Source organism: Clostridium sp. KNHs205, assembly GCF_000702945.1.
In the GTDB taxonomy this organism is placed as follows: domain Bacteria; phylum Bacillota; class Clostridia; order Lachnospirales; family Lachnospiraceae; genus Anaerocolumna.
Map to the genome: position 1 here is coordinate 1,557,133 of NZ_JNLE01000005.1, position 57,111 is coordinate 1,614,243.

73 protein-coding genes (2 of these 73 cut by a window edge) are annotated in these 57,111 nt (G+C 35.8%); 7 read left to right on the forward strand and 66 right to left on the reverse strand.

All coding sequences use genetic code 11. The annotated features are described in order from the left end of the window. The 3 genes from BR73_RS0126125 to BR73_RS0126135 form a co-directional block, all read right to left on the reverse strand. Positions 1–602 carry the 5' end (the start) of an MFS transporter gene (locus BR73_RS0126125; protein WP_033168670.1) on the reverse strand. Its footprint begins 712 nt before the window's first position, so 602 of the gene's 1,314 nt are visible here — the first part of the coding sequence; it begins with the start codon at positions 600–602; its stop codon lies beyond the left edge, outside the window. 206 nt (positions 603–808) lie between these two features. After that, a complete protein-coding gene (locus BR73_RS0126130) occupies positions 809–1,867 on the reverse strand; it encodes an acyltransferase family protein (RefSeq protein WP_033168671.1) in 1,059 nt (352 codons plus the stop codon). Positions 1,868–2,193: 326 nt separating this feature from the next. Continuing rightward, on the reverse strand, positions 2,194–2,694 hold the full coding sequence (locus BR73_RS0126135; protein WP_033168672.1) for a flavin reductase: 501 nt from the start codon (positions 2,692–2,694) through the stop codon (positions 2,194–2,196). Positions 2,695–2,869: 175 nt separating this feature from the next. Here BR73_RS0126135 and BR73_RS0126140 point away from each other — a divergent pair, with 175 nt between their 5' ends. Then, a complete protein-coding gene (locus BR73_RS0126140; protein ID WP_033168673.1) occupies positions 2,870–3,217 on the forward strand; it encodes a helix-turn-helix domain-containing protein in 348 nt (115 codons plus the stop codon). Positions 3,218–3,236: 19 nt separating this feature from the next. On the opposite strand, the gene BR73_RS0126145 is transcribed toward BR73_RS0126140, so the two are convergent. Both BR73_RS0126145 and BR73_RS0126150 read right to left on the reverse strand, forming a co-directional pair. After that, a complete protein-coding gene (locus tag BR73_RS0126145; protein ID WP_033168674.1) occupies positions 3,237–3,719 on the reverse strand; it encodes a hypothetical protein in 483 nt (160 codons plus the stop codon). Positions 3,720–4,010: 291 nt separating this feature from the next. Further along, the gene (locus BR73_RS0126150) at positions 4,011–4,739 is read right to left on the reverse strand and encodes a sulfite exporter TauE/SafE family protein (RefSeq protein ID WP_033168675.1); all 729 of its coding nucleotides are present in this window, start codon (positions 4,737–4,739) and stop codon (positions 4,011–4,013) included. Between the two features lie 303 nt (positions 4,740–5,042). On the opposite strand from BR73_RS0126150, the gene BR73_RS0126155 reads away from it, so the two are divergent. Both BR73_RS0126155 and BR73_RS0126160 read left to right on the forward strand, forming a co-directional pair. Beyond that, positions 5,043–5,993 carry a helix-turn-helix domain-containing protein gene (locus BR73_RS0126155; protein WP_051685599.1) on the forward strand — a complete coding sequence of 317 codons (951 nt, stop codon included), beginning with the start codon at positions 5,043–5,045 and terminating at the stop codon, positions 5,991–5,993. Between the two features lie 110 nt (positions 5,994–6,103). Then, positions 6,104–7,024 (forward strand): DUF2935 domain-containing protein, encoded by a 921-nt coding sequence (locus tag BR73_RS0126160; RefSeq protein WP_033168676.1) that lies wholly within the window; start codon positions 6,104–6,106, stop codon positions 7,022–7,024. 826 nt (positions 7,025–7,850) lie between these two features. Here the strand turns inward: BR73_RS0126160 and BR73_RS0126170 are convergent. From BR73_RS0126170 to BR73_RS0126185, 4 genes are all read right to left on the reverse strand, one after another. Continuing rightward, positions 7,851–8,261, reverse strand: coding sequence for a hypothetical protein (locus tag BR73_RS0126170; RefSeq protein ID WP_033168677.1), 411 nt, complete (start codon positions 8,259–8,261; stop codon positions 7,851–7,853). A 150-nt stretch (positions 8,262–8,411) separates the two neighbouring features. Next, complete coding sequence (locus BR73_RS0126175) at positions 8,412–9,287, reverse strand: GNAT family N-acetyltransferase (RefSeq protein ID WP_033168678.1); 876 nt, start codon at positions 9,285–9,287, stop codon at positions 8,412–8,414. Between the two features lie 303 nt (positions 9,288–9,590). Beyond that, on the reverse strand, positions 9,591–9,875 hold the full coding sequence (locus tag BR73_RS0126180) for a hypothetical protein (protein WP_033168679.1): 285 nt from the start codon (positions 9,873–9,875) through the stop codon (positions 9,591–9,593). 123 nt (positions 9,876–9,998) lie between these two features. Continuing rightward, entirely contained in the window at positions 9,999–10,853 is an 855-nt protein-coding gene (locus tag BR73_RS0126185; protein WP_033168680.1) for an AraC family transcriptional regulator, read from the reverse strand. A gap of 109 nt (positions 10,854–10,962) precedes the next feature. Here BR73_RS0126185 and gap point away from each other — a divergent pair, with 109 nt between their 5' ends. Next, a complete protein-coding gene (gene gap / locus BR73_RS0126190; protein ID WP_033168681.1) occupies positions 10,963–11,964 on the forward strand; it encodes a type I glyceraldehyde-3-phosphate dehydrogenase in 1,002 nt (333 codons plus the stop codon). 150 nt (positions 11,965–12,114) lie between these two features. Here the strand turns inward: gap and BR73_RS0126195 are convergent, their stop codons facing one another. From BR73_RS0126195 to BR73_RS0126275, 21 genes are all read right to left on the reverse strand, one after another. Next, complete coding sequence (locus BR73_RS0126195; protein ID WP_033168682.1) at positions 12,115–13,221, reverse strand: YwqG family protein; 1,107 nt, start codon at positions 13,219–13,221, stop codon at positions 12,115–12,117. A gap of 219 nt (positions 13,222–13,440) precedes the next feature. Beyond that, positions 13,441–13,683: a helix-turn-helix transcriptional regulator gene (locus tag BR73_RS0126200; protein WP_033168683.1), complete on the reverse strand. Its 243-nt coding sequence runs from the start codon at positions 13,681–13,683 to the stop codon at positions 13,441–13,443. A 116-nt stretch (positions 13,684–13,799) separates the two neighbouring features. Continuing rightward, on the reverse strand, positions 13,800–14,924 hold the full coding sequence (gene prs / locus BR73_RS0126205) for a ribose-phosphate diphosphokinase (protein WP_033168684.1): 1,125 nt from the start codon (positions 14,922–14,924) through the stop codon (positions 13,800–13,802). Between the two features lie 525 nt (positions 14,925–15,449). Continuing rightward, positions 15,450–16,472 carry a transglutaminase domain-containing protein gene (locus BR73_RS0126210; protein WP_033168685.1) on the reverse strand — a complete coding sequence of 341 codons (1,023 nt, stop codon included), beginning with the start codon at positions 16,470–16,472 and terminating at the stop codon, positions 15,450–15,452. A 322-nt stretch (positions 16,473–16,794) separates the two neighbouring features. Then, positions 16,795–16,923 (reverse strand): hypothetical protein, encoded by a 129-nt coding sequence (locus BR73_RS29710; RefSeq protein WP_278248547.1) that lies wholly within the window; start codon positions 16,921–16,923, stop codon positions 16,795–16,797. Between the two features lie 68 nt (positions 16,924–16,991). Then, positions 16,992–17,114 (reverse strand): hypothetical protein, encoded by a 123-nt coding sequence (locus tag BR73_RS29715; protein ID WP_278248548.1) that lies wholly within the window; start codon positions 17,112–17,114, stop codon positions 16,992–16,994. Positions 17,115–17,202: 88 nt separating this feature from the next. Continuing rightward, positions 17,203–18,336, reverse strand: a complete 1,134-nt coding sequence (locus BR73_RS0126215; RefSeq protein ID WP_033168686.1) for a hypothetical protein — start codon at positions 18,334–18,336, stop codon at positions 17,203–17,205. Between the two features lie 235 nt (positions 18,337–18,571). Beyond that, the gene (locus BR73_RS0126220; protein ID WP_033168687.1) at positions 18,572–19,048 is read right to left on the reverse strand and encodes a hypothetical protein; all 477 of its coding nucleotides are present in this window, start codon (positions 19,046–19,048) and stop codon (positions 18,572–18,574) included. A 705-nt stretch (positions 19,049–19,753) separates the two neighbouring features. Further along, positions 19,754–19,996, reverse strand: a complete 243-nt coding sequence (locus BR73_RS0126225; protein ID WP_033168688.1) for a hypothetical protein — start codon at positions 19,994–19,996, stop codon at positions 19,754–19,756. Between the two features lie 70 nt (positions 19,997–20,066). Beyond that, positions 20,067–20,216 carry a hypothetical protein gene (locus BR73_RS28995; RefSeq protein WP_156034959.1) on the reverse strand — a complete coding sequence of 50 codons (150 nt, stop codon included), beginning with the start codon at positions 20,214–20,216 and terminating at the stop codon, positions 20,067–20,069. Between the two features lie 14 nt (positions 20,217–20,230). Beyond that, entirely contained in the window at positions 20,231–20,857 is a 627-nt protein-coding gene (locus tag BR73_RS0126230; protein WP_033168689.1) for a DUF1349 domain-containing protein, read from the reverse strand. A 271-nt stretch (positions 20,858–21,128) separates the two neighbouring features. Continuing rightward, entirely contained in the window at positions 21,129–21,584 is a 456-nt protein-coding gene (locus BR73_RS0126235; RefSeq protein ID WP_033168690.1) for a GNAT family N-acetyltransferase, read from the reverse strand. A gap of 58 nt (positions 21,585–21,642) precedes the next feature. Then, a complete protein-coding gene (locus BR73_RS29840; RefSeq protein WP_347463664.1) occupies positions 21,643–21,807 on the reverse strand; it encodes a hypothetical protein in 165 nt (54 codons plus the stop codon). Positions 21,808–22,623: 816 nt separating this feature from the next. Beyond that, the gene (gene tmk, locus BR73_RS28025; protein WP_051685600.1) at positions 22,624–23,220 is read right to left on the reverse strand and encodes a dTMP kinase; all 597 of its coding nucleotides are present in this window, start codon (positions 23,218–23,220) and stop codon (positions 22,624–22,626) included. Between the two features lie 11 nt (positions 23,221–23,231). Continuing rightward, complete coding sequence (locus BR73_RS0126245; protein ID WP_033168691.1) at positions 23,232–24,554, reverse strand: HAD-IA family hydrolase; 1,323 nt, start codon at positions 24,552–24,554, stop codon at positions 23,232–23,234. Next, entirely contained in the window at positions 24,541–25,347 is an 807-nt protein-coding gene (locus BR73_RS28030) for an endonuclease/exonuclease/phosphatase family protein (protein WP_197032727.1), read from the reverse strand. Before BR73_RS28030 ends, BR73_RS0126245 begins: the two co-directional genes overlap by 14 nt. A 17-nt stretch (positions 25,348–25,364) precedes the next feature. After that, positions 25,365–26,420 carry a radical SAM protein gene (locus tag BR73_RS0126255; protein WP_051685602.1) on the reverse strand — a complete coding sequence of 352 codons (1,056 nt, stop codon included), beginning with the start codon at positions 26,418–26,420 and terminating at the stop codon, positions 25,365–25,367. An 18-nt stretch (positions 26,421–26,438) separates the two neighbouring features. After that, positions 26,439–27,893 (reverse strand): RNA-binding domain-containing protein, encoded by a 1,455-nt coding sequence (locus BR73_RS0126260; RefSeq protein ID WP_051685603.1) that lies wholly within the window; start codon positions 27,891–27,893, stop codon positions 26,439–26,441. A 5-nt stretch (positions 27,894–27,898) separates the two neighbouring features. Further along, positions 27,899–29,020 (reverse strand): UvrD-helicase domain-containing protein, encoded by a 1,122-nt coding sequence (locus BR73_RS0126265; RefSeq protein WP_033168692.1) that lies wholly within the window; start codon positions 29,018–29,020, stop codon positions 27,899–27,901. After that, on the reverse strand, positions 29,017–30,657 hold the full coding sequence (locus BR73_RS0126270) for an AAA family ATPase (RefSeq protein WP_033168999.1): 1,641 nt from the start codon (positions 30,655–30,657) through the stop codon (positions 29,017–29,019). The genes BR73_RS0126265 and BR73_RS0126270 overlap by 4 nt, the downstream gene beginning before the upstream one ends. Before the next feature lie 575 nt (positions 30,658–31,232). After that, positions 31,233–31,481 (reverse strand): hypothetical protein, encoded by a 249-nt coding sequence (locus BR73_RS0126275; protein ID WP_033168693.1) that lies wholly within the window; start codon positions 31,479–31,481, stop codon positions 31,233–31,235. Between the two features lie 169 nt (positions 31,482–31,650). Between BR73_RS0126275 and BR73_RS28035 the strand changes: the two genes are divergently transcribed. Together BR73_RS28035 and BR73_RS29545 are read left to right on the forward strand one after the other, a co-directional pair. Beyond that, positions 31,651–32,262, forward strand: a complete 612-nt coding sequence (locus BR73_RS28035; RefSeq protein WP_051685604.1) for a helix-turn-helix transcriptional regulator — start codon at positions 31,651–31,653, stop codon at positions 32,260–32,262. 771 nt (positions 32,263–33,033) lie between these two features. Next, positions 33,034–33,357: a tyrosine-type recombinase/integrase gene (locus tag BR73_RS29545; RefSeq protein WP_242860769.1), complete on the forward strand. Its 324-nt coding sequence runs from the start codon at positions 33,034–33,036 to the stop codon at positions 33,355–33,357. Positions 33,358–33,745: 388 nt separating this feature from the next. On the opposite strand, the gene BR73_RS0126290 is transcribed toward BR73_RS29545, so the two are convergent. The 8 genes from BR73_RS0126290 to BR73_RS0126325 all read right to left on the reverse strand — a co-directional run bounded on the left by BR73_RS0126290 (position 33,746) and on the right by BR73_RS0126325 (position 41,141). Further along, positions 33,746–34,669, reverse strand: coding sequence for a helix-turn-helix domain-containing protein (locus tag BR73_RS0126290; RefSeq protein ID WP_081848888.1), 924 nt, complete (start codon positions 34,667–34,669; stop codon positions 33,746–33,748). 295 nt (positions 34,670–34,964) lie between these two features. Then, positions 34,965–35,885, reverse strand: a complete 921-nt coding sequence (locus BR73_RS0126295; protein WP_033168694.1) for an AraC family transcriptional regulator — start codon at positions 35,883–35,885, stop codon at positions 34,965–34,967. Between the two features lie 313 nt (positions 35,886–36,198). Further along, a complete protein-coding gene (rpsI, locus tag BR73_RS0126300; protein WP_033168695.1) occupies positions 36,199–36,591 on the reverse strand; it encodes a 30S ribosomal protein S9 in 393 nt (130 codons plus the stop codon). A gap of 25 nt (positions 36,592–36,616) precedes the next feature. Continuing rightward, the gene (gene rplM / locus BR73_RS0126305; RefSeq protein ID WP_033168696.1) at positions 36,617–37,051 is read right to left on the reverse strand and encodes a 50S ribosomal protein L13; all 435 of its coding nucleotides are present in this window, start codon (positions 37,049–37,051) and stop codon (positions 36,617–36,619) included. Between the two features lie 114 nt (positions 37,052–37,165). Continuing rightward, positions 37,166–37,933: a tRNA pseudouridine(38-40) synthase TruA gene (gene truA / locus BR73_RS0126310; protein WP_033169002.1), complete on the reverse strand. Its 768-nt coding sequence runs from the start codon at positions 37,931–37,933 to the stop codon at positions 37,166–37,168. Positions 37,934–38,086: 153 nt separating this feature from the next. Then, positions 38,087–38,926, reverse strand: a complete 840-nt coding sequence (locus tag BR73_RS0126315) for an energy-coupling factor transporter transmembrane component T (protein WP_051685626.1) — start codon at positions 38,924–38,926, stop codon at positions 38,087–38,089. A gap of 479 nt (positions 38,927–39,405) precedes the next feature. After that, a complete protein-coding gene (locus BR73_RS0126320; RefSeq protein WP_033168697.1) occupies positions 39,406–40,254 on the reverse strand; it encodes an energy-coupling factor transporter ATPase in 849 nt (282 codons plus the stop codon). A gap of 29 nt (positions 40,255–40,283) precedes the next feature. After that, positions 40,284–41,141, reverse strand: a complete 858-nt coding sequence (locus tag BR73_RS0126325; RefSeq protein ID WP_033168698.1) for an energy-coupling factor transporter ATPase — start codon at positions 41,139–41,141, stop codon at positions 40,284–40,286. A 916-nt stretch (positions 41,142–42,057) separates the two neighbouring features. Here BR73_RS0126325 and lepB point away from each other — a divergent pair. After that, a complete protein-coding gene (lepB, locus tag BR73_RS0126330; protein WP_033168699.1) occupies positions 42,058–42,660 on the forward strand; it encodes a signal peptidase I in 603 nt (200 codons plus the stop codon). A gap of 91 nt (positions 42,661–42,751) precedes the next feature. Here the strand turns inward: lepB and BR73_RS0126335 are convergent, their stop codons facing one another. The 28 genes from BR73_RS0126335 to rplB form a co-directional block, all read right to left on the reverse strand. Next, positions 42,752–43,288 (reverse strand): L17 family ribosomal protein, encoded by a 537-nt coding sequence (locus BR73_RS0126335; RefSeq protein ID WP_033168700.1) that lies wholly within the window; start codon positions 43,286–43,288, stop codon positions 42,752–42,754. Positions 43,289–43,313: 25 nt separating this feature from the next. Beyond that, complete coding sequence (locus tag BR73_RS0126340; protein ID WP_033168701.1) at positions 43,314–44,273, reverse strand: DNA-directed RNA polymerase subunit alpha; 960 nt, start codon at positions 44,271–44,273, stop codon at positions 43,314–43,316. Between the two features lie 41 nt (positions 44,274–44,314). Beyond that, positions 44,315–44,911 (reverse strand): 30S ribosomal protein S4, encoded by a 597-nt coding sequence (rpsD, locus tag BR73_RS0126345; RefSeq protein WP_033168702.1) that lies wholly within the window; start codon positions 44,909–44,911, stop codon positions 44,315–44,317. 18 nt (positions 44,912–44,929) lie between these two features. After that, on the reverse strand, positions 44,930–45,325 hold the full coding sequence (gene rpsK, locus BR73_RS0126350; protein ID WP_033168703.1) for a 30S ribosomal protein S11: 396 nt from the start codon (positions 45,323–45,325) through the stop codon (positions 44,930–44,932). Positions 45,326–45,486: 161 nt separating this feature from the next. Beyond that, a complete protein-coding gene (rpsM, locus tag BR73_RS0126355; RefSeq protein WP_033168704.1) occupies positions 45,487–45,855 on the reverse strand; it encodes a 30S ribosomal protein S13 in 369 nt (122 codons plus the stop codon). Positions 45,856–46,359: 504 nt separating this feature from the next. Further along, the gene (gene rpmJ, locus BR73_RS28535; protein ID WP_073285411.1) at positions 46,360–46,473 is read right to left on the reverse strand and encodes a 50S ribosomal protein L36; all 114 of its coding nucleotides are present in this window, start codon (positions 46,471–46,473) and stop codon (positions 46,360–46,362) included. 79 nt (positions 46,474–46,552) lie between these two features. Then, positions 46,553–46,771, reverse strand: coding sequence for a translation initiation factor IF-1 (gene infA, locus BR73_RS0126360; RefSeq protein WP_033168705.1), 219 nt, complete (start codon positions 46,769–46,771; stop codon positions 46,553–46,555). A 36-nt stretch (positions 46,772–46,807) separates the two neighbouring features. Beyond that, on the reverse strand, positions 46,808–47,092 hold the full coding sequence (locus tag BR73_RS0126365) for a 50S ribosomal protein L14 (RefSeq protein WP_156034965.1): 285 nt from the start codon (positions 47,090–47,092) through the stop codon (positions 46,808–46,810). Between the two features lie 24 nt (positions 47,093–47,116). Then, complete coding sequence (gene map / locus BR73_RS0126370; protein WP_033168707.1) at positions 47,117–47,869, reverse strand: type I methionyl aminopeptidase; 753 nt, start codon at positions 47,867–47,869, stop codon at positions 47,117–47,119. Positions 47,870–48,009: 140 nt separating this feature from the next. Further along, positions 48,010–48,654, reverse strand: coding sequence for an adenylate kinase (locus BR73_RS0126375; protein WP_033168708.1), 645 nt, complete (start codon positions 48,652–48,654; stop codon positions 48,010–48,012). A 74-nt stretch (positions 48,655–48,728) separates the two neighbouring features. Beyond that, a complete protein-coding gene (gene secY, locus BR73_RS0126380) occupies positions 48,729–50,057 on the reverse strand; it encodes a preprotein translocase subunit SecY (protein WP_033168709.1) in 1,329 nt (442 codons plus the stop codon). A 3-nt stretch (positions 50,058–50,060) separates the two neighbouring features. Beyond that, entirely contained in the window at positions 50,061–50,501 is a 441-nt protein-coding gene (gene rplO / locus BR73_RS0126385; protein ID WP_033168710.1) for a 50S ribosomal protein L15, read from the reverse strand. A 28-nt stretch (positions 50,502–50,529) separates the two neighbouring features. Next, on the reverse strand, positions 50,530–50,712 hold the full coding sequence (gene rpmD / locus BR73_RS0126390; protein WP_033168711.1) for a 50S ribosomal protein L30: 183 nt from the start codon (positions 50,710–50,712) through the stop codon (positions 50,530–50,532). Between the two features lie 12 nt (positions 50,713–50,724). Further along, complete coding sequence (rpsE, locus tag BR73_RS0126395; RefSeq protein ID WP_033168712.1) at positions 50,725–51,234, reverse strand: 30S ribosomal protein S5; 510 nt, start codon at positions 51,232–51,234, stop codon at positions 50,725–50,727. A gap of 16 nt (positions 51,235–51,250) precedes the next feature. Further along, positions 51,251–51,619: a 50S ribosomal protein L18 gene (gene rplR / locus BR73_RS0126400; RefSeq protein ID WP_033168713.1), complete on the reverse strand. Its 369-nt coding sequence runs from the start codon at positions 51,617–51,619 to the stop codon at positions 51,251–51,253. A 17-nt stretch (positions 51,620–51,636) separates the two neighbouring features. After that, on the reverse strand, positions 51,637–52,179 hold the full coding sequence (gene rplF, locus BR73_RS0126405) for a 50S ribosomal protein L6 (protein WP_033168714.1): 543 nt from the start codon (positions 52,177–52,179) through the stop codon (positions 51,637–51,639). A gap of 144 nt (positions 52,180–52,323) precedes the next feature. Beyond that, complete coding sequence (rpsH, locus tag BR73_RS0126410; RefSeq protein WP_033168715.1) at positions 52,324–52,725, reverse strand: 30S ribosomal protein S8; 402 nt, start codon at positions 52,723–52,725, stop codon at positions 52,324–52,326. A 23-nt stretch (positions 52,726–52,748) separates the two neighbouring features. After that, positions 52,749–52,934, reverse strand: coding sequence for a type Z 30S ribosomal protein S14 (locus BR73_RS0126415; RefSeq protein WP_033168716.1), 186 nt, complete (start codon positions 52,932–52,934; stop codon positions 52,749–52,751). Between the two features lie 15 nt (positions 52,935–52,949). Beyond that, positions 52,950–53,489, reverse strand: coding sequence for a 50S ribosomal protein L5 (gene rplE, locus BR73_RS0126420; protein WP_033168717.1), 540 nt, complete (start codon positions 53,487–53,489; stop codon positions 52,950–52,952). Between the two features lie 24 nt (positions 53,490–53,513). Beyond that, on the reverse strand, positions 53,514–53,825 hold the full coding sequence (gene rplX / locus BR73_RS0126425) for a 50S ribosomal protein L24 (RefSeq protein ID WP_081848889.1): 312 nt from the start codon (positions 53,823–53,825) through the stop codon (positions 53,514–53,516). A 20-nt stretch (positions 53,826–53,845) separates the two neighbouring features. Beyond that, positions 53,846–54,214: a 50S ribosomal protein L14 gene (gene rplN, locus BR73_RS0126430; protein WP_033168719.1), complete on the reverse strand. Its 369-nt coding sequence runs from the start codon at positions 54,212–54,214 to the stop codon at positions 53,846–53,848. A gap of 24 nt (positions 54,215–54,238) precedes the next feature. After that, positions 54,239–54,526 carry a 30S ribosomal protein S17 gene (gene rpsQ / locus BR73_RS0126435; protein ID WP_035297925.1) on the reverse strand — a complete coding sequence of 96 codons (288 nt, stop codon included), beginning with the start codon at positions 54,524–54,526 and terminating at the stop codon, positions 54,239–54,241. A 143-nt stretch (positions 54,527–54,669) separates the two neighbouring features. Beyond that, complete coding sequence (gene rpmC / locus BR73_RS0126440; RefSeq protein WP_033168720.1) at positions 54,670–54,879, reverse strand: 50S ribosomal protein L29; 210 nt, start codon at positions 54,877–54,879, stop codon at positions 54,670–54,672. Next, entirely contained in the window at positions 54,869–55,306 is a 438-nt protein-coding gene (gene rplP / locus BR73_RS0126445; protein WP_035297894.1) for a 50S ribosomal protein L16, read from the reverse strand. Before rplP ends, rpmC begins: the two co-directional genes overlap by 11 nt. Beyond that, positions 55,306–55,962: a 30S ribosomal protein S3 gene (gene rpsC, locus BR73_RS0126450; RefSeq protein WP_033168721.1), complete on the reverse strand. Its 657-nt coding sequence runs from the start codon at positions 55,960–55,962 to the stop codon at positions 55,306–55,308. Before rpsC ends, rplP begins: the two co-directional genes overlap by 1 nt. An 11-nt stretch (positions 55,963–55,973) precedes the next feature. Next, positions 55,974–56,360: a 50S ribosomal protein L22 gene (rplV, locus tag BR73_RS0126455; RefSeq protein WP_033168722.1), complete on the reverse strand. Its 387-nt coding sequence runs from the start codon at positions 56,358–56,360 to the stop codon at positions 55,974–55,976. Positions 56,361–56,391: 31 nt separating this feature from the next. After that, positions 56,392–56,670, reverse strand: a complete 279-nt coding sequence (rpsS, locus tag BR73_RS0126460) for a 30S ribosomal protein S19 (RefSeq protein ID WP_033168723.1) — start codon at positions 56,668–56,670, stop codon at positions 56,392–56,394. A 17-nt stretch (positions 56,671–56,687) separates the two neighbouring features. Beyond that, positions 56,688–57,111 carry the 3' portion of a 50S ribosomal protein L2 gene (gene rplB / locus BR73_RS0126465; protein WP_033168724.1) on the reverse strand. Its footprint extends 419 nt past the window's final position, so the window shows 424 of its 843 coding nt (coding positions 420–843); its start codon lies off the right edge, out of view — the gene reads right to left on this strand; the stop codon is at positions 56,688–56,690.

Here is a 57,111-nt window from a genome sequence, read left to right on the forward strand (position 1 = left end):
TCTTTCTGCTGTTTTTTCTTATACCCTGTTTCCTTTATGGATACTTTAAAGATTAAGACAGCAACAGCAAAAAGAAAACTGATTAAGTCTATAAAGATAACACCTTCCAGTCCCAGAACAGATAATATAAAAGCTGCCAGCATAGGTGCTGTTACCGCCACCAGATTTCCGGAAAAGGAATCCATCCCGCTTACCTGTTTATATTTATCTTTTGGCACCATGTTATTCACTGCTACAGAGACTGCTGGTGACTGCAATGAATTCATAAACCCAATTATAATATTAACTCCATATATGTGTCCTATTTTAAGATTTCCCTGCAATAAAAATAGCAGAACAGCAAGTGAGCTCAACGCTGCTGTCAAATCAGAAAGCACTATAATTGTCTTCTTTTTATATCTGTCTATGAGAGGTCCTGTAACAGAACTGGCAATGATATAAGGTGCAAAGGAACAAAAAGACATCAATGATACTGTTAGTACTGAGCCCGTCTGCTTATAAGCCCATACAATCAGTGCATATCCCGTCATTGCACTCCCTAACTGTGATACGGATTGACTTAACCAAAATACGATATAATTACGAAAACTTTTGTTATCCATTGGAATCTCCTTATAAAATATCTTAATAGTATTTTATAAGTACAAGCCCCAATGGGGACGAATCTTAGTTTACTGCTGACTTAAACAACAATTTTATTCAACCAATACTCTGTACAGGCTTCGTCCCATCAGACCTTGTACAGAGATGTGTGCTCATATCAATCACCAATCGGCACAGCATAATCTTCTCCCTCTTTTCTTCCTGCTTATTTCTTAATTCCAAATAAGAATCTGGTGACCCTTATCCGTCTGCATAATTCATACATTGCTATCGTTAACCCAAAGGAGGTCAGACATATAATTACATATTGGGTTAATAACCCGTCTATACGGCTAATCGTAAAGTACCCTATAATTACAATAATGGTTTGGTGGAATATATACAGCGGAAAAGCTGCCGGCGTAAAATATGACGTAAACTTATTATTAAACTCCAGATAACGCCTGCCAATCCCCAATACTGCCAGTATTCCTACCCAGGCAAGAAGCCTCTGTTCAATCTCCCACAGCAGCCCTTCTCCTAGTCCCTTTTGGTACATGATGCAGCGCCAGATTATAAGAGCTACCCAGAATACAGCCAGTAATGCACTATACTTCTTAAGTCTTTCCTGAACCTCTTCCATGCTAAGAACAAAATACCCCAGTAAAAAGTAAGCAGCAAATTCACTGATGCTCTTACCCCCAATATCCAAGACAGGCGTTACCAGCGCAATCAGTATAAACATAGGGATAAGCTTTATTAAGGTGAACTTCTCGCCCTTAAGCTTCTTATCCCTATTCTTGTACCATACCATAAGAGATAAAAAACAATAGGAATATAGATAGAGATAGAGGGTAAACCAGAGCTGCCCTGTTGTAAAATGCCCATCGTAACCGCTCCAGTCAGTCAGGCGAAAGAAAAACCTAAGGTGCTCCAAATAATTTCCACTGTAACCGTTAAAGGAACGATTTGCTATGTAGGTCTGCACCGGTACCAGTAAAAGTATCGCAGCTATAGTTGGAATTAAAAGCTTATGTATTCTTTCATTAAGATATTCTTTGGCAGTTCTTTTATTAAGTGCATATACTGCAGACATTCCTGCCATTGCAAATAATATTGCCATCCACCAGGGATATACCGCAATAAGAAATAAGCTGGCAGCCTCTGATCCCTTGCTGTGCACATACCAGTTTTCACCGTAGTTATTAAATATCATCGCCGTATGAAACGGAAACAACAGCAGAATACAAAGGATACGGATATTATCAATGTAATACTTTCTCATAATAACTCCTTCTCAAAAATATGATCAGTTGCACTCTTTCTTTTCCAAATACAGTCTATAATCAGAATAGAACACATAAATATTTAGTTGTATTATATCAATATACTTTTGTTAAAGATACCCTTTTTTTGCTATCAATACTAAAATATTTTCTTCTTAAGATATTTTAGAAGATATATTTTAATAAGATATTTTCTCTATATAATAAAAAGTAATATCTTATAAAAATATTAAAAGATAAGTTTTTTGCTTCAACAAATAAAAAGACCTCTGTCAGCTAAGACAGGGGTCCATATGCAATCCTATAGTATTCCAGCACTGCGATGTTATTCACTTACCAGGATCTTTTCTATCTCTGCAATATACAGGGTATGATAATCTTTCCCTGGATAGTATTTCTCCTCAAGTCCGGTTTCAACAAAAGAGTCCGAAGTAATTTCCTGACGAAACAGCTTCCTGCAGATAATTGCAAGGTTTGCTTCCTTAAAGTAGGGTGTCTCTCCCTCGTACACCATTGTAAGATTGGATTTTGATATTTTATCTTCATCTCTTCCGGAAACGCTTCCTAAGTAAGCCAGTTGTTTTTTATACTCTTTTTCATAAAATGTAAGAGAAAGGGTATCCGCACTGTCAATAAATTCTTTCGTATATCGACTGGGTCTTATTACGATAAAAGCGACATTTTTATCCCACATTATACCCAAACCACCCCAAGAGGCTGTCATGGTATTAATCTTATCCTCTTTTTTTGCCGTTACCAACATCCAGTCCCTTCCGATCAATTGAAAGGGACTCATGTTAAATTCTTCTGCTCTTAATTCTTTCATTCTTGGCTCCTGACTGCGCTCTATAGCACGCGTACTATTCTAGCATTAATTTTTCTCAGCCTTTCTTTTGCTTGAAGAAACCTATTTGCATTGTATGTTAAAATAGTATAATATATTTCGATATAAAGTAATAGTATGCAATTTGAAGAAAAAACTACCTGAAAGGAAAGTAAACATGCCAAAAAAAGTTGAAGTGTGCTCCAGACCCATTGAATATACCCTGTCCATCATAGGCGGGAAATGGAAGATTATCATAATGTTCTGGATATGGAAAAGTGAAGTCTTAAGATACGGCGAGCTTATGAGTTCCATTAAGGGAATTACCCACAAAATGCTCAGCACTCAGCTGAAAGAACTGGAAAAGGACGACATCATCATACGAACAGAGTATCAGCAGATTCCTCCAAAAGTGGAATATACCCTTACCGAAAAAGGCCTGTCACTTATGCCTGTCCTGTCAGAGATGTGCAATTGGGGGAAGGAAAACTTAAAGGAGAATGCATGTCAGAATACTCTCCCTTAATCCCCCTGAACATCAATGCTTAATCCAGTACCTTCCCAACAGGAAATGCTTTTCTAAAAAGTCTTCTGATTATAGGACCTGCCAGCAACAGCTGAAGGGGCAGTGCCATTATAAGATTTTTCGGAATATTGAACATCCAGATAACTGCCAGCTTACTCCATTCCCCGGATTGAAAGCAAGCTTCGAAAGCACCATATAAAGACATGATAAAAACCATGGGTATTACCATACAGCAGGACACGGTTATTGCTTTTTGTATATTGCTGCTTTCTGCTTTGAGCAGATAACGGAAGGCAAATCCTTTGGCAGCTCCCGAAACTATAAATAAGTCACAGCATAAGGCAACAATAAAGGCAATGGGAAACCCTGTCCAGGCTTCTTTTATACTTGTCAGGGATAACCCCTTCATATGAAGGGAAACATTATAGATACTCATCCAAAGTACCATAAAAAAACACATCATTACTGTAAAAATCATACTTTCTCTCTTGTTCTGCGGCATATCGCTACCTCTCTTTATTTTTACTTTTACTGATTTGAACGCAAAAAAACAGCAGGTATCCTTCCTAACTTTCGCTACGAATGACACTTGCTGTTATCATATCTTCACTACCATTTGCATCTTTTAAAACATAATCTCTAAATCAGTTATATTAATCTTATCACATAAAAGGGATATCTGTCAAATCTTTTGAGATTTACAATTTCAATAGCCGGGATAAGTATAACTTCTGGTAAATTCGTATTATGGGTATACCTTCAGCTTCGTTAAGTTATTACTCTTTTCTGCAAATCACAGCCAGCCTATATTTTTTATTACCAACCAGACACCTGATATAATCAGAGAAAGGATAACCGCCGTTTTCACTTTCTTTTCATCCAGGATATGGGCCAGGTAATTTCCAATTCCCAGTCCTGTCAGCATAAAGGGCAGCAGAAAAACAGCCGTTTTCATTATACCGGGAGTTATGATCCCGGCTGCCAGATAGAACAGGATTCTAAAGGTATTCTCCACCAGAAATACCATACAGAGATTCCCTCGAAAAGACTGGTTATTATCTGCTGTCCTGCCAACATAAGCGGCTAATAAAGCGCCGATACCGAACAATCCACATAGAAGGCCTGAAACAGCACCTATTATCCACAAAATAAACGGTGAAGATTTCTTCTTTACCTGCCTGCTCTCACGAAAGAACATCTCTACGCCAATGGCTGCTACCGCAATCCCAAAAAATATTTTGATAATTGTATTGTCTGCATTCTTTAACAACAGCGCCCCCGGTATACTTCCAGCAATAACAAGAAGCGACAGCGGTATCCAGATTTTCCACTGAAGAGATTTCTTTTCCTTCCAGGCTATAATTACATTTGCAGGATATCCTACAATTAATTCAATTGGCGTAATATTTAAATTACTTGTTCTAAAACTAAGTATGGTACTGAATACCAAGGTATTGGCAAAGGCACAAAGTCCTTTTATTATATACGCACATAATACCGCTATTATCATCCAATAATCCATTCTTTCCTATCTCCTTCCCCACCGGACGTGTATGAGAACTGTTATGCCCTGGCACATTTATAGGTGCAGTATATTTTCATATACGCCCTGACTTCAGTTCTCAGTCTTTATTAACAGTTTATCAGATTATCAGGAAAATACCTTTAATATTCTGCGGTATATAGGGAATATATTGCGGTAATTATTGATACTCATACTAAAATATACTATAATTCATTATAACTACAGGTAATAAATTGAGAATTTATAAATTATATCAGCTACCCTGCCTATACGAACACTGAAGCGAAATGAGGTACCTCCATGCAGATTGACACACCGGATAACCTACAAGATAGAACCAGTAATAAAATTCAAATAATAACGGACCCCTCTCAGAAAGAATTAAAGGAACACGGCAGTTACCAGTTTCCTGTGCTGATAAGCGAAGAAACCCTTTCCAGGTATACCTCCGGCTCTTTCCTATGGCATTGGCATAAAGAAATTGAATTCACACTGGTTCTTTCAGGAAATATGTTCTACCAGATTAATGAAGATATCTTTTATCTCACAGAGGGTGAAGCACTCTTTGGTAATTCCAATACACTACACACAGGACGTATGGATAAGAATAAAGATTGCCGCTATCTCGCCGTTACCTTTAATCCGAGAATTATTTATGGCTATGAAGGAAGTCTTATACAGAACAAATATGTTAATCCGCTTCAACAGGATATAAACTTTTCTTCTTTACATTTCGACTTGTCAGAGGCCTGGCATGCAGAGGTTATACGTCTTTTGAAGCAGCTTCATAACATAACGGAACAGGACGGTTATTATAGAGAGCTGGATACCCAGCTGCTGCTGTTAAAGCTTTGGCGAACGCTTATAAGCAACAGGCCTCACCAGTTAAAAGAAGCAAATAAATTTGAGGAACAGAATGTCAGAAGAATAAAACAGATCTTAACCTTTGTAGAGAATCATTATACCTTAAAGATTGAACTGGAGGATATTGCGGGACATATTAATTTATGCAAAAGCGAATGCTGCCGTTTATTTAAAAGATATATGGGTATTTCTCTTTTCGAATATATTATTGAATACCGTATAGAAAAAAGCCTGTTATATATTGCAGGTTCGGATATCTCTATAACAGAAACGGCTCTGAATGTGGGTTTTTCAGACCCAAATTACTACTCAAAGGTCTTTCGCAAGCTGAAAGGCTGCTCTCCAACCAAATACAGGTTGGAATTATACAGACGAACAGAGGACTAATTGCTCCTATGTACTGCTGCTATTAATATATTTTGAATAAAAGGCTCCTCCTATGCACAAACACAATATTGCATCATACAATATTGTGAACAGTTTTAAGGAGTTCCCTTATGACCCCCAAAAATGACTATATCCGCCAGTCTTTGGACTTACATCTTTTTTTCGGAAGAATAATGAAAGAACACTCCTTTTTTTTGCAGATAGGTTTTACACCGAGAGATTGTAACTATACCCAGCAAGCAGATTCCTTTCGTATGGAATTCGACAGACTGCTCTGGGAGGTAGTCTCTATTTCCAACGGAGTTGCAAGTCCAGATGTTTTGAAATCCGGCGAAGTTTTTACCCCCTATACGGTGGATGCAGAATTAGCCTCCTGCTTCTTTACGGGTGTCAACATACCTGTTGAGTTGACCAAAGCAGAAATGAATCTGATGTCGGCCAGCTGTTATCCCTCTATCAGAGGACTGGAACAAAAAGTTTGTGAGCTTAACGAAAGAGCCATCAATTTAGTAAGTGCCTTAATTGAATTCAAAACAAATATTTTATCTAATGTCTTATGCTGTAAAATGTTTACGGTAAATTATCCGCTTCTTATTGAACATATTATCAGAGAAGCTACACTCTATCTGAACATTCTCATATGCCTGCAAAGCGGTGCGGATTTTGATATTGAAGAGGAAGCCTTGGAACAGGAAGCGTTCTGGAATAACATTATGGCAGAGCATGCAAAATTTATCCGTGGCTTGCTGGATCCCACGGAAGAAGACCTGTTTGCAGCGGCCAATAACTTCGGTAATGAATTTGACCAGCTAACAGCAGAGGCACTGGCTGCTATGGATAATACCGTTCCATTTTCAAAAGTAACCACTGACAGCCTGAAAGCAACCAGAGCCATTCGTGACTTTAAGGCACAGGGTACACAGGGTATCCTGGAATGTAAGGTAAGATCAATTATTATTCCTCTGTTAGGGGACCACACCTTACGTGAAGCCAATCATTTTCTCCGTCTGTTAAAATCCTTTAAAAAATAAATAACAGGGGGCTGTAACTCAGACAAGTGATACACCAAAGCCCCCATTCTAATCGATACTTTGTATTCCTTACTGGATTACCTGATAATGCCTGTAAGTATTCAATATAAAGCCTAATCTGCGCTGCTTTATAAAGCAAACATGATAAATAACACGGGATACACTTTCCTGACATCTCTATTCAACAATAAATAGGTAACACCAAATGAAAAACCTGCGCCTGCTGCCAGGATACCTGTTGCAAGGCTACCTTTGGTAAGGATATGTACAAGCCCCAGGTTAACGCAACAATAATTCCTCCGTATGGGATTTTCTCCTTATGAAACCATACCTCACATGCTTTCTGTCCAAAAATTAATATCAACATAAAAAGCACCGTTTCGAAAGCATAATAGATATACTGAAAGAGGAATTTCACCAATCCCAGTTTCTGAAATTCAATTACCGGCTTAAACCCGCCCCAGTCTCTGTACTTGACAAATAATAGAAGGGCATTTATCCTGCACTTCAAACCGTCTGTATTGCATTATGGGTATTTCCCTTTTGTTTCTATGTTCAACGTAATTGCCCTTGATACAGATAGAACACATGAAAAAAGCTGTATGATATTCCTATGCACCAGGCGTTAAGAGTAAAATCGTATTTAGATACGGATATGCCTGAATTTCTTTGCTTATCCGATACTAAATCGAATTATTTACTATTAAATCCATATGCTACAGGAATCCCATACAGCTTCTTCTGTGTATTTATTTCTGCGGTGTATTTCTTGTTCTTAGCTCGACTTATAAGGTTCACTAAAAACCAAAAGACCTATATGTATATACTAATCTATGGAAAAAAGAGTCTGATCCCCCAGCAGTTCAAAGGTGTAAAACCCTAAGCTCTGGGATACTTCTTTAAAATACAGTGTGTCATGATGTACTTTCTCAGAACCGGGATATTTTATATTCACCAAAAGACAGTAAGATTCTTCCGAGGTGCCAAACCTTAACAGCTCAGTGCTTAACTGACACTCTTCCGTAACTTCATATTTGGGGTTATTCATAATTAATACCACTTCACAAAAAGCACAGATAAACTCTCCCAGAAAAGTATTCTCTGGAGTATCTGCCGGGAATTGTACCGAATACACTCCCTCCTCTTCTACAAAGAGTTCTCTTACCTCCGCCTTTAGCTCCCTGTAAATTTTACCGGGAATAATTAAGGTGCATACAATCTTTTTCGCTTCATCCATCCCCTACCCTCCTATACTCTTCTTATAATTACGCCTTCCAGTTTATATAATAGTATAAACAACTAAAATCCAAACTACAATGAATGAAATGATAGGAGGTATCCGGTAAATCAGCTGTTTCTTTGGTAGTAATATACAAACATAATGTTCTTACTGTTCTTTCTTCCAGGAGGTCCAGTTAATCATCGGCTTATAGCCTATCTTCGCATAGAAAGGATTACTGCCTCCGGTCATATGAGTAGCTCCTAAGGGTTTCATTCTACGATATAGTTCGGAAAGAGCTGCTGCTGCGAAACCCATCTTTCGGTATTCAGGTATGGTGCAAAGAGGTTCCATATATGCCAGATTATTTTCCGGAACCCACCACATGCCCGCCCAACAGACATATTCTCCGGCTTTATTTTCAACTGCAACTGCATACTGCTTGGTGGCATGAGGCGCCTGCAATAAATGATATCCCGCTTCTGCATCTCCATTCCAGGGACCTTCCTCCGCTTCATGATCAAAGCCTTTCCAACAGCATTCCATAGATTTGGCAACATCGAATTTTCCCTGTTCTACAAAACGAAACCCTTCTGGAAGCTTGTAATCCAGTGGTTTATCGTATTCATAAATCATATCCATATTTTCACCGACCTGTTGATAGCCTTGCTTTCTGGCCGCTTCTATGATAGCCTTCTGCCCTTTGAATAGCTTTAGCTGAAATTTAGAGTCTATATGCGGCATATATTCATCTGCATATTGAACCATCTCCTCTGCAAGCTCTTCATATCCTGGTTTGAGGTTAAAGAATATATCCGTTACCGGATTTTCAGTAAAACAAAAGGCAACGATCTCACCCTGATCCTCCCATATCCGGTTTCTGTGCGTATAGGACTTATCCATCCAGGAGGAGGATAAAGCATACTCAAAAAACGGTGCCGGAACGCCGTTTCTCCAGTCCTTTTCATAAATATTCGTCATGAACTGATAGATGTCCATATGATCTGCAAGTATCCTGAATTGTCTTGTGGTTATATTTTTCATTTCCTTCTCCACCTTAATATACTGTATTTTAGTTTCATGGTATTTAATAGGACTATAATAAGGCTTTGATTATTCCTTTAAGATATCTATACCCTACAAGGAAATTATAAATATAACGATTCACAATATCTAGGGACACTTTTCTACTGAGCTAATCTTGACCTGAGTTACTCTTGACTGAGTTAACCTTGACTGAATTAACCTTGACCGAGTTAATCTTGACCTGAAAAATAAAGTTTACTATTGTCAATTTCAATATTCAGTTTTTAGCAAACTCTTCTGCTCGAACCTTCTATACCATTATCACTCGCATTTTAATCTTAACATTATCTCCTCTTTGCATATCTCACCGACATGCACGCAAATATTATCTCCTTTATAGGCAGTCTTTGGCTGTATACCGCCTCTTACAAATCCTGCATCTATATGAAGGATTTCTTTGCTGAGACTTCCACCATCTTTGAGAGAAATGTCCACAATATCTCCCACCGACAAGGTATCCTCTGTAACTTTAACGGCTAACAATGTGTATTTATTGCCTCGGCGATCAATATCAAATATTTCATCAATTACAATCTTTTTCTTCATGATTTTCCCCATATATTTCGCAGTTCAACAGAATGATTATATTGAATTTAATATCCGTATAATAGTAATAACAATAATAAATAATAATAATAATAATAATGGCTCAGCATCCCAAAGTAGCTTTTATAAAGCTGCTGCCATTTCACGGGTAGTATTCCGATAAGCAGTAGGAGACATCCCAACCTTTGCAGTGAATTGTTTTATAAAATAGGTATCATACTCAAACCCTGTAGAGCGGGCGATCTCATTAAGGCTCATACCTGTATGGGTTAGCAGGTCCCCGGCTACCTTTAACCTGTGGGACAGGAGATAACCCATTGCGGTATTGCCGCATCTGTCCTGAAACAGCTTATTTAAGGATACCCGGTTCAAATGAGCGCAATGTGTCAAATCCTCCAGGCTGATTTTATCGGAATAATTGGTATGTATATATTCCAAAACAACATCAACGGGTGATTGTTCACATTGGCGGTTCAAATCCTCAAGGAGTCCGAGTATCTGTATCAGGTATCGCTTGATTCTGCATACCCACCTGGAATCACTTTGAGCATACACCTCTGTTCCCAGGACGAAAAACCACTCCAACAATTGGGGATATGCTTTCTCCGTTATAAGGGGTACCCCTGTGTGCTGGCCGTCCCTTTCAAAAAGAGATATTCCCGTTCGTATTTTTAACTTGGTTGCGATATAGTCCTGTCCTTCTGCTACCGGAATACTGTTCAGAAAAACCGGATTGAAACAAAAGGACTGGGCAAAGGCATTCTCTTTCTCAAAAATCTCTACTTTGTCGTCTTTTGATATACACAGAATACCTGGGGCAGTAATTTTTATCGGACGGTCATTTAATGTTCCGCTTATACTTCCCGTTGTTAGAAAAATCAGAGTAAACCTCTCTGCATATGGAAGGCTGTCAAAATCCTCGGCTGTTATAAATTCAATTAACACAGTTCTGCCTTTATGGCGGTCATATTGGGGCATGCTTCTCTCCTAACAGATAGTATAGTTAAAAGCTTCATTTATAACATTGTACCACATAACCGCAAGCAATATAATAAGGTTGTAAAATAAAGAAAGAAAGGTGGATGTTATGGGAAATAACATAGCAATAAACGGATTTGGAAGAATAGGAAGGCTTGCCTTCAGACAGCTTTTTGGTACAGAAGGATATCGGATTGCAGCGATCAACGACCTGACAAGCCCTAAGATGCTCGCACACCTGTTAAAATATGATACTTCACAAGGGCGCTATGACAAAGAGGTTTCTTACACAGAGAACAGTTTAATCGTAGATGGTGTTACGATACCGATCTATGCAGAAAAAGATCCGGCAAACCTTCCCTGGAAAGAGCTCAGTATAGATGTGGTATTAGAATGTACCGGCTTCTTTGCCTCCAAAAAAGGCTCCCAGGCTCATATCAATGCAGGAGCAAAGAAAGTATTGATCTCTACTGCTGCCGGGAGCGATCTGCCAACCATTGTTTATGGTGTCAATGAGAATACCTTAACGAAAGAGGATGCTATTGTATCAGCTGCTTCCTGCACCACCAATTGCCTTGCCCCCATGGTGTATTTCTTAAACGAACTGGCACCCGTAAGAAAAGGCTTTATGACCACCATACATGCTTATACCAATGATCAGAATACACTGGATGCCCCTCATGCCAAAGGAGATTTGCGCAGAGCACGTACAGCTGCAAGCAATATTATCCCAACCTCAACAGGGGCCGCCAAAGCAATCGGATTAGTTATTCCTTCTTTAGACGGCAAGCTGGATGGAACCTCTCAGAGAGTACCGGTTATGACCGGCTCCTTAACTGAATTAACCGTTGTTGTAAGCGGCTCAGTAACCGCAGCGCAGGTCAATGAGAAAATGAAGCAATCCCGTTCTGAGCAATATGGATATACAGAGGAGGAACTGGTATCTTCTGATATTATCGGTATGACATACGGCGGACTGTTTGATGCGACACAGACAAAGGTTACAGCTTTAGGAGAGGATACCCTGGTTAAGATCGCTGCCTGGTATGATAATGAGAATTCCTTTACCAGCCAGATGATTCGTACTGCTAAATATCTGACTAAATTGTAATAAGTTGCGTTGCAAAGATTTCAACTTGAGTTGCAGTTTCTAGTTATATTTTAGGCCAGGAGAAATAATTAGATTTCTCCTGGCCTTTTGTGTAATTGGCTTAGCTCAATAAAAAAGGAGGGTACTGTTAAACCTTTATATATAATTCTTCTACGAACAATCCCATTGGAACAACACCTTGCTAAAATTGCAATTTTTCAGATCACTTCGTTTAATCGAGAAATTACCAATACCGGAATCTCCCCACATAACCTTTATCCAATCATGTTTACGGGCCTCAAAATTGACCATTGCATAATCACTATCAAGCTGAAAAAGCAACATATAACTTTCATCTGATCTGACATCAATGGGAGTCCTGCTCTTGTAATACTCTGTATGCTGTGATGACCCCTTATACCCTCCAATCTTATGTCCCATTCCACATGCATTATCACAATATTTCACAAATATATTGTATACCACCGCACCGAATTCACCTTCTCCCGCATCCTCCGGCTCCATGATATCATCTCCTGAAAATTCATTATAGAACTGACAAAATATGGCCTTAAGCCTGTTATCATGCCTACTCATAGCTTCTTCCTTTGGAGAAAATTTCATACCATATTCACCTTCAACAGGAAAACAAGCTTTTTCCTCTTGTATGAATTCAGAAAGTTTCATTAATACATCTTCTTTCACCAGGGTTCTATCTATTTCTTTATGGTAAATGACCTTATACTCTTCCCAAGGCCATACTGTCGTAAGCCAGAACTGAAGTATTCCCTCATGAGGATACTCTGAAAGTTCATTTAATTCCTTACAATCGATCTGAGCAAGTAATTTCATTGGCTTTCCCTGACTATTCAACGGAATCTCTGCGTTCTTTGGTAAATATGGAATCCCTCCAACCTTACTTTCAAAAATACCAGGAAACGTATCTTCCAGGCATATTTCAAGATATGGTGTTTTGGTATCAGAAATAAGCTTCTCATAAGCAAGCTTTGCAGATTCCTCTGGAGATTTTACTATGACATTACTATTTAATTTTGCTTTGTCCTCGTTATCAACTTCATATCTTTGCTGTTCTTTATTTGTATTAATAGTTGTCGGACTCTTTGATTCAAAAGATGTGGGCTCAACCAGTTCAGTTGCAGCCTCTGTGGGAATTTTAGCTCTAGACTTTTTTTGCAGGAAAACTTTACGAATCTCTGAATACAATGTCAAAATTGTAACTGACAAAGCAATTGCATACACTGCCCATATAATCTCCATAATAACCTCCAATTAAAAATCTTATGTAAACTTCTCCAGTCAAACAGACTGGAACTATATCTCTTACAGATTCCCCAGTTATCATTGCTTTAACAAGTACATCAATAAATATGAAAACTTTTTAAGGATATCCATTATACCAATAGCAACTTCTTCCCCTTACGGAGAAATCAATTGGCTTCATAGTGAAATTGGTATTACTTTTAGTATTAATCTTATCTAGCAGGTTCCTATCCCTTCAAAAAATTCCGAAAACTCAACATTATATATTCTTTTTAATGCCACTATGTCTGTTACTTTTATATTTCTACTTCCTTGTTCTATCTTGGCATAAGTAGAACGCGACATAGTACTACCAAGCAATTGCATTTGAGCAACTAACTCATATTGAGATAAGCCACTGGATTGCCTCAATCTCTTTAAATTTAAATATAAATCGGCATTTTGTAAAATCATTGTCATGTATATAACCTCCATACTTTTCCTTAACTGTATTTTCTCCAATCAGCCACTTTCTCAGGAGGGTGGTTCACAATCAGGAACATTTCTATTGATTATACTCACATTTCACTTACTCCTTAATATCTTTCGGTATTTACTTTAATGCAAAGATTTTTATGCTCAAATAATTTACTTATTTTCTCATGAGGTTCCATAATAGCAGAAATTGATTTACCAGTATTTACACAGAAAATGTAATAAGCCACATATTTAGTTATCTCGACTTCATTATACCATGGAGCTCTAATTACCTCCTCACGCCGATAGGATCCATTGGTTATAAAAACAGCATCTAAAATTCCCTCATTATATGCACTTGTATATTTCTCCACTCCTTCTGTAAATAAGCCAAAGGTTACTGCCACAAAAGTTCGTTTTGCACCATATTTCTTAGCCTTTTTAATCGCATCAAGCATTGTATCACCTGATGCAATAATATCATCCACAAATAAAATATCTTTCCCATTTATATCTGGACCAATATATTGATGAACCTCCATCGGATATTTTCCATTAACTAGTTTGTGGCGGCTTCTTCTCTTATAAAATATCCCCATTTCAAGCCCTAGCTCGTTTGCATACAAAAGATTTCGATTGGTTGCCCCAAAATCCGGACTAATCAGCATCATATGTTCTTCATCATAAATAATGTCAGGATACACATTTTTCAGAGCCTTGACGGTCTGATAGATCGGCATTAAATTATCAAACCCCATAAATGGAACAGCATTCTGTACTCTATCATCATGAACATCGAATACCATAATATTTTTTATCCCAATATTCTCAAGTTCTCTTAAAGCTACCGCACAATCCAAGGACTCCCTTGAGATTCGTCGATCCTGCCTTGCACTGTATAGCATTGGTGATATGATATTTATTCTATCGGCTTTCCCCCCTATCGCAGAAACAATTCGCTTTAAGTCTTGAAAATGCTCATCAGGCGACATGATTACTTCTCTTCCATACATAGTATAGTTAGATTTATAGTTCCCCACATCCATTAGGATATAAACATCTTTTCCTCTTAACGTATTCATTAAAACGGCCTTTCCGTCACCCGTTGAGAATCGTAAAAGATTCACATCCACCACTTCGTAATTACCTTTTGGATGAATTTCTTCTAAATACATTTTAATCTTACTTGTGAACTCTTCCATTCCCAGCATGGAAATCAGCGCAATATCCAAATTATTACCCATTTTGTTTTAACCCCTTTCATAATAAAAACATACCATTTTGCAGCTTAAAAATCAGCCAGTAATTGTTATATAATATTATGTTCTGGAACAGCTTAATGGAGTGGTAGTGCCCAAATCTAATTTGCAGGTCATAATGTCACAATTTCTCTATCATCATTTGACTTCACTATCCTTTCTATCGATTGTCATTATTCCGTACTAAGTATATACATTTTTGCATTCCTTTGTAAATACTTGTAAGGGTTTATTGGGTTAATTTGTATCAAAAATCGTCCCAAAACAGCAACGAAGCTTAAAAGATACATTACACCTATGCTGTTGGTGCATAAAAAAAATCTCAGAACATTTCTGTGCTGAGATTTTTATTGTACAATTTTTATTTCTCTGGCGGTGAATGATAACTGTAAACCCGCATACTTGCTCCACTGGGATCTTAAGTGTGTATATTTACTGCAGGCTTGCTACTAAGATTTCTCAAAATCATATAACCTACTTACCCCTCTTATGCAAATTACAGTACGGCTTCTACTGTGCTGCATCATTCTCCTCTTCGTATGCATCATCCATCTTTACTGAATTCTCTATCTGTTCCTGAATGAATTTCACACGAATGACTGCCTGAAGCCAGTTTACAGAAACCTGGCAGTGTCTGCTCTTTTCCTTGGCAGCCTCAGCTATGATATGCAATAATTCCTCTAAGACCGTTTTTGTGAGATAACCACCTCTCCAATGAAAGGTTAGCGCTTTTCCTTTTTTTATTGCTTGTTGGCAGCGTCTTGCTACATCTTCCTGCTTGGTAAAAGAAAGCTTCTTCTCTTTATAGTAAAAATGATCACCCTCACTGCATACCGGAATTTTATATATTACCGGCTCATGATCCTTAAAAATGCTCTTATCATCCAAATTAAAATAATCATATCTTACTTCTTTTTTTCCTAAGGAATTATCAAAAGTAGTATCTAGATGATACCATGAACCATTGATCTTAATTACATTCCAGGCATGACGATATTTGATATTCTTATCCGGATTATTTTCGGAAATAGCAACTATACAAGGAATAGACAACTGATCACAAAGAATCTTCACAGATTTCGCAATTCCCTCACATACTCCTACTCCCTGCCCCAATGGGCCTAGAATTTCATGTGAATATTGTTTCTTCAGCTTATCGTAAGTCACATTTTCGCAGATAAAATCATGAATATATTGCTCCTTTTCCCAGTCACTTTTATCCTTTGCCACCCGGGCAAGCTTCTCCACCCGGGCTCTCATCGCCAGCTGATGCTCTAGGATTTTATTTTTTTCAAATAAATAAATCGGCTTTATCTTTATCAACGTAGAATCATCATAGAAAAAATAGCGAAATGTTGAAGCATAAAATATTTCCGGGCAATCCAATCTTAACCTGTAAAAAATATCACTTAGCTCTGTTCCATCAATTCTTTGCACATCAAAACTCTGTGAGAGAGACTCCAGACCGCTTTTAATGACCTGATAAATTCTCTGCTGTTGTTTGCTCATCTGACTATAATAATATGGTTCCATTTATACTGCATCTCCAAAATCGTTTTATTAATCTGTTAATCTTTAAATATATCCGACATATCAATTGAGATTCTATCACAATTCACATAGAAAATATACAAAAACCTCTCAAGACCAATGTCCTGAGAGGTTCTGAATTGTTTAGAATTAATATACGTTGTTTTTGCATTATCTCATTATCAACCGTTTGATAGCTTGATAAGCCGGAAAATACAGGGTTTGTAGCAATCATTGTTGCACATATGTTTCACACCCACGACGTGTTTACTACATCTCATGATATTTTTCATTATATATACCAAGTAATAACTTTGATTCTTTGTCATAACGGCGTGTATTTATTCAAATATTCTTCCATAGACTCCATCCACTGTCTGGATATATCAAAAGCATTCTGCAGTCCATATCCAAATGCATCGATTGGATATCCGGCTTCTTTAGCAGCTTCCACAACCTTCGGTATCGCTGCCTTTATCTCATTTGGTTGCTGAAGTTCACATCCATTATTTGTGTCATTCCTCAGCGTATAATTGATTCCGGCCGCAATGTAACCCTTACCGCATAACCAGGCAAGATACTTTCATCATCCGATTTATCTCCGGTAGTAAAACCGCCGGCATGAAAATATTGACACAGATCCATATAAAAACTGCCAGTTGGCAAAGCCCACTGGCAGAAATATTTTTTTATCTATCTTGGCAGACGTAGTTCAGAAAGTTGTCTGATTTTACTATCCTAGTAATTTTGCAACAATACTATTAATATTAATATTTTCATCGTGTGTAAAATATCCAATAGTATTTGTATAATAATCTATAATACTTGAATATAATGTTGAATTACCATAATATCCTGGGGTATAACTATATTCCGTAGGATATGTATATGACGGATACCGATAATCATATGTGCCTGAAGCATTCTTTTTGTAAGGATATTTAGCATCTACTCTCAATGCCGCAGCAAATCTTTGGGTTGAACCCCAAGGATAATAAGCATAACCACTAATCCTATCTAAATCATCACGTATAACAATAGTTCTCATATATACATCTCCAGATACTTTAGCTTTTACATATTCTGAAGATGAACTATAGGTAACAGACAAAGGAGTTTCATACAGACTAAACATTGTAGACAAAGCATCTGATACTGCTTTTACAGCCTTATAATAAACACCTTTGACAAAATGATCAAGCACAGCCTCTAGTGTCTTTTTAGTTATTTCAGTCCATTTTAAAGATCCAGAAAGATTACCTGGTTTTACTTGTGATGATTCAACTCCTGCAGCAGACTCTAAATAAAGAAATTTATAGCCATTATAAGTTCCAAGATAATTATAATTAGTTTCCCAATACTTGGGATCATTAATATCACCAGATGAAGCACTGACACTACTGTCAATTACTAGCGAATTATTATTTGGTAGAAAAATATTTAAATAATTGACTTTAGTTCCTTCGTCCACTAATTTTTGAACACTATTATAAGTACTTTCTAAGATTGGGTTGTATAGCAATGCTTTTTTTCCAGAATCACTTATTTTAATTATTTTATAATTACTAGCTTGTTTATAAATTTTATTTACTCCATACGCTTCCTCATTATATAATGAGCCTAAATTTTTTAATACACCATTATCAGATAATATATCAGTAACAGTTTCCTTAACAGTCTGAATATTTTCATCACTATATGCATCTATGTAGGTAATAAAAATTGGTATCTGAGATATTGTACTAATAGTTTCACTGGATATAACTGTGTCATTAATATGCATATTATTATTTTCTGTTTCTGCATATGCAACTTTAGTTGTTGCTAATAAACAGCACACAATAAATAAACTTAAATATTTCTTCATTATAATTTCCTTTCTTATATGTATTTTTTTATCATAAAATTTACATTATACGTACTTATTTCTTTAGTAATTACAACTATTTTATACTTTTATTCATATAGTTTAAACAAGGGGCTCACCTTCTTTATATTATTTTACATTTTATGTTTATATTTAACATGTAATAAGTCAATAACTATACAATTATGTTAATATTTTAACACTTGCCACCAAATAATAATTATTAATTATGATATTATTTTGATTCATTTAACTTGATTATATTCTCCATATAATCTTTCCACTTTATATTCTTAATTCTAAGTTTCCAATGTTTTGCTGGAATTTCACCAGGTGCGTAATCAACAATAATAAACTCAGCTCCATATGACTCTAGTCTAAATATAACCCTGCCTTCTGACTTTATAGTTATTAAATACCTGTCACTATCTGAATATGGTACACTTTTGATATTAATTCTATTAAATTTTGTTTTTTCAATAAGTGAAACTAGCATAGATTTCTGTTCGTCATCTAAAAAATCTTCATATACTGTATTATATATTTCTGTTGATGTATTAATTTTTTCAAGATATATGTTGTTAGATAAATTTTCTTTTATTATCATACTTAATATATTTTCATTAAAATTTATATAATAAAACTTAACACTAAGACATAATATCAAAAAAATAATACCAGTAACAAGAACTATCATTTTCTTTCTTTTCAAATTAACACCCCTCATAATATATTTATTTTTATTTATAAAGTACTATATCATATTTTCCATTAAATGTCACCCAGCTCTTTATGATAATTTATACATGCTGATAAAATATTATTTATGAATCTCAAAGATCTAGCTTGTGATTTATTTTTTATAATAATATAATATAAAAACCTTGAAACCTGTATTAACTTGATGCTTTCATCAACTTATGCTGCTTTACATAATCCATAACGAAATACCCATATGTGATTTAAACAATCGCGAAAAATGTTAAGATGAATAATTCATATTACCTGTAATATTTTCCATATAAATTAGATCCTAAAGATTGTTTTCAATATGCGTTTAACAATTAATTGTTCTTTTTCCATAACCCTCACCTCATATTTCAATGGTAGTTATACTATAAGCAAGTAGTAATTGAATTCTTTTTCATTCTTACTATATAAAGATTATACCTACTAATATTGTATAGCATAACTATAATCCTTTGAGTACTCGATTATACAAAACATTAGTGTTTTCTAATAAATTATTAATTTGTTCTTTACTCTCGTACGCTTCTATGTATCATTTAATTTACTTGTACCACTTTCATGCATTGAAAAAAGACCTTGCAAACGTAGTGTTTGCAAGGTCTCCTTATGGTCTGTATAGTATATCCAATTATCTCTTTGAGTAATGATGATTGCTTTTTGTAAGCTCTCATATAGTTATTTTACATACTATATCATATGCCTTTTCGTAATTTTCATAGGGCTCTTTACCAATAGCTACTGTCATATGAAAAATATAATTATCATCAAACGGTGCTGGACATGGACCAAATCTATTCTCTAAATTAGCGAATAAATCTTTTTGGATATGGTCAAGCTCTATGGTTTTTCTAACTCTAATACTTAAACATCCAGATGGTTCTCCACCAATAGCATTATTAGGATATACCACTAATTCCTCAAAGTTCAATTCGATAGAACTTACATTTTCTATAAACTCATCAAAAAAACCTTCGATTTCTTCAAGACTTGAATGGCTGTTTTAAAGATACATGAAATGGTAATCTTGTCATTTCAAAACCTACCTTCCCAATACGATGAGCTTCAAGAAGTATTTTTCTACCGTAGTTTTCAACTTCATCATCCGCAATCAATACAACTGTAGCCTTCATTTCAAACCTCCGACTCACCCTTTAATATTAGAATTTCTATGATTTATCCGTGCCTGGCCATCATGTGCCAGCCATTTACATTCAGTAACTTCCATATTCGTAAATGTGGCCTTAAAAGAAGAAGCCTCCGGGCTACAAGCATATATTCCAAACTGAATTTCGCCAGCAGCTTTATACATATGACAGATTCTCATCTGTTTATACTTTTTTCCATCTTCAGAGCATTCAATGCAGTAATCATCTTCCCGTCTGCTGAATCTGTACCACATAGACTTGATTCGTGCATCTATCTCAGTTGTTGCCCAATCTGAATATCCATTATTTGTAACCACGCTTCCAAGATGCTGAAATTCTTCATTCTCATATTCAATAGAGCCTTTCAGCCAATTTTCATTATCAAGGTACATAACGATACCACATTGATCAAAACGCATCTTACTCTCAAACTCGGTCTTTACAACGAATGAAAATAACTTCTCTGTTGTTTTCATCTGTAATACAGGTGCATTATCATTTCTGAAATGATAGTATGTTCGCTGCCATAAATCTGTGTGTGGATTTGTGATGATCTCAATTCGTTCTTCTGAAATAGAATATTCTTTAGGTTCTCTCGTCCATTTCCATTCTGTTTTCTTTATCATGTAACTTTCCCTCTCAGCATTGAAATATAAATCTGTTATCGTTAAGAAAATAAGAATTTCACCTCATCATATATGTGGCTTTCCTAGCCATCTTTTTGCACCTTCTTTACATTTAAGTCTAGATTCCTTGTCCCATCCAGTTCCATCTTTATGCACGCCAACCTATTCATCCATTCATTCTGTTCATTAAGATCCGGCCAACCAGTACTCTCATAATCTCGATTATATTCCAAAACAATCGTTCATATACATGTGAAACCAATTAAAAACATCAAATGTCTAATTCCATATTACAATACATTTCACTGCTATCACGTACAGGTTGTCTTTCTTCTGATACAATTCTGAATCCTAACTTCTGATAGAATTTGCATGCTTTTATATTTCTTTGCTGAACATCTAACTTTATCTTTTTAATACAAGGATTTGCTTCAAACAAGTCACTAAATATTTCTTTTCCATAACCTTTATGTCTTTCTTTATCGAGTAGTACTACAATATATAAATCACATACATTATCTATTAATTTATACATTATCCATCCTATTGGCTTGGCTCCATCTATAATTATATTTGATTCGATATCTTTATAATATTGAAATCTTTCTATCCAGTCTTCTTCTATTGTGTCATTTTCTACAAAGTACAATTCATACTCAGGATTAGAAAAAATTTGAGTCAAAAAATGAGCATCACTATCTTGAATTCTTCTGTATTTGAATTTCATTTCTGGTTATCCTTTCATGTCACTTATTTCATCAAATTAGAATTTCCTGTTTTTAACATTATTTCGTAACATCATTGACTAATACAACACCATTCTCACATTTCCAATCCAATCCGCCTTCTGATAATTCGAATACCTTGGCATGTCCAAAGGCTGCGAGATTATTCTTTATCTGTATTACAGTCCTTAAGTTTGGCTCACCCTCGATTCTTCCTACTAACAAAACACTTCTTGCTACCGCTTAGAAATTAATCAATCCCATCCCTCTGTAAGCGGCTTTATTATCTGAATCTTTATTCATGCCCTATAAGGACAATGGCACATTTGCATTTCCCCGCCAAGGCACTTAATCGCTTAGTCATATTTCTTGCTTCATTTGCTCTGTTCATGCCCATTCCACCACCGAGATACGCCTGTATAGGATCCATCCTCCGCTGTTTGATATAACCCAACAAGGATAAAAATTATCGCAGGACACTCCAGAGCTATTTCACTTACCGAAAAGGCATTAAGGGTTTCCTCAACGCTGTTGCATACTAATTCTTTCAATTCGTTATGGATAAGTTCCTGCTTAATTGTATAATGTTATTGGACATGTTCTATAGCCTCCTTTGTGAGAATTGGTTGTGGTGACTTTATTTTACCAAACGGCTATAGACCATGTCTATTTTTATTAAATGAATTTACGAAATTAATTATACGTCATCTATATACACACCTGGATATCGAAGTACTATTAGCAGTAATCTATAAAATATAATGAGATTTTTGTTACCTACTTGTTCCTTACGGTCTACTTTTTCCACTTTTCAGTACTTCTCACTACAACTCGCGATAAAAGAAAAACCCCAGAAACACTGAGTTTCTGAGGTTTGTAAGTTCTTCGTAATATTCTCTTGATTATCTCTTTGAAAAGAGAATGTAGGGCTTTAAGTGGCTTAGATACTAGGGTTTTAAGTGGTAGTGTTACTTATGGGTGTATTACTCAAGGCTACTGATGACTATCCTTATCTCAACTTTTTAATTCACATAGTTAACTTCAATAATTTACTAATTGCAATATATTTTCAACTATTCTGTCAACACTGATTTCTATTTCTTCTTCTGTATTCACCTCAATTACGCTAATACCCATATCCTTAATAATTCTTAACGCCTCTTGTAAAAACTGTAATTCTTTTATCACATTTTGTTCTGTTTCAAAACGTGTATAGCTATTTCTACTTTTTAATCTTTGTACTATCGTGCTACTATCGGCATAAACAATACAATATAAATCGGGCAATACTATTTTTTTATGTAAATTAATAATAAAATCGACATCAACACCATCCAATCTTTGCAAAAGTAATGATGACACAAAATACCTGTCACTTAGTACTATCTTGTTTCTATTGATTTCAGGCAATATTTCTTTTGTTATGTGATTATATCTATCTGCTGCAACTAAACATGCTAAGGATTCTTTATCAATAGTCTCACTAATTTTTCTTGTAAATAAACCCAATTCAGAATTCGTTGGTTCAGATGTAAGGTATGTCTCTAAATTATAATTTTGAAGTTTTCTTTGTACTTCACGAATGATTGTAGATTTTCCAGAGCCATTCGGTCCATCAAATGCGATAAACTTTCCCATATTTCTCCTTTTTACTCAAAGTTAATGCGTAGTTTTCTTAACTCATTTTTTAAGTTTATAATTTCTTTATCATCATTTAGTGAAAATTGAATCGCATATATTCCATAATCCGATGCTACCTTAACATTTTTTTCATGATCATCTATAAACAAAATTTCATAAGGTTCAAATTTCATTTTATCACAAACAAGTTTAAAGAACTCCTTGTCTGGTTTTAATAGTTTACATTCATATGATAAAAATCTGTTCTTCGGTGGGAATACATTTAAATATCCTTTTTCATTATAATTCCCCCCATTAATTGCATCCATGTTCGAAAGTACTCCAACCTCATATCCATGTTCTTTCAAATTTTCAGCTAATTTCTTCATTAGTGGATTTGGCTTCCATATATTTTTCCACAACTCTTCTATATCATGTCTTTCATTGTAAGTTAATTCCCTTTTTATTTTATCTTCAACCCATTGATTAATTGTTTTCTCACCCAGATTTAATTTATCATCTAGAACCAATTTCTGATTCCAGTTCGCTTGTATATTTTGAGACAGCTTTGAATTTATAACCTTTAAAAAATCATTTGTAAAGTCTCCGTCAAAGTATACACCTCCCATATCAAATAGTACTGCGGAAATTAAAGGATTTCTGGCATTACTATAAATCAAATCAAATGATTCAATCAATTTATTAATTACAAACTGATTTTCTAGATTTAGTATTTTAAATTTTCCTTTTTTATCCATTTTTTCAACTAACAAACACTCATAAGTTCCATCTTTGCATCTTTTAATCTGTCCACGTAAGTTATGAAATTTATCCGATTCTTCATCATATTTCCTAATATTGACCTTATTGTCATATAGCCTTTTATAAATTTTTTTTAACTCATTTTTCTTAACATGATTTTCATATTGTTTACATAATACTTTACATTTTTCACCTAATAATTCTATTTTTTCCAACTGTGTATTGCACTTAAGTAAAAAATCGATATCTCCTCCTAGTATGTATAATTCACATGCATCATTTAAAAATTCATCAAATTTTATTTGGATACCATGTTCGTCAAAAATGTTATTTGTGCTATTAGATACCATTTTAGCAATCGATTTATATATCATATACGAAATTATCATACCAATTATTGCAGCAATAATTATATACTCAACAACATTTTGCTCGTACTGTTTGATCAAGAATCTTAATATGAAATTATTTATTTCTTCATTTGGTTTAAATGAATAAATTGTCGGTAGCATAATCCATCCACATATATAAAACATTATTGTTAATATTATTGATATAAACAAATCGAACAATCCACTAATTTTTTTCATTGTAAGCTCCTTCTTCATAAAAGCCAACATCCAGTTTCATTGCTGAATGATCTGTGAATTTATTTTCATCACTTCTCGTTTCATGCAAGTAATTGCAATTCACATTCCGACAAATAATCTTATTTGATATAAACATATGATCATACCTATACCCCTTTTTAGTTCTTCCTACCCAACTGTATTCACTCTTCTGTGGATTAAGTTTTCTATATATGTCACAATATCCTAAATCAAATAACTTATCATAAAAATCGTATTCCCACGAAAAAAATGTCGAGTAGTGTGGATTATGATTTCTTTCTAATATATTGAAATCTCCACACACTACATCAACAGCAGAAGAATTCTCAGATAGATAATCAACTACTTCTTCTAAAAAAAATTTTTTTCTCAAAATCTTTCTTTCAGACCTATCTCTAGAAGGTACATATAGACCAACAACTCTTATTTTTCTGATAGGATGTTCTACTTCTATATCAATAGCTCTTCCATAATACTCAATATTCTGATCAAACAAAAAATTAGCATTTGCAAGTGGCCATTTGCTAATAATCATTACACCAAGATCCCTTGTTATACTTTTCGGAAAAGACACATAATACTTCTGTTTTTTTGAATTTGTATCCATCTTTCCCAAAAAGTATTGTTCCATATAATTACATCCAACACTGTTTTTTGTTTCAGTTAAGATAAAAACATCCTCTTCTCTATTTTCAATCCACTGTATTTGTTTCTGGACTCTTTCGTAAGATGGATTCCCAATGTTTAATGTTAATAATTTAATTTTTTCCACTATAATATCCTTTAAATTTATTTTTGGGGACAAAGTTCAAAATCACATTCTTCAATATATCGTCCCTCTCCGATTTTTGCTGCTATACACCCTCTGCTGCATTCCTTACTACAATTTATTCTTATACTTTCCTTTCTAGGCAACTGATAGTTTTTCAGTAATTTATCTAAATTTTCTGGTTTTTCTAATATGTTACCGAGATAAAAGTCTTCTGGTTTATATTTGCTTTCCATGTTATTAGCTCCAAACACCATATATGGGCATATTGCAATGTTCCCATCTGTAAAAACATATAACACTTTTCCATAATTACATTTACTCAAAGGTTTATGTTCATTAGGAAATCTGATGTATACAATATCGAACATATCATCGATAAAATCTTTGGTTCTATTTCTCAATTCATTAAGTTCTTGTTGACTAAATGCTAAATTCTTTGACATTTCTCCGCGCCCATATTGAGATAAGGGATTCATTAATACATATTTAGCATGAATCGATTTTGCAAATTTACAAAGTTCTACATATTCTTCAATCGAAGAAAACTTATTTGGAGTAACCAATATTCCGTTTAATAAATTATTTTCGCTTAAAAACATTATATTTTGTTTGACCATGTCAAATAAACTTGGGATTGGGCTATTTCTAAAACCTCCATGTGAGGCATTAGAAAACCCATCAAGGCTAATATTAAATTTGACATTTTCATGCTTCTTTATTCTCTTTATGATGGTAGCGTCAAGCAAGCTACCATTTGAACATACCGTTACAGATATTTTATTTTGATCAAAAGCTTCAATTATATCATAAATTTTTTCATGAACTAAAGGTTCTCCCCCTGTTAATGTTACCTTGATAATATTATTTTTTTTAAAATATGGTATTACCATATTTGTTATACTTTCATACGGCATTTGATTGCCTTCATATTCAGCAGAAAGAAAACAATGATTGCAACGCAAATTGCATTTTTCAGTAATTTGCAACAAACTTTTCTTGTACGGCTCTTTAATAGTTGTCCTAAAAAAACACGCTGATGCTTCTTTAGGATTGTATAAATCAATCTTCTCCATACTCTCCCTCCTAATTGTCTATCTGTATTTTATTTTTAGCACATATCTCCTACCTCTATGCTCACCACTTGCCATCAAAATATCTTTTTCAACCAGTCCATTCAAATAATTTCTAGCCGCAGTGGTTCCAATCTGAAGTAGATCTCTTGCAATTCCATTTGTGATAAACTCATTCCTACCAAGATATTCAATAATACGAATTTCTTTTTCCGATAATTCAACACCTTTTCCGTACTTTTCACGCAAAGAATCAACACTTTTCATTGCTTTATCATCACTTATCAACACTTTATCGCCATTTTGTGTTGATTTTATAGTATCTTTACCAACACCGTCATCAGAATTTCTTCGATAAAACACAACGACAAAACCTGATTTCATAAGTTTAAATTCTACTTTTACACCAGCTTCTTTGCATGCAAATGTAATTCGTTTTAAACCCGAACCAAAGCTTTCCACATCTTTTGAATAATATATGATACTGGTAATTAATGGTTTCCTTCTCACTGGACGCTCTTCATTTTCAATAAAATCCTCTGGCACATAACCTGTTGGGAATGCCCCTGGATTATATATTTCAATCCTATTTTTATAAATGGCAACTTCATTACATTGCCTTGCATTATAGTCTTTATGACAAAAAGAATTAATTAGTGCCTCTCTAATTGCTGAAGTCGGAACTTCTGGAATTTCTTTTCTCTGTATTGAACCATCAAATTCGACACGCCAATGAATGTTATTTACAATGTATTTTTCCGCCAAATCAACAAGTTCGAATACGGTTCCATGATAGCGTTGAATATCATTAAATGTTAATCTTTCTTCTGTTGAAAATATTGCCATTTGAAGCTCACACAGGTTTGTATCACAGAACAACACTGCTCCAGCATTTAACAAAGTATCTTCCTTGGTTAAAAACAATTTATTAAGGACTGTTTTCTTGTCCGAATATTCAAAATCAATTCTTTTAACACTATAAGCTTTATCTATATAGGCTTCTAAAATATCGTCTTTTGCATTCTGAACTTTCCATTCAGAAAGACTATTTTCCCATAGGTTCGCACTATCATTTTTCTGCTTATATCTATTTTCTATTTCCTGTGGAGACATTGGTAAATCTTCATCTGCCACTCTTATCTTCACTTGTCCATAAGCGTAATATGGAACTTCTGTTCCTTCAAATTTCACATGAATACAAGGTCTATCATTCAAATATACAATCTTGATTTCTGGATATATCTTTGGCTCAATATGATTCTTAATAGCATTACTGACATCTCTTAATGTTTTTTCATTTATGATTTGACCTATTGGAGTTCCATCTGGTAACACCCCAAAATAAAGTTCTCCGTATTGATGTTTATTTAAAATGGCTACAATCAAAATCATAGCTTCTTTCATTTCTCCTGTAGATTTTTTGAATTCTAAGGTTTCTGTTTCCATTCCTAGTTTCCGTGTATTCACCCCTCTCATTTTATCTAGCCTTCTTTAATATACTTTTGAATATCTGGATATGTAGACTTACTGGTAAAATCACATACAATCGCCACACTATGCTTTGCCCTTGTTACTGCCACATAAAACTTTGATTGACTCTGATCCTTTAAAGTCTTTGAATGATCTTTCATCCAATCTAATATTGGTTTGGTTGGATAAATTAAAACACGTTCAAATGTCAATCCCTTAGACTCACCCATGTTTATTACACTGTAATCATTATTAACTTCTGTCCTTCTAGAATCTCTTAATTGAATAGGGTTATATTCTTTTAGATAATCATCAATATCAGACTTCTTTATCAAGAACACGCCATCATGGTTTGTAACATTACTTTGTTTTGTACCACACGGTTTATAATCTGGATAAATTAAATTTGCATAGTCACATATAATTTGATTATTTCTATAAGAGTCGCATAAAGTAGTTTTATCAATTTCACATGCGATCTTTTTGCATTCTTTTAAAATAAATTCTTCAATGTTCCCATTGTTATATTTTTTATATTTAGCCTCGTCGTGCGTATGATAGGTTACTTGCCTTGGATCTCCTACCATTAAAATGTTACTAGAACTTTCTAATAACATTTTTACGAGTTCTAAATCATACCCTGCTAAGTCCTGTATTTCATCAATAAAAATATAATCGTAAATCTTTGCTATTCGTTGGATTACAAGTCCCTCTGTTTCCTCATTACACCGAGTGGCAAACTTCGCTATTTTATCTGAATACATTTTATATTCTGATGTAAAGTAAAACTTATCAAATTCTTTTTCTTCCGAAAAATATACTGGTTGTCTATTTTTTGTGTAAAACTTTAATCCTGATCTACTGCTAACTAAAATCATTCCATTAATTTTTTTGGATGTTAGCACTGCTTGAAAAGGACGAACACCATGCTGTAATAAAAAGGAATACCAAGTCTGGATTGTTACATTTCCCGGAACACATCCATTAAGTTTTCGAAATTTTTTTCTTATTTCTTGTTCGTTTGCAATTGTAAATGTTGTAATCAAAATCGGTTCTTTTATTTCTAGTGCACGCTTAACTAAATATGTTGTTTTTCCTGAACCAGCACCAGCAATAATTAATTTATTACTCATTCTATTGCCTCCAGTACATATTCAGGAAACATAATATCATCTTCTGTTTCAAATATTTTCAACGCACACTCTGTTTTATTATGTTTCATGTATTTTCGCAAATCATCTTCCGTTGTATACGCCGTTGCAAATAACTTATTTAAGTTTTTTAACCCATTCACTTTTAACATTTTTGGCTCTAACGTATTGTAATTATAACTGCTTTCACCTATTTTTAAAGTTCCTGCATCGACATCTCTATCAAAACATATTTTTACATATGTTTTGGTTTTTTGCCCCAGATACTCTTCATATTTTTTTTCTAGAGCAGCAACATCTCCATCATTGTCTGTTACAACTACAACATTCTTTTTTAGTTTATCTGCAATATCTAAAAATCTAAGAAATGACGTCCCTACTGAAATGACTTCAATTCCATCTTGTATAGGTAATTTACCATTATTTCTATTCATATAAGCTTTTTGAATAACCAGTTCATCCGAATCACCTTCAACTAAAATGGCTTTCTTACACAAAATCAGCCTTAACGTATCATAACCCGCAACTTTACTGAAGAATTTTTGTGTATCTTTATTTATTCCAGCAAATCTTACAACATTGGTATTATCCAGCAAAATTAAGTTTTCCATACCTAGCTTATTCGCAACAAAACTATTGTGTGTCGAAATCAGCAGTTGTCTATCTGCATATTTATCAGATATACACTTTATTAGTTGATTTAGCCGTGTGTGTGAGAGATGGTTCTCCGGTTCTTCAAGTAATATTATTCCTGCATTCTGGGATGACTTTCTACACAATGCAAGTTCAGTTTTTACAACGCACTGCTCCCCTTTTCCAATATAATTAAATGGTATATCATCCATCTGTGTTACCAAACTACTCTCCCACGCATTCTTAGTAACTAATTCAACTGACAGCTCAATCTTTTTATTGGATAAACTTGTATTTTGATTTATTTTTTGATTTATTTCTTTTATGGATTCATCTTCCATAAAACTATCTCTCATCTTTCTATGTGCCTGTGCAATAGATGTAATATCTTCTGTTTCCAAATTTCCTTTAATGATTCTCGACAAATACAGATCTGTTCCACTTTGGCATCTGCAATTCGACGAATCAATAAGAGATGACTTATACGGTATACTTCTAGTCGTAATTATGTCCCTTGCAAATGTTGTCCATACAATATCATAATATTCAATTGGTAAACTCTTTACCCCATTTGACTTAACTAATGCCTCATACTCGTCCGAATATTTATCATTAAATGCAATTTTCAAATAGAATCCTTGTGCATTATTATCCTTGTCTGTATTATCATTCCCCTGTAATAACGGTGTATCATTTCCACCTAAATATATTTCGAATAAAATATATGGAAGTTCTGGTGTAACACCGCTACTTATTCCACCGATATACTCATTGACCACATCTCTATTAAATAAATATTGAGATAATTCATTCCATATGCTTTTCCCGTTTAGCATCCCCGTCAAAGAAAGGTTAATCGCTTCCAAAATGGTCGATTTTCCCGCTTCATTATCACCAACCAATATATTTAGTCCTTGATTCAAGTCCAATTCAAATGTGCCCTTATAGCACTTGAAATTAATAATTTTTATTTTGCTAATATACATAACCTTATCTCCCCATTTTTTTGCCAACATTGTTCAGTTTTTCTTCTTATATCATACAAGCACAACGTATTCATTCGATTTATGTATATGGAATTTTTTTCACACAAAAACGCTTATAGTTCTATTATATCAAATCACTTTTAAGATACAACAAAATTTTACATCCTTATGTTTATCATTCCGTTTAGCTAGGATTTATTTTAATATTTAACTTCAAAATATGGCTACATTTTTTACAGCCACTGGCTTCAATTAGTACAGCCAAATACCCATTTTGGCTATAGAAAGTGTAGCCAACAGCTATAATCCTCGAATATTTCATTCCATCAATAAATATTCTGGCTACAATCGGTACAGCCATTTTACCGATTTGGTTATAAAAAGTACTGCCAACTCGTGGTATTGGCTACAAAAAGTGTATCCATCTGAAATATTTTAGGGGTTTCAGGGGATTTTAACCCCTGACAAGATGCAATAGGACGGCGACGTCTCTATTGCGTATCTTGCCGTGGACTGACAAACTTTTTTACATCATTTCTGAGATCAACCCTAACAGAATTTCAGGGTGATATTCATCACCCTGCTACTGTGTTCGGCTCGTATCTAAAGTATCCTGTTTCTTCCCAAACCTTTTTGTCTGGACAGAAGTAACTGTATTCAGATGAGTCTTTCATCTTGATTGCATGTCCAAATTTTAAGATTCCTCTTTGTAATCCAACTCGGATATACTGAGCTTCTTTTCCCGTAGCTCTTGCAATCTCACTGATTGGAACATTTCTACCTGTGAATGGTGGTAGTTCTACTTCATATTTGACTTCTCCCATTCAATTCCTCCTTCCCTTTCTGAGATTTCTTTCAAATCCCATTTGTAGATTTATATTTTCGCTATCTCTAGCTTTTAATTTCTTATTGACGTATCACATTCTATGAATTATTATAAACATATGTTCGATGTAATTTTAGAACCAATATTTCCACTTGGGAGGTTATGCAATGGATATAGATAATATTGGAACCATTTTAAAAGATAGAATTAAAGAAATGGGAATGACACAGGAAGAATTCGCTTCAAAAACAGGGATTGGCCTTTCAAGCTTGAAAAAGTACATGTCTGGTAAGGTCTTTTATTCCATTGATACGCTGGAACTAATGGCAGAAGCCCTAGATTGCTCTTACGACTTTCTTCTTGGGAAAAGTAAAACTCCCAAACCAGAACTGCATGAAGCAAAAGAAATAACACGACTACACGATAATGCAATCGCTATACTGCAACGCTATGCAAACCAATATGATACCAACGCTAATTCTAAAAAATATTTGGATACCTTAAGCACCCTAATAGAAATGAATTTTTTAATGGAGCGTATTCAAAATTATTTGTTCATTGAATCGAATGAGAAATTGATATATGAGAAAGATGAGCCATTACCACAACCAGGCATTCATATTGGCACTTCCTACTTATCTGTTCCAGATATTGAAGATGCTTATTTACTAGGAATCGTTCGAGCATTAGCAGATGTAAAACAACAGATAAAAGAAAAAGAAGAAGGGAAATCACTTACTTCCGAGACTACACGTTATCTTGATGAATTGAGTTTCTAACTCTTTCATAATAAATATTTTTCAGAAAGGAATGAGTGATATGAGATTACCAAATGGCTATGGAGGCGTTGTAAAACTCTCTGGCAAGCGACGAAAGCCATATGCAGCAAGAGTAACTGCTGGATGGCATTTAAATGAGAAAACAGGAAAGGTGGTGCAAGAATATCAAATTCTAGGATATGGAACGACAAAGACAGAAGCATTACAAATATTAGCAAAGTACAATGATAACCCAATTGATTTATCCATAATGAAGTTGACCTTTGACGACATTTACGAAAGATGGTCAGAGGAAAAATATCCAACTGTTTCTCCATCTAATGTTAATGGATATAAAGCTACTTTTGCTCTATGTGATAGCATTGCTGAAAAAGCATTTAAAGATGTGAAATTAGACGATTTGCAAAGAGTCCTTGATACCTGCGGCAAGAATTATCCAACACTTCGCAAATTAAAGGTATTATTTAATCAGATTTATGAATATGCTCTAAAGCACGAATTAACCGTAAAAGACTATTCCGAATTTGTTGATATTCTAAAGTACAAAGACAGAAACCCTAACAAATACGATAGAGATCGTTTCACTCCTGAAGAAGTAGAAAAGGACTGGACAATGAAGGATGACAAGTATTATCAAGTTGTACTTATGCTACTGTATAATGGGTTTCGTATTTCAGAATTGCTAGAACTAAAGAAAGAAAATGTCCACCTTGATGAACAGTATTTCGATGTTATTGACAGTAAAACAGAAAATGGAATTCAAAAGTTCCTATTGCCGACAAGGTATTACCATTTTATAAGAACTGGTACAACGATTATACCGATTCCCAATACCTACTTCATACGGATGATGGTAAAAAGTTCTCCTATCGTAATTATTATGACAGTTACTTCAAACCCTTAATGACTAATTTAGGAATTGAAAAGACTCCACATTGTTGCAGACATACCTGTATCTCCATGTTAGCAGACGCTCGCATTGATCAGACCACCATCAAAAAGATTGTCGGTCACTCAGGAGCCATGACGCTAACAGAGAAAGTTTATACCCACATGAATGTGAATGAATTAATCAAGGCAATTAACATGATTTAAGAAGCCATTGTCACTTATGCGTTACTTATATTACAAAGAGGTAATTATCAAATGTCTATTTATCGCAAAAAGAAAGGATGTCTCTCAGACAGATAAATCCATCTGAAAAACATCCTATAAAATTTCTAATATTGTGTCTTTTAAGTTGCTTTCTTGTTACTTGTTTGTCGCTTATGTGTTACTTATCCAGCAAAATCAAGCACATTTCAGAGCAACCCATAACTATTGAAACCCAGTAAATAAGCCATTTACCAAGTTTCCAAAAGTCCCACATATTATCTCTTTGATAGCTGTAAGCAAACTGTAGAACCGCATGGATGCTGGATTGTTTGGGTGAAGTGTTAGTTACATGTTTGTTACCCAGAACATTTCGAGACTTCTTATTTCTCTATTCTCCTGAGAAATATTCTAATAATTCTTTATACCTATCTTGAGCCGAAAAGCAGGTGTCTATCAAATATCCTCGTTCTACTGAAAACTCCTTCAATCCTCTATAATAAAATAATTTATGTTGCTCATCAATTATGAAAGGCACTATATCATTCTTTAGACACTCCTTAAAAATAATCATACGTCCAACTCTTCCATTCCCATCCTGAAATGGATGAATGATTTCAAAATTGTAATGAAATTCGATAATATCTTCAAACGTCACTCTTTGAATTTGATTATAGTCCGTTAGTAATTTTGCCATTTCACCTTTTACTTTTGATGGTGAAATTGTTTTTTGATCTCCAATCATATTTGGTTTCTTTTTATAATCACCTACATTAAACCAGTCTTTTCTACTATCTGAAGTATTATTTTTCAATATTTTATGGAATTCTTTAATAATATCTTCTGATAATCTTTCATCTGCTATATCAATCATATAATCAAAGCATTGAAAATGATTTATCGTTTCCATAATATCATCAATTGAAGCTGTTTCTTCTTTTGCAGTCGCGATTGTATTAGTTTCGTAAATATATCTGGTCTGATCTTCTGATAACTTACTCCCTTCGATACGATTTGAATTATAAGCTAGTTTTACTTGTGTTTGATGATATAATCCACCTTTCAATCTCATTTCTTTTTCATCTCTAAGCACACGTAACAACTGTTTATCCGTAGAATTGCTCATTTCCAAAATATCTCCTGGTTGGCAATTTAGTGTTTTACAGATATCTTCAATTATTTTAATAGAAACATTCTCGTTCTTTGAGAGTTTTGCCATTGTAGTTGACGACATACCAACACGTTTCTGTAGCTCTGTCTTTGAAATATTCTTCTCTGATAGCAATTGAAATAGCTTTGTATACTGAATCGGCATACAATCACACCTCCTTTTCATTAGTATATCACATTTCTTTGCTTTTATAAAGTTATTTTGTAATCACCTTTATAAAAGCAAATATTTCAAGATATAAAAAACCTCTCAAGCAAGTACGAACTTTGTTCAAACCAACCAGAGAGTTCTGAATATTTTTGAAATGTAAAATAGTTCCAATGGAAATTTGACTATCTCTTTGATAACTTTAAATACTCATTTTAGGCTCTTTTAAGATATTTTGTTCTTTACTTGTTCCCTACCTATATCGCTTTATATTGTTCATGGTTTCTTACATCTACATATACTTAAGAGCCAAATCATTTAGCTCTGATTTTAATTTACTATCTCCAATTTTATTGCATATTGGCATAAACAGTTTTAGTGTCTCCTCCGCTTTTTCCTTACGTTCCATTTCATCCATATATTCTACGGTACGCATGTTATGAAGTCTTTCGGCAAGTTTTAATAATACTACCTCTTCCATCATTATATCATCAATATCTATGGAATTAAAATGCTTTGCCTGCATTAAGATATCTTTTACCTTATCCGTTGTTTGATGTACAATTTTTTCTTCCGATAAATTATCTTTTAACATGGCATCACAGAGCAATCCTGCTATTACTATATCTTCTTCTACTTCCATTTCTACTAAAATAATTGCTACATTTAGAGGATGCGTAATATATTCATCTCCCGAGTATCTCTTCATTCCCTCATAAGTTTCACAAGCAAATACATAGCCATTTTCTATTCTTTCAAAGCTGTAACCCAACTTTCTTTCCTTAATATCTTGGATTAGAATTTCATATAATTCTTCTTTTGTAGCGTGAATATCTGTTTGCTTCATAAACACATGATTCATAGCATAACCTCCCTTAAAATATTCTATTTGCAACTTAACCGCTCTAAGAAGTGATGGCGAAAACCCAAATTCATTTTTAAAAGACTTTGTAAATCCGCTATGAGTTTCATATCCATTATTAATTGCAACATCTATAATTTTGGCACCGTTCAATATATCATTTGATGCTTTAATCAACTTACGCTGCTTTACATAATCCATAACAGAAATACCTATATGTGATTTAAACAATCGCGAAAAATGATAAGATGAATAACTCATATTACCAGCAATGGTTTCTAAATCAATCGGTTCTGAAAGATTATTTTCAATATACATTAAGCTTTTAATAATTAATTGTTTTGTTTCCATAACCGTCACCTCTTATTTCCAAGTGTTAGTTATACTATATATCAAATAATAGTTGATTTCTTTTCCATTCTTGCTATATAAAGATTATATCATCAATTTTGTATGGCACACTATCATCCTTTGAGTATTTGCTTTTTTATAATATTAATAAGTTCTAATAGATTATAAATTTGTTACTTACTTGTTCCCTACCCGTACTCTTCTATGTTAATTTATATCGTTTTATATTTATTAACTATTTCCATATAACGTAAAAAAGCCTTACAAACGTGTTGTTTGCAAGGCTTTGAATAGATTTGTATAACATTTCCAATTATCTCTTTGAGAACTGAGGAGCACGACGTGCGGCTTTGAGACCGTACTTCTTTCTTTCCTTCATTCTTGGATCTCTTGTTAAGAATCCTGCTTTCTTTAATACAGGACGGTATTCCAGATCAGCTTTTAATAAAGCTCTGGAGATTCCGTGACGAATTGCACCAGCCTGACCGGTGAAGCCGCCTCCGTGAACGTTAACAAGGACATCAAATTTATCTACTGTATCTGTAAGAGTAAGGGGCTGACGAACGATTAACTTTAATGTCTCAAGTCCGAAATACTCTTCCATATCTCTCTTATTAATTGTCACTTTACCAGTACCGGGTACTAAATATACTCTGGCAATACTGCTTTTTCTTCTTCCGGTTCCGTAGTATTTTGCTTTAGCCAATGTTTTTTCCTCCTTTCAATCTGGATTAATATTTAATCTCTAATACTTCTGGTTTCTGAGCTGCATTGTTGTGCTCAGGTCCAGCGTATACGTGTAATTTTGTAATCATCTGTCTTCCTAAAGGTCCCTTAGGTAACATGCCTTTTATTGCAAGGCTGATAGCGTCGGTAGGCTTTTTAGCCATTAATTCCCTTAAGGTTGTCTCTCTCATACCACCTACGTAGTCGGAGTGATTGTAGTATATTTTCTGATCCAGTTTCTTACCGGTTACTTTAATCTTGTCAGCATTAACAACGATTACATTATCACCGGTGTCAATGAAAGGTGTATAAGTAGGCTTGTTCTTGCCTCTTAAGATTTTAGCGATTTCGGATGAAAGACGTCCTAAAGTATGTCCTGTTGCATCTATAACATACCATTTTCTTTCAATGGTTGATGCGCTTGCCATATAGCTTTTCATTGGAGTACCTCCTTGTTAATTTCAATCATATTCATTCATTTTAATAGTTATATATGTTAAAATACCGTACCGGGGCTTGGCTCTGGTATTCTCACGTCACATCTCCATATTATATTATATTTCACCAGGCGTGTCAATACATTTATTGCTGTATTCTATTTTTTCCAAAGTCAGACCCTGGGCCGGTGCTTTCGGTCCTGCATAGCTTCTATCCTTCTTTAAAAGGATTTCTCTGACCTCTGTGGCAGGTATAGCTCCTAAACCGACTTTTATTAATGTTCCCGCTATGATCCTGACCATGTTATACAGAAATCCATTGCCTTTTATCCGAATCGTTATTGCTTCCTCGGTACGTTCTACTTTTATATCATAAATAGTCCTGGTCGTGTCTGTCACCTGGGATCCCGTGGAACAAAAACTCTTGAAATCATGTTCCCCAATAAGATAAGAGGCTGCTTCCGTCATCAGTGCTTCCTTTAGAGGATAATATACAAAATAGGAATAAAGTCTTTCCGTTGGCACCGGAAATCTGGAGTTCATGATACGGTAGCAGTATGTCTTAGTACTAACACAGCGTCTTGGGTGGAAATCAGCATCCACCTCTTTTGACTCTCTGATCACAACATCCTCCGGTAACCTCTGATTCAGGGCATAGGATATCTTATCACCTGGTATTCTGGTGTCTGTATCAAAGATGGCTACATTTCCAAGTGCATGCACACCGGAATCCGTTCTGCTGGCTCCTATTACTGTTATAGGTTCCTTTAACAGTTCTGACAATGCTTTATTCAATACCTCTTCTATTGTTATACCATTTGGCTGTATCTGCCACCCGCAGTACTTTGTACCATCATAGGCGACTACCAACATTATTCTCTTCATAACATCCCTAACATACCACATTTTTCAAAGCGTGCGGTACTTCCATAAGTAATTCAGTATTGCAATTTAATAATTATTTCTTGAAATATTTTACCCTGTGTAACACCTATAAAACTATTTGATTTTAAGCTGCATAATCTGCCATTCCCTGAATCAGTTCTTAAAACCCGGCAGACCATTCAGTAAACCAGTAAGGTCTACATGGTTAAGTACAATTATAACCGCAAAGAATAAAACTAAAACAAGATAGGAAAATATATCACTTCCTCTGTACTTTAACGGCTTCATTTTCGTTCTGCCTTCACCGCCCCTATAGCATCTGGCTTCCATGGCCATTGCAAGATCGTTGGCCCTTCTAAATGCTGATACAAATAAGGGTACCAATAATGGAATTAAGCCTTTTGCCTTTTTCATCAGACCGCCGCTCTCAAAGTCCGCTCCTCTGGCTGTCTGCGCTTTCATAATCTTGTCCGTCTCCTCCATTAGTATGGGTATGAATCTTAAGGCAATGGACATCATCATGGATATTTCATGGACAGGTGCCTTTACCTTCTTTAAAGGGCTTAAAAGGCTCTCTAAGCCATCTGTAAGATGATTTGGTGTTGTTGTAAAGGTCATTAAGGAAGAACCCATAATAAGCAGAATTAAACGGATTGCCATGGTTACCGAAATGGTGATTCCCTGCTTCGTGATATTTATGATACCAAACCTGAAAACTGAATCTCCCTGCGTAAACAGCAGGTTAAAGATCAAAGTAAACAGCAGGATGGCAATAATAGGTTTTAGGCCTCTTAATATGAACTTTACCGGAACCTTCGATAATTTGATTACAGCAAAAAGAGCCGCTGCCGCTATCACATAGCCGATATAGGAATCGATTACAAACAGTGAGATGATGTAAACGATGGTTCCCACTAATTTCACCCTGGGATCCAGCTTATGAAGCAGCGAATCTGCCGGGTAATATTGTCCGATTGTTATGTCTCGAATCATTTTTACACCCATTGCATACCGCAGAGATACTGCGGTACTGCCACCTATTGAGGCTGGGAGATCAGCCCGTGGCATTCCTTTCTTAATTACTGATATTTTCTTTCAGTTTTTAATTCTTCCGTATTTATTACTTTAATGTGTATTCTCTCTCAGTATCTATATCTTTGTATCTATATCTTTGTATCTATATATTTTGTATCTATATTTTTTTGTATTTATATTTTTTTGTATTTATATTTTTTTGTGTCTATATCTTTTGTGTCTATATTTTTTTGTATTTATATTTTTTGTATCTATATCTTTTGTGTCTATATTTTTTTGTATTTAATTTTTTTTGTGTCTATATCTTTTGTGTCTATTTCCTTAGTCTATTAACTTATATTAGCCTCTAACTTTGATTTCTTTATACTTTCAGCATTACTTCTTTCTCTTTCAGCCTTTATTTCTTCCATTACTCTTCATGTCTATTTAAATTATTTTTATTTCTTTAACGCTTTCAGTATTTCACCTGCAGCTTCTTCCACCGTTGTAGCATCTGTTTTCACAGGAATACCTCTTCTCTTTAATTCATGCATCACATAAGTTACCTGGGGCGCTGCAAGTCCCATTGCCTCCAGTTCCTTATAATGCTCAAATACCTTGTGAGGTGTGTCGTTGAATGCTATGGCAGCTTTGTTCATTACAACCAGCCTGTCGGCATATTTAGCTACATCTTCCATGCTGTGAGACACTAGAATAATTGTTATACCACTTTCCTTATGAAGCTTATTAATCTGCTCCAGTATCTCATCCCTGCCTTTAGGATCTAAGCCTGCGGTTGGTTCATCCAAAATGAGCACTTCCGGTTTCATGGCCAATACTCCGGCTATGGCTACTCTCCTCTTTTGTCCGCCTGATAGTTCAAAGGGTGAGGCATCTATCATATCCTCTCCGAGACCTACCATCTTAATGGCTTCATATGTTCTTAGATCAATTTCTACCTGCTCCAGTCCTAAATTCTTCGGCCCAAAACTTACGTCCTTATAAACTGTTGTCTCAAAAAGCTGGTGCTCAGGATATTGAAATACCAGTCCCACTTTACTCCTTAAGTATTTCATACTGTAATCTTTTTCATAAATATCCTGACCGTTGAAATATATTTTACCTGCTGTGGCTTTTAAAAGTCCATTTAAATGCTGTATCAGCGTAGATTTACCAGAACCTGTATGTCCGATTAATCCAATAAATTCACCATCATTTATAACCAGGTTGACATCCTTTAGCGCCTGCTTTTCATATGCTGTCTGAGGGCTGTACACATATTGTAAATTATCTATTATTATTGGCATAACTACCTCTTTTCTGCGTCTGTACAGGGTTAATTCTTTGGAAGGGCCGTTAATACCTTAACCAGCTCTTCTACTGTTAGTATACCTTCCGGCACTGCAAGACCCTTTTTCCTAAGTTCATGGCTTAATTCAGTCACCTGGGGCACATCCAACCGGTATTTCTTTAATTCTTCTACCTCTTTAAAGATCTCTCTTGGTGTGCCTTCCATTACAACTTTGCCTTTATCCATTACAAAGACTTTATCGGCATTGATAACTTCTTCCATATAGTGTGTTATCAGAATTACAGTTACCTTTTCCTTCTTATTCAATTCCATTACAGTTTCAATAACTTCCTTGCGTCCCATGGGATCCAGCATGGCTGTAGGCTCATCCAGAACAATACATTGGGGTTTCATAGCCATGACACCTGCAATTGCAACCCTCTGTTTCTGTCCCCCTGACAGCTTATTAGGCGAATGCTTTCGATAATCCAGCATACCAACTGCTTTCAGACTCTTCTCAACTCGTTCCCAAATCTCATCTGTAGGTACACCAAGATTCTCTGCTCCAAAACCAACATCCTCTTCTACAACGGTACCGATAATCTGGTTATCCGGATTCTGAAATACCATACCAGCATTTTGTCTGATATCCCAAAGCTGTTCCTCTTCCCTTGTATTAATACCTCCTACCCACATGACGCCTTCTGTTGGTGTGAGAATAGCATTAATATGCTTTGCAAGAGTGGATTTGCCAGACCCGTTATGTCCCAGGATAGCTACAAAATCGCCTTCTTTTATTCCTAAATTTACGTTGTCAACGGCTCGGTTTATAGACTCAACTTCACCTTCATCATTTCGTCTGATATATTCAAAAACCAAACCTTCTGTTTTAACCATTTCCATAATAACCTCTTTCCTGAATCTCCAATCTTTGTTCTTCGATTGAATATTCGTTAAGCGTAATTAAAACATTCTTTATAAATTATATTCATTCCCTGTAATTCGAAAACTTTCTTATGATATCGCTTAATTAGACAAATCAATAAGTCTCTTCTTCTATCTATAATTTTATCTTTACTTTCTTAATTAAAAGATGTTTGCAATATTCATTATACTTTTGGAGTAACTCCTGAATTATAATGCCTGATATTAATTCTATCAGCCATAGGAATCACCTTATATTCCAGAAACCTTATGGTTTCATCAATCTACAAGCCTAAAATACCTTTTATATATTAATTTTTTCTCCAGAAGACCTAAAATATCTTTTTCATATTAATCTTCTTTTATAGAAGAACTAAAACATCTTTCTCCTATTAATGTTTTTTTACCAGAAGAGCTAAAACATCTTTTTGATATTAATATTCTTTTAACTAGAAGATCCAAAACCTCTTCTCCCTATTAACGTTCTTTTAACTAGAAGATTCAAAACCTCTTCTCCTTATTAACGCTCTTTTTACTAGAAGAACCAAAACCTCTTCATTAACGTTCTTCTTACTAGAAAACGAAACATCTTTTTCATATATTAATGTTCTTATTATGTAGTCATTTATAGTAGTTTAACCTCATCTATGACTTTTTCTTATTTTCCTTCTTTCACAGCTGTCATTACTACTGTCAATACTTTTTACATTGTAAATTATTATTCCCACATTTGCAACGTATTTTTCATACAGCTATTTCATAAAATTAAGTTGTATACACTAATGTTAATTTTATTGTAAGATTTGTTCGATTTGTAGTTCTTGTTTAACATTTCCAGTTATGTTACAATGGTAAACGTACTTTACAAATAAATTGAAGATGAAATGAGGATTATATGGAAGACTTTAAGCAAAATGAGGAAGGCTTAGATACTTCCTCCGAAAAAGATAGTAATAATGGCGATAATAATAACGGGAAATTTTCAGTAAAAAAAGAAATCCTTAGTTGGATTGTACTTATTTTCTGTGCCTTAGCTCTATCTTTTGTGTTAAACCGGTATGTTGTTGTCAGTGCAGAAGTACCTACCGGTTCCATGGAAAACACCATTAAAGTTGGTGACCGTATTATAGCATTTAGGTTAGCTTATACCTTTGGCGAACCCAAACGCGGTGATATCATAGTATTTGATTTTCCCGACGATGAGACTCAGCAGTATCTTAAGCGTATAATTGGTCTGCCAGGTGAAACAATTGATATTAAAGACGGAAAGGTCTATATCAACGGCAGTACTACTCCCTTAGAGGAGAATTACTTAAAGGAAACACCTGTCGGTGACTATGGTCCTTATACAGTCCCCGAGGATTCCTATTTTCTTATGGGCGATAACCGCAATGATTCCCTGGATTCCAGATTCTGGGAGAATACCTTTGCCACCAAAGACGAAATTATTGGAAAAGCGGAGTTCCGTTATTATCCTGTACCTAAAATACTTAAATAGAGGAATTATCACATTAACAGCTATCACAAAAGGCAGAAGCAACTTAACTACATTAAGTTGCTTCTGCCTTTTTCTATTGTCAGTGTTATGCTTAAACTAACTCGATGAGAACTTCCATCGCTGCATCACCCTTACGCTGGCCAATCTTGATGATTCTTGTATAGCCACCGTTACGGTTTACATACTTAGGAGCAATTTCCTCGAAAAGTTTGTCTGTCACATCTACAGTCTTAGTATTTCTCTTTCTACCAGCTGCTTCTGTGGGAACTTCTTTTACTGTGTACAGCTGCTTTAACATCTGTCTTCTGGCATGAAGACGGGATGCGCTGTCTTTGGTGATAGTTTTGTCAACTTCATCAAATACAGTAACTTTCTTTCCATTTATAACTTCTTTAACAGTTTTACCTTCTTTATCTTTACGGGCAACTTTAGCTTTTACTGTAACTGTTTCGAAATTATCTTTCTCTTTTACAGCTAATGCGATAATGCTCTCAGCAATTTTACGAATTTCTTTTGCTTTGGCTTCAGTTGTCCTGATCTTGCCGTGATATAACAGGCTGGTAACCTGACTTCTCAGCAATGCCTTTCTCTGATCGGATGTTCTTCCAAGTTTTCTATAGGCTGCCATTTGTTTCCCTCCTTTATCTTAATACCTACTCATCACTTACATTAAGTGATAAGCCAAGCTCTTTCAGTTTTGCAAGCACTTCCTCTAAGGACTTACGACCAAGGTTTCTTACCTTCATCATATCTTCAGAAGTTTTATTCGTTAATTCTTCTACCGTATTAATGCCGGCTCTCTTAAGACAATTATAAGAGCGAACGGATAACTCCAGTTCGTCGATATTCATTTCAAGAACTTTCTCTTTCTCATTATCTTCTTTTTCAACCATGATCTCTGCAGTCTTGGCATTTTCAGATAAATCGATAAATGAGTTCAGATGCTCGCTCAGAACCTTGGCAGCTAAGCTGACAGCTTCATCGGGAGCTAAAGTTCCATTTGTAAATACATCAAGTGTAAGCTTATCAAAGTCAGTAATCTGTCCAACACGGGTATTCTCAACGCTTAAGTTAACACGCTCAACAGGAGTGTAGATGGAATCAATGGGGATTACACCGATAGGCAGATCGTCATTTTTGTTCTTATCTGCACTGATATATCCTCTACCTTTTGTTATGGTAATTTCCATATACAGCTTGCTGTCATTGCCACCATTCAGAGTTGCAAGCACCAGCTCAGGATTTAACACTTCAATATCGGGATCAGCCTGAATATCTCCTGCTGTTACGATACCTTCTCCTTCGAATTCAATGTATGCCGTTTTAGGCTCATTTGTCTCACTGGTATTTTTGATTGCAAGGCTTTTTAAGTTCATGATGATTTCAGTAACGTCTTCTTTTACACCTGGAATTGCACTGAACTCGTGAACTACACCATCAATCTTAACTTGACTTACTGCAGCTCCGGGTAAGGATGAAAGCATAATTCTACGTAAAGAATTGCCCAAGGTTGTACCGTATCCTCGTTCCAAAGGTTCTACTACAAAACGTCCAAATTTTTTATCTTCAGAAATTTCTGCAATTTCAATTTTTGGTTTCTCAAAATCAAACACAATAGGACCCTCCTTTTGGGTTATTATGATACGATTAATGATTACTTAGAATACAACTCGACGATAAGCACTTCATTTACCGGAACATCAATTTGATCTCTTGAAGGCAGTTCTTTTACAGTTCCTTTAAGGGACTCATGATCTGCTTCAAGCCATGCTGGAACAAGTCTGCCAGCTGTTACTTCTAAAACATCTTTGTATCTCTGAGCGCTCTTGAATTTCTCTTTGATTTCAATAACGTCTCCTGCTTTTACTGAATAGGAAGGAATGTTGATGCACTTGCCGTTAACTAAAACGTGCTTATGGTCAACAATCTGTCTTGCTTCGCTTCTGGTTCTACCAAAGCCTAAACGGAAAACTACGTTATCCAGTCTGAGCTCAAGAAGAATCATCAGGTTCTCACCGGTAGTACCGATTTTCATTTTCTTTGCTTTATCAAAGTTATTTCTGAAAGGTTTCTCCAGAACGCCATAGATAAACTTAGCTTTCTGTTTTTCCCTTAACTGTGTACCGTATTCACTAACTTTTTTTCCTGCTCTGGAAGAAGTTCTGTTGGACTTCTTATCAATTCCTAAAACAGACGGTTCAAGTCCGAGTGTTCTACATTTTTTTAATACAGGACCCATGTCTCTTGCCATTGTTACTTACCTCCTCTATTAGACTCTTCTGCGTTTAGGTGGTCTACAGCCGTTATGAGGAACCGGTGTGACATCCTTAATACTTGTTACTTCAATGCCGCAAGCCTGAAGTGCACGAATTGCTGCTTCTCTTCCTGATCCGGGACCTTTAACCATTACGTCAACTGTTTTTAAACCATGAACTAAAGCTGCCTTTGCTGCTGTTTCAGCTGCCATCTGTGCTGCATAGGGAGTTGACTTTCTGGAACCTCTAAAGCCTAAACCACCGGCACTGGCCCATGAAAGAGCGTTGCCTTCTGCATCTGTCAGAGTAACAATTGTATTGTTAAAAGATGACTGGATATGTGCCTGTCCACGATCAACGTTTTTCTTAACACGTTTCTTAGTCACTTTTTTTGCTATTTTCTTAGCCATTTAACAAACCCTCCTGTTGGATTTTAATTACCTTATTCCGTGACTATTCAGCCACTGCGGTTCTTACGAGCGGTTTATACCTTTGCTGTTATACAGCAAATGCATACCTTGCCGTTACAGAACTTGAAATTCTATGAATTTCTCGTAGTAACTGGATAATATTATTTCTTCTTATTAGCAACTGTACGCTTAGGACCTTTTCTTGTTCTAGCGTTAGTCTTAGTCTTCTGTCCACGAACAGGAAGGCCTTTTCTATGACGAATTCCTCTGTAGCATCCAATTTCCTGAAGTCTCTTGATATTAAGAGCGATCTCTCTACGTAAATCACCTTCAACTGTCTGAGTTGCATCAATAATATCACGAATTCTGCCAACTTCTTCGTCTGTTAAATCTCTAACGCGTGTGTCAGGATTAACATTTGCTTCTTTTAAAATACGGTTAGAACTTACTCTGCCGATACCATAAACATAAGTAAGACCGATTTCTACACGTTTCTCTCTTGGTAAATCTACACCACTGATACGAGCCATGTGCGTATTACACCTCCGTTGTTTTTTAAGGTTGCTCCGGTAGGATGAAAAAAGTATCATATAACAGAATCTCTGAAATATGGTGAAATGCATACCCGTTCCTAATATCCCTGGAAGCTGATTTTGTAACATTTTCAATAATAAAATGATATTTTGCAATGAACAACACCACCTGGTGTTTCATTGCGCAGCCGCTTTAAATTGTGACAGACTAACCCTAAGGTTAATCCGCTGAAACCCCATAGATTTCAAGATAAACCATTTTGATTTACCCACAATATCACAATTGCAAAAAAGCAGATTGTAACACAGAAAGCAAGAACTATATATTGTCGTTTACATGAAAACCTATCAGATAAGCTTCCGGATAAATCTTAACCGGTATTCCTGAGAATTAACGGTTATACTTCACAGTTTGATATATCAAAGATACCCTCTGATGAATTATCCTGTAAACGCCTTATATAAAACAGTTATGCCGCATTCGCGGCCCCTAACTGATTATTAGCCTTGTCTTTGTTTGTGTCTGGGATTCTCGCAGATTACTCTGATACTTCCCTTTCTCTTTATAATCTTGCACTTTTCGCAGATGGGTTTTACTGATGACCTTACCTTCACAGTAATTCACTCCTTTCAAAAAAAGTCCGTCTATCATTATAACAAATGACAGAAGAAAAATCAAGTAAATTTTAGTATTTTATTTATCTCTCCAGATAATCCTTCCTTTGGTTAAATCATAGGGAGATAATTCTAAAGTTACTTTGTCGCCGGGTACGATTTTAATAAAGTTCATACGTAGTTTTCCGCTGATGTGAGCAAGTACACGATGGCCATTTTCCAGTTCTACCTGGAACATGGCATTGGGTAATTTCTCAATAACGGTTCCTTCAATTTCAACTACATCTGATTTGGACATTAAGTCACCTCCATAAATTTGAAGAAATACAACAGATTACCAGGGTACAACCCCTTTATATATCTTACTGTAAGTTTTAATTGCTCTTTTGATATCTTCATTCCGGGTTATTATGTTTTGATCATTGATGCATGGAAGGAGATTTTCAGTTCCTTCAATGCACTTAATATGCTTTTTGTTTTTTTTCTTCGGGTTTTTTATGTTTCTGGCAATACCATCCACTAAATATACATATTCATCGTCAGTGCTGCATATGACATAGCATTTGCCTATATCATGTCCTGCGGTGGATATTGCACCTCTGCCAATCATATAATCCACTTTTACGGCTCCGTTATTCCTGCTTTATTTTAAAGAGAATATTTCCGGCTCACCCTCTGTTATCAGAATGGTGTTCTCATAATGCGCCGACAGGGATCTGTCTTCCGTTACAACTGTCCAGTCATCACTTTCCCAGTAAACTTCAGGCCGTCCTGCATTTACCATAGGTTCTATGGCGAAGGTCATTCCCGGCTCCAGCCTGATTCCTCTTCTTTTCTGTGCAAAGTTTGGAATCTGCGGGTCTTCATGGAGCTTAGTACCGATGCCGTGTCCTACAAGGTCTCTAACAACCGAAAACCCAAAAGACTCCACATAGTTTTGAATCGCAGAGGATATATCATTTAAATGATTGCCAGCTTTTGCATATTTAATCCCCTCAAAAAAACTTTGTTGGGTTACCCGTATGAGTTCTTTTGCATCTTCCGTAATTTCACCCACTGCCCAGGTTCTGGCGGCATCCGAATGATATCCTTTATATATCACACCTGCATCCAAGCTTACAATATCTCCATTGTTTAATATTCTTCCCTTGGAGGGGATTCCATGAACCACCTGCTCATTTACGGAAACACAGACAGATGCAGGATAACCATTATAATTAAGAAAGGAGGCAATACAGCCATAACCTTTAATTAATTCCCTGGTTTTTTTGTCAATATCCAGAGTTGTGATTCCCGGTTGAATGAACTCCTTCAGCTCTTCATGAACAGCTGCCAGAATCTTTCCCGCTTCACGCATTAATTCTATTTCTCTCTCTGATTTTATTGTAACTGACATAATATCACTCCCTGCATCTGTTCTATAATTTAATAAGCTGAATAAATTAAATATTGGCTTTTCCGCTCCAGGTATAATAATACTTTCATATACAGCATCTTATTCCCTGAAACTAAGAAAAAGAAATCTAATTTATATTTTTACTTTCCAAGGACTTCTAAGATATCTTCGAAAGTATCAGTCATATTCTTTCTTCCGTCAACTTCTTTTAAGATTCCCTGCTTGGTGTAATAATCAATTAAAGGCTGTGTCTGATTATGATATATCTCAAGACGCTTTAATACGGTCTCAGGCTTATCATCCTCTCTTAATACGATCTCGCTGCCGCAAGTATCGCAGATACCCTCTACTTTGGTAGGAATGGTAACAACATGATAAGTAGCACCACAGTTTAAGCAAGCTCTTCTGCCGGACATTCTACTAACGATATCACTGTCAGGTACTTCTACATTAACAGCAAAATCTACCTTCTCATCGATTGCTTTTAAAGCATTATCCAGTGCTTCTGCCTGTGGAATAGTTCTGGGGAAACCATCAAGAATATATCCCTTCTCGCAGTCTGCCTGCTTGATTCGGTCAACTACAAGATCAACTACAAGTTCGTCGGGTACTAAAAGTCCCTGATCCATGTAGCCTTTGGCTTTCTTTCCAAGCTCTGTACCATTTTTGATATTTGCTCTGAAAATATCGCCTGTTGATATATGAGGAATAGTAAATTTCTCAGCAAGTCTCTTAGCCTGTGTTCCTTTACCTGCGCCAGGTGCGCCTAACATAATAATCTTCATTTTTGTAAACTCCCTTCGAAAAGCAATCTGCAAATGGCGGGGCTGTGCCCCGCCTGCAGTTTATCTGTATTTTATTAATCATTTAAGAATCCCTTGTAATGACGTACTAACATCTGGGATTCAATCTGCTTCATGGTCTCAAGAACAACACCAACGATAATGATGATAGATGTTCCACCAAAGGTTACCTGTGCATTGAAGCTTCCTGAGAAGAAAATGGGAACTACAGACACAATAGTTAAACCAATTGCACCGATTAAAATAACGTTATTTACTACTTTTGTAAGGTATTCCGCTGTGGGCTTACCGGGACGAATACCCGGAATAAAACCACCCTGCTTCTTCATATTGTTGGATACTTCAAGTGGATTGAAAGTAATTGAAGTATAGAAGTAAGCGAAGAAGATAATTAAAACGATGTAAATAAGCAAGCCAAGAGTGTATTTGAACTCACCTAAGCTTTTAAAGTTACACCAGTTATTCTGATTTAATAAGTATAATACCTTAGGCCAGAAATATGCTCTTGCCGGATGTACATCAAAGAAAGATGATACAACGATAGGGAACTGCATAATAGATCCAGCGAAAATTACTGGAATTACACCTGCAGTATTAACTTTTAAAGGAATATGAGAGGATTGTCCACCTATCATTTTTCTGCCTTGTACTTTTTTTGCATACTGAACAGGGATTTTTCTCTGTCCGCTCTGCAGTAAAACTACAAATACAATTACAAATACTGTAACCAGAACAATAATAACAGTTCCAAGGATACCATTGATAACACTGGAAGCACCTGTTACGAATGTTCTGAAAAGATTAGTAAAATCACTAGGTAATTTGGCTACGATATTGACTAAAAGGATTATTGAGATACCATTTCCAACGCCTTTTTCTGTAATTCTCTCACCTAACCACATAAGGAAGGTAGATCCTGCAGTTAAAGCTGCAACAACGATTACTACATTAGTAAAAGTTAATCCACCGATTAATAAACCTGAATTACCAAAACCGATAGCCATAGCAACAGATTCAACCAGTGCTAAGACAACTGTCAGGTAACGTGTAAATTCAGCAATCTTCTTTCTTCCGTCTTCTCCGTCTTTTTGCATTTCCTCTAACTTAGGAATCGCAATTGTAAGGAGCTGCATTATGATTGAGGATGTAATATAAGGTGTAATATTCAGAGCAAATATTGACATCTGAGTAAAAGAACCACCAGTTAAAGTATCAAAGAAACCTAAAGAAGTCTGGCCCGAAACCCATTGGGCGAAATACTCCCTGTTTATTTCTGGTACAGGGAGCTGAGAGCCAAGTCTTACGATAATTAATGCAATAAAAGTAAACACTAACTTATTTCTTATATCTTTAATCTTAAAAGCATTTCGGATTGTTTTAAACATCTCCTAAATCACCTCAGCATTTCCACCAAGAGCTTTAATTTTCTCTGCAGCAGATTCGCTGAATGCAGATACTTTTACGTCAAGCTTCTTAGTAAGTTCTCCATTTCCTAGGATCTTAACACCATCTCTGGGGTTCTTAACGATACCAGTCTCGATTAAAGTCGCGATAGTAACTACAGAACCATCTTCAAAAACATTCAGTCTGTCTACGTTGATTGCTACGATTTCTTTTGTATTTCTGTTTGTAAAACCTCTCTTAGGTAAGGTTCTGATAAAAGGAGTCTGACCACCTTCGAAACCTACTCTGGGTGCGCCGGAACGTGCCTTCTGTCCTTTATGTCCTTTACCTGCAGTTTTACCATTACCTGAACCATGTCCACGGCCTTTTCTGAAATTTCCGCTTTGCTTGGAGCCTTCTGCCGGTCTTAATTCTGATAAATTCATCTAGTACACCTCCTTACTTTCTTGGGAATTATATCTCTTCTACCTTTACTAAATGTCTTACCTGATCAACCATACCTCTAACACATTCATTGTTGGGTAATTCTACCGTTTTGTGGAGCTTTCTAAGGCCTAATGCTTCCACTGTCTTTTTATGCTTAGGGATAGAACTGATTGTAGACTTTACTAAAGTTACTTTTAATTTCTCTGCCATCTTGGGCACCTCCTAGCCTAACAACTCTTCTACAGTGATACCACGGAGTTTAGCCACTTCCTCAGGAGTTCTTAAGTGACTTAATCCTTCGATTGTTGCCAAAACTACGTTCTGCTTGTTATTGGAACCAAGTGATTTTGTACGAATATTCTTAAAACCAGCAAGCTCAAGAACGTTACGTGCAGGACCACCAGCAATAATTCCGGTACCTTCTGGTGAACGCTTTAAGAGTACTGTAGCGCCGCCGAATTTTCCTGTATAGTCATGAGGAACACTTCCGTTTTCATCAATAGGGAATGAGATTAATTTCTTCTTGGCATCTTCAATTCCTTTACGGATAGCTTCAGGTATTTCTGTTGCTTTTCCAAGACCTGCTCCGACATGGCCGTTTTTATCACCAACTACTACTAAAGCTGTAAAGCGGAAGTTACGTCCACCTTTTACTACTTTCGTAACACGTTTAATGGATACTACTTTTTCTACTAACTCCAGTTGATCAACATCAACGATTGTACGTTTCATGTGTTTCCCTCCTCGCTTAGAATTCCAGACCAGCTTCTCTTGCTGCTTCTGCTAATGCTTTAACTTTACCCTGATATATGAAACCGCCTCTATCAAAGACAACAGCTTTAATGCCTTTTTCAACTGCTTTCTTTGCAATAACAGTTCCTAAATATGCTGCTGCAGCTACGTCATTTGTCTTTTCAAGTTCAGCCTTAACATCCTTTTGAAGGGTGGAAGCTGATACTAAAGTAGTACCTACGGTATCGTCAATGATCTGAGCGTACATATGGGTATTACTTCTAAACACAGCAAGACGCGGTCTTTCAGGAGTTCCGGAAAAACGATTACGTAATTTTCTATGTTTATTTACACGAACTTTGGATCTTGCTTCTTTACTAACCATTTTTATTTCACCTCCAATTATTTCTTACCAGTCTTACCAACTTTACGTCTAATAACTTCATCAGCATATTTAATACCTTTACCTTTGTAAGGTTCAGGTCTTCTCTTATCTCTGATTTCAGCAGCGTATTGTCCGACTTTTTCTTTATCTATACCTTTAACTGTAATCTTGTTCTGTCCTTCTAATACTGACTCAATACCTTCAGGATCAACCATAACTACGGGATGTGAATATCCAAGTGTTAAAGTTAATTCTTTTCCGGATTTAGCAGCTCTGTAACCAACACCGTTTACTTCAAGTACTTTCTCATATCCGGCAGTTACACCAGTTACCATATTGTTAACCAGTGTTCTTGTAAGACCATGTAAAGATTTCATTTTCTTTAAGTCATTAGGTCTTGTTACGATAATCTCAGAACCTTCAAGTTTAATATCCATTTCAGCGGGTAACACTCTTTCCAGTGTTCCCTTAGGACCTTTTACAGTCACTTTATTATTTTCTGCTATATCAACGGTTACACCAGCTGGTACAGCGATAGGCATTCTTCCTATACGTGACATGCCCGCACCTCCTATAATTTTATTACTTCTTGACTGACCTCCTGTTTCATCAGGATATTACAGCAGGAAGTATATTTATTGTTGACATAATTTTTCCCCGCTTTGTCAGCAAAACGGGTAAAAGGGGGTAGTTTATTCAGCTGATTACCAAACAAATGCCAGTACTTCGCCGCCTACATTTAATTTTCTTGCTTCCTTATCGGTTACAACACCTTTATTGGTGGAGATGATTGCAACACCAAGTCCTCCAAGTACCTTAGGAAGTTCCTCGGTATTAGCATAAACGCGAAGTCCGGGTTTGGAAATTCTCTTAAGACCAGTAATGATTTTAACATTTTTATCTTTACCATATTTTAATGTAACATGGATGTTTTTGAAACCATCTACTTCTTCAATATCATACTTTCTGATATAACCTTCTTTTAAAAGGATATCAGCTATCGCTACCTTCATTTTAGAAGCAGGGATATCTACTGTATCATGTTTTGCAGTGTTGGCATTGCGGATTCTTGTAAGCATATCTGCAATAGGATCGCTCATTGTCATGTTGTTTGCCTCCTTCCTTTTAATTACCAGCTTGCTTTCTTAACGCCTGGTATTTGTCCTTTATATGCTAATTCACGGAAGCAGATTCTGCAAACTCCGTATTTTCTTAAATAACCATGTGGACGGCCACAGATTCTGCAGCGATTGTACTCCCTGGTGGAAAACTTCTGGGTACGTTGCTGCTTAATTTTCATAGACGTTTTAGCCATGAAATTCCCTCCTAACTATTTTTTGAATGGCATACCGAATAATGTCAATAATTCACGAGCTTCTTCATCAGTCTTGGCAGTAGTAACGAAAATAATGTCCATACCTCTGACTTTGTCAATTTTATCATATTCGATTTCAGGGAAAATAACCTGTTCTTTAATACCGAGAGCATAGTTTCCTCTTCCGTCAAATGAGTTTGCGCTTACACCTCTAAAGTCACGAACGCGAGGGAGTGCAAGGTTAATAAGACGATCAGCGAACTCATACATCTTATCTCCTCTTAAGGTAACTTTGCAACCGATAGGCATGCCTTCTCTGAGTTTAAAGTTAGCTACGGATTTCTTAGCTTTGGTTACAACAGCTTTCTGTCCAGCGATTGTTTCCATATCTTTAATGGCAGCATCTAAAAGCTTGGAGTTTTCCTTTGCTTCGCCGACACCCATATTAATAACGATCTTGTTTAATTTGGGTACTTCCAGTGTGTTTTTGTAACCGAATTTCTTTTCCATTCCAGCTACGATTTCGTTCAAATATTGTTCTTTTAATCTAGTCAACTTATGGGACCTCCTCTCTTAGAATTAGTCAATAACGTCGCCATTTACTTTAGCGATACGTACTTTTTTGGAACCTTTTTTACCTTCAACTGTAGTAAATCCGATTCTTGTAGTCTTTCCCTTGTGAACGTACATTACGTTAGAAGCATCGATAGGAGCCTCCTGATGTACGATTCCGCCCTTGGGATTAGCCTGATTAGCTTTTGCATGTTTTGTAATCATGTTTACGCCTTCAACCAGTACTTTTCCGTCTACAACAGCAACTACTTTACCTTCTTTGCCTTTATCTTTACCGGTGATAACTTTCACGTTATCTCCCTTTTTGATTTTTAACATTGACACAGGTTTCCACCTCCTTATAGTACTTCTGGTGCTAATGAAACGATCTTCATGAACTGTTTTTCTCTTAACTCCCTGGCAACAGGTCCGAAGATACGTGTTCCTTTGGGATTTTTGTCTTCTTTTATGATAACAGCTGCGTTCTCATCAAATTTGATGTAGGAACCGTCTTTACGACGAGCACCTTTTACACTACGAACAACAACAGCTTTTACAACGTCACCTTTTTTTACAACACCGCCTGGTGTTGCATCTTTAACGCTGGCAACAATAACATCGCCGATGTTAGCGTATCTTCTTGTTGATCCGCCAAGTACCCTGATGCAGAGTAATTCTTTTGCACCGGTATTATCAGCAACTCTAAGTCTTGATTCCTGTTGTATCATGACCTTACTCCTTTCAGAATCGCATTATTTAGCTTTTTCAATAATTTCAACAAGTCTCCATCTCTTATCCTTGGATAAAGGTCTTGTTTCCATAACTTTAACTCTATCTCCAATACCGCACTCATTGTTCTCATCATGAGCCTTTAACTTATAAGTTCTCTTTACGATCTTGTTGTATAAAGGATGTTTAACGTGATCAATTACAGCTACGGTGATTGTTTTGTCCATTTTATCACTTACTACCTTACCGGTACGAACTTTTCTCAGATTTCTTTCCACAACAATTCTCCTTTCCCAATAACACCCGCGCATACCGCCAGCTCGCTTGCAGTACTGCTTAGATAAAAAGTGAAATTTGGTTTTAATTTTCACACCCATTGAAAACTTTTTTCACATCTAGCAAAATTTTTCTTTATTTTCACATAACCTCTGGGAGCATTGATATCATATTTATATTAGTTGGATGCTTTTGCTTTTTCAGAAATAACTGTCTGGATTCTAGCAATATTCTTTCTTACATCTTTGATACGGCTTGTATTATCCAGCTGGTTTGTTGCGTTCTGGAACCTTAAGTTGAAAAGTTCCTTTTTAGCAGCTACTAATTCGTCGTTCAGCTCACTTGCTGTTTTTACTTTTAAATCTTCTAAATATTTACTAGTTTTCACTGCCCGCACCTCCTTCTAAATCTGCGCGAGAAACTATTTTGCACTTAACGGGAAGTTTGTGCATTGCAAGTCTTAAAGCTTCTCTTGCGGTTTCTTCCGGAACACCTGCGATTTCAAACATAACGCGGCCCGGTTTTACAACAGCTACCCAGTACTCTAAAGATCCTTTACCGGAACCCATTCGAGTTTCAGCAGGTTTAGTTGTTACTGGCTTATCGGGGAATATTTTAATCCAAACTTTACCGCCACGCTTGATGTAACGTGTCATCGCGATACGGGCTGCTTCGATTTGGTTTGATTTAATCCAAGCTGGTTCTAATGATACCAGACCAAATTCGCCGTTAGAGATAGTATTACCTCTTGTTGCCTTTCCTGCCATGGAGCCACGGAACTGTTTACGGCGTTTTACTCTTTTTGGCATTAACATTATTTATCGCTCCCTTCCTTTTTTGCCTTTGTGGGAAGTACTTCACCCTGATAAATCCAAACTTTAACGCCTAATTTACCATAGGTTGTGTCTGCTTCTGCAAATCCATAGTCAATATCCGCACGTAATGTCTGTAACGGAATAGTTCCTTCACTGTAGAATTCTGTACGAGCCATATCAGCACCGCCAAGACGACCAGCAACAGCAGCTTTGATACCCTTAGCTCCTGATTTCATGGTTCTTGCCATTGTAGATTTCATAGCTCTTCTGAAAGATATACGGTTCTCAAGCTGAGCAGCAATGTTCTCAGCTACTAACTGAGCATTTAAATCCGGTTTCTTGATTTCTTTGATGTCAACCATCAGTTTTTTAGTTGTGAACTTCTGGATTTCAAGTTTTAATTTCTCGATTTCCTGTCCACCTTTACCAATAACCACACCGGGTTTAGCAGTAAAGATAATAACCTTTAAACGATCAGAAGCACGCTCGATTTCAATTTTTGAAATACCCGCACTGTATAATTTCTTTTTCAGATATGTTCTGATATTGTAGTCTTCTACTAAGTTATCTGCAAAATCAGCTTCTGCATACCATCTTGAATCCCAGTCATGTATAACTCCGACTCTTAAACCATGAGGATTAACTTTCTGTCCCATTATTGCCCTCCTTATCTTTCATTTAGTACAACAGTGATGTGGCTTAATCTCTTTAAGATTCTGTAAGCTCTTCCCTGTGCCCTAGGTCTGATTCTTTTCATTGTAGGAGCCTGGTTTGCGTAGCACTCCTGAATATATAACTTGCTCACGTCCATATTGTTGTTATTCTCTGCGTTAGCAATTGCTGATTTTAAAACTTTATCTATTACAGTTGAAGCATATCTGGGATTATAAGCTAAAATACCAAGAGCTGTTTCAACATCTTTACCGCGAATGGCGTCTAAAACGAAACAAGCTTTCTGAACGGATACTCTTGCATAAGAAACCTTTGCTCTCGGTCTTGTATCCTTCTTCTCATTTCTTTCTCTCTTTATCTGGGATCTATGTCCTTTCGCCATGGATGAAACCTCCTTTCAATTCCAAGTTACTTTATCTCTTTGTCTTCTTTTCGTCTTTTCCGTGTCCTCTATAAGTTCTGGTTGCAACAAATTCACCTAACTTGTGGCCAACCATATCTTCTGTAACGTATACAGGCACATGTCTTCTACCATCATGTACTGCAATGGTAAGTCCAAGCATCTGAGGGAAAATCGTAGAACGACGTGACCATGTCTTAATTACAGATTTATCGCCTGTTTTAATTACAGCATCAACTTTTTTCAGTAAATGCTCATCAGCGAAGGGTCCTTTTTTTAATGAACGAGCCATAGGTTTAACCTCCTTATTTATTTAACAGTTTTACCGTCTCTTCTTCTTACAATCATCTTGTTAGACTGTTTATTGTTCTTTCTGGTCTTTAAGCCAAGAGCAGGTTTACCCCAAGGCGTAACAGGACCCGGACGACCAATACCAGTTCTACCTTCACCACCACCGTGAGGATGGTCGTTAGGATTCATTACGGATCCGCGGACTGTAGGTCTGATACCCATATGACGTTTACGTCCGGCTTTACCGATGTTAATTAACTCATGATCAATGTTTCCTACCTGTCCGATGGTTGCACGGCAGATGATAGGAACTAATCTCATTTCACCGGAGGGAAGACGAAGTGTTGCATATTTGCCTTCTTTTGCCATTAACTGTGCAGAGTTACCTGCTGAACGAACTAACTGGCCGCCTTTACCGGGATATAACTCAATATTGTGAATC

Bases quoted from the DNA above. Each gene is read 5' to 3' on its own strand.
- BR73_RS0126130 (WP_033168671.1), bottom strand. From the start codon at position 1,867: ATGAGAAAGTATTACATTGATAATATCCGTATCCTTTGTATTCTGCTG.
- map (WP_033168707.1), bottom strand. From the start codon at position 47,869: ATGTCAGTTACAATAAAATCAGAGAGAGAAATAGAATTAATGCGTGAA.
- truA (WP_033169002.1), bottom strand. From the start codon at position 37,933: ATGAAGAGAATAATGTTGGTAGTCGCCTATGATGGTACAAAGTACTGC.
- rplR (WP_033168713.1), bottom strand. From the start codon at position 51,619: ATGGTTAGTAAAGAAGCAAGATCCAAAGTTCGTGTAAATAAACATAGA.
- tmk (WP_051685600.1), bottom strand. From the start codon at position 23,220: ATGGGAAAGTTTATCGCATTTGATGGACCGAATGGCTCTGGAAAATCT.
- BR73_RS0126195 (WP_033168682.1), bottom strand. From the start codon at position 13,221: ATGGAGATTATATGGGCAGTGTATGCAATTGCTTTGTCAGTTACAATT.
- lepB (WP_033168699.1), top strand. From the start codon at position 42,058: ATGGAAGACTTTAAGCAAAATGAGGAAGGCTTAGATACTTCCTCCGAA.
- BR73_RS28035 (WP_051685604.1), top strand. From the start codon at position 31,651: ATGGATATAGATAATATTGGAACCATTTTAAAAGATAGAATTAAAGAA.
- rpsE (WP_033168712.1), bottom strand. From the start codon at position 51,234: ATGAAACGTACAATCGTTGATGTTGATCAACTGGAGTTAGTAGAAAAA.
- BR73_RS0126140 (WP_033168673.1), top strand. From the start codon at position 2,870: ATGCCAAAAAAAGTTGAAGTGTGCTCCAGACCCATTGAATATACCCTG.
- infA (WP_033168705.1), bottom strand. From the start codon at position 46,771: ATGTCCAAATCAGATGTAGTTGAAATTGAAGGAACCGTTATTGAGAAA.
- rplM (WP_033168696.1), bottom strand. From the start codon at position 37,051: ATGAAAAGCTATATGGCAAGCGCATCAACCATTGAAAGAAAATGGTAT.
- BR73_RS0126245 (WP_033168691.1), bottom strand. From the start codon at position 24,554: ATGAAAAAAATTAGTGGATTGTTCGATTTGTTTATATCAATAATATTA.
- rpsS (WP_033168723.1), bottom strand. From the start codon at position 56,670: ATGGCTCGTTCATTAAAAAAAGGACCCTTCGCTGATGAGCATTTACTG.
- BR73_RS0126230 (WP_033168689.1), bottom strand. From the start codon at position 20,857: ATGATAAAGAAAACAGAATGGAAATGGACGAGAGAACCTAAAGAATAT.
- rplO (WP_033168710.1), bottom strand. From the start codon at position 50,501: ATGAATTTATCAGAATTAAGACCGGCAGAAGGCTCCAAGCAAAGCGGA.
- BR73_RS0126210 (WP_033168685.1), bottom strand. From the start codon at position 16,472: ATGGAACCATATTATTATAGTCAGATGAGCAAACAACAGCAGAGAATT.
- rpsC (WP_033168721.1), bottom strand. From the start codon at position 55,962: ATGGGACAGAAAGTTAATCCTCATGGTTTAAGAGTCGGAGTTATACAT.
- BR73_RS0126160 (WP_033168676.1), top strand. From the start codon at position 6,104: ATGACCCCCAAAAATGACTATATCCGCCAGTCTTTGGACTTACATCTT.
- BR73_RS0126145 (WP_033168674.1), bottom strand. From the start codon at position 3,719: ATGCCGCAGAACAAGAGAGAAAGTATGATTTTTACAGTAATGATGTGT.
- BR73_RS28995 (WP_156034959.1), bottom strand. From the start codon at position 20,216: ATGAAGGCTACAGTTGTATTGATTGCGGATGATGAAGTTGAAAACTAC.
- BR73_RS0126375 (WP_033168708.1), bottom strand. From the start codon at position 48,654: ATGAAGATTATTATGTTAGGCGCACCTGGCGCAGGTAAAGGAACACAG.
- prs (WP_033168684.1), bottom strand. From the start codon at position 14,924: ATGGGTAATAATTTGGATATTGCGCTGATTTCCATGCTGGGAATGGAA.
- BR73_RS0126150 (WP_033168675.1), bottom strand. From the start codon at position 4,739: ATGGATTATTGGATGATAATAGCGGTATTATGTGCGTATATAATAAAA.
- BR73_RS0126155 (WP_051685599.1), top strand. From the start codon at position 5,043: ATGCAGATTGACACACCGGATAACCTACAAGATAGAACCAGTAATAAA.
- BR73_RS0126290 (WP_081848888.1), bottom strand. From the start codon at position 34,669: ATGCCGATTCAGTATACAAAGCTATTTCAATTGCTATCAGAGAAGAAT.
- BR73_RS0126320 (WP_033168697.1), bottom strand. From the start codon at position 40,254: ATGCCAATAATAATAGATAATTTACAATATGTGTACAGCCCTCAGACA.
- rplN (WP_033168719.1), bottom strand. From the start codon at position 54,214: ATGATACAACAGGAATCAAGACTTAGAGTTGCTGATAATACCGGTGCA.
- BR73_RS0126135 (WP_033168672.1), bottom strand. From the start codon at position 2,694: ATGAAAGAATTAAGAGCAGAAGAATTTAACATGAGTCCCTTTCAATTG.
- rpsM (WP_033168704.1), bottom strand. From the start codon at position 45,855: ATGGCTCGTATCAGTGGTGTAGATTTACCAAGAGAGAAACGTGTAGAA.
- BR73_RS0126315 (WP_051685626.1), bottom strand. From the start codon at position 38,926: ATGATTCGAGACATAACAATCGGACAATATTACCCGGCAGATTCGCTG.
- BR73_RS0126295 (WP_033168694.1), bottom strand. From the start codon at position 35,885: ATGGAAACAAAACAATTAATTATTAAAAGCTTAATGTATATTGAAAAT.
- BR73_RS0126260 (WP_051685603.1), bottom strand. From the start codon at position 27,893: ATGAGAGGGGTGAATACACGGAAACTAGGAATGGAAACAGAAACCTTA.
- BR73_RS29715 (WP_278248548.1), bottom strand. From the start codon at position 17,114: ATGGATCTGTGTCAATATTTTCATGCCGGCGGTTTTACTACCGGAGAT.
- BR73_RS0126265 (WP_033168692.1), bottom strand. From the start codon at position 29,020: ATGAGTAATAAATTAATTATTGCTGGTGCTGGTTCAGGAAAAACAACA.
- rplV (WP_033168722.1), bottom strand. From the start codon at position 56,360: ATGGCGAAAGGACATAGATCCCAGATAAAGAGAGAAAGAAATGAGAAG.
- rpsQ (WP_035297925.1), bottom strand. From the start codon at position 54,526: ATGCGCGGGTGTTATTGGGAAAGGAGAATTGTTGTGGAAAGAAATCTG.
- rplP (WP_035297894.1), bottom strand. From the start codon at position 55,306: ATGTTAATGCCAAAAAGAGTAAAACGCCGTAAACAGTTCCGTGGCTCC.
- BR73_RS0126200 (WP_033168683.1), bottom strand. From the start codon at position 13,683: ATGACAATGATTTTACAAAATGCCGATTTATATTTAAATTTAAAGAGA.
- BR73_RS0126175 (WP_033168678.1), bottom strand. From the start codon at position 9,287: ATGAAAAATATAACCACAAGACAATTCAGGATACTTGCAGATCATATG.
- BR73_RS0126415 (WP_033168716.1), bottom strand. From the start codon at position 52,934: ATGGCTAAAACGTCTATGAAAATTAAGCAGCAACGTACCCAGAAGTTT.
- BR73_RS0126335 (WP_033168700.1), bottom strand. From the start codon at position 43,288: ATGGCAGCCTATAGAAAACTTGGAAGAACATCCGATCAGAGAAAGGCA.
- BR73_RS0126215 (WP_033168686.1), bottom strand. From the start codon at position 18,336: ATGAAGAAATATTTAAGTTTATTTATTGTGTGCTGTTTATTAGCAACA.
- rplF (WP_033168714.1), bottom strand. From the start codon at position 52,179: ATGTCACGTATAGGAAGAATGCCTATCGCTGTACCAGCTGGTGTAACC.
- BR73_RS0126325 (WP_033168698.1), bottom strand. From the start codon at position 41,141: ATGGAAATGGTTAAAACAGAAGGTTTGGTTTTTGAATATATCAGACGA.
- BR73_RS0126170 (WP_033168677.1), bottom strand. From the start codon at position 8,261: ATGGATGAAGCGAAAAAGATTGTATGCACCTTAATTATTCCCGGTAAA.
- secY (WP_033168709.1), bottom strand. From the start codon at position 50,057: ATGTTTAAAACAATCCGAAATGCTTTTAAGATTAAAGATATAAGAAAT.
- rpsH (WP_033168715.1), bottom strand. From the start codon at position 52,725: ATGACAATGAGCGATCCTATTGCAGATATGCTTACAAGAATCCGCAAT.
- BR73_RS0126275 (WP_033168693.1), bottom strand. From the start codon at position 31,481: ATGGGAGAAGTCAAATATGAAGTAGAACTACCACCATTCACAGGTAGA.
- gap (WP_033168681.1), top strand. From the start codon at position 10,963: ATGGGAAATAACATAGCAATAAACGGATTTGGAAGAATAGGAAGGCTT.
- rpsK (WP_033168703.1), bottom strand. From the start codon at position 45,325: ATGGCTAAGAAAATAGCAAAAAAAGTGACTAAGAAACGTGTTAAGAAA.
- rpmD (WP_033168711.1), bottom strand. From the start codon at position 50,712: ATGGCAGAGAAATTAAAAGTAACTTTAGTAAAGTCTACAATCAGTTCT.
- rplX (WP_081848889.1), bottom strand. From the start codon at position 53,825: ATGTTAAAAATCAAAAAGGGAGATAACGTGAAAGTTATCACCGGTAAA.
- BR73_RS0126235 (WP_033168690.1), bottom strand. From the start codon at position 21,584: ATGAAATTCAAATACAGAAGAATTCAAGATAGTGATGCTCATTTTTTG.
- BR73_RS0126270 (WP_033168999.1), bottom strand. From the start codon at position 30,657: ATGTATATTAGCAAAATAAAAATTATTAATTTCAAGTGCTATAAGGGC.
- BR73_RS0126180 (WP_033168679.1), bottom strand. From the start codon at position 9,875: ATGAAGAAAAAGATTGTAATTGATGAAATATTTGATATTGATCGCCGA.
- rpsD (WP_033168702.1), bottom strand. From the start codon at position 44,911: ATGGCAAGAGACATGGGTCCTGTATTAAAAAAATGTAGAACACTCGGA.
- BR73_RS0126185 (WP_033168680.1), bottom strand. From the start codon at position 10,853: ATGCCCCAATATGACCGCCATAAAGGCAGAACTGTGTTAATTGAATTT.
- BR73_RS0126255 (WP_051685602.1), bottom strand. From the start codon at position 26,420: ATGGAGAAGATTGATTTATACAATCCTAAAGAAGCATCAGCGTGTTTT.